The 57,671-nt window shown below is 48.3% G+C and carries 47 protein-coding genes (2 of these 47 only partly in view); 36 read left to right on the plus strand and 11 right to left on the minus strand.

Annotated features, from left to right (window positions below; all coding sequences use genetic code 11):
- The 18 genes from C6P39_RS15930 to C6P39_RS16015 all read left to right on the plus strand — a co-directional run.
- Positions 1-393: the 3' portion of an ABC transporter permease gene (locus tag C6P39_RS15930; protein WP_104804437.1), read on the plus strand. It extends 1,989 nt beyond the left edge of the window; the window shows 393 of its 2,382 coding nt (coding positions 1,990-2,382); its start codon lies off the left edge, out of view; it ends in the stop codon at positions 391-393.
- A gap of 24 nt (positions 394-417) precedes the next feature.
- Complete coding sequence (locus C6P39_RS15935) at positions 418-1,188, plus strand: ABC transporter ATP-binding protein (protein WP_095171713.1); 771 nt, start codon at positions 418-420, stop codon at positions 1,186-1,188.
- 13 nt (positions 1,189-1,201) lie between these two features.
- Positions 1,202-1,882 (plus strand): response regulator transcription factor, encoded by a 681-nt coding sequence (locus tag C6P39_RS15940; protein WP_104804438.1) that lies wholly within the window; start codon positions 1,202-1,204, stop codon positions 1,880-1,882.
- Complete coding sequence (locus C6P39_RS15945) at positions 1,869-3,143, plus strand: sensor histidine kinase (RefSeq protein WP_104804439.1); 1,275 nt, start codon at positions 1,869-1,871, stop codon at positions 3,141-3,143. Before C6P39_RS15940 ends, C6P39_RS15945 begins: the two co-directional genes overlap by 14 nt.
- A gap of 583 nt (positions 3,144-3,726) precedes the next feature.
- Positions 3,727-5,418, plus strand: coding sequence for an AAA family ATPase (locus C6P39_RS15950; protein ID WP_104805951.1), 1,692 nt, complete (start codon positions 3,727-3,729; stop codon positions 5,416-5,418).
- Positions 5,419-5,544: 126 nt separating this feature from the next.
- Positions 5,545-6,219: a hydrogenase nickel incorporation protein HypB gene (gene hypB / locus C6P39_RS15955; RefSeq protein ID WP_104804440.1), complete on the plus strand. Its 675-nt coding sequence runs from the start codon at positions 5,545-5,547 to the stop codon at positions 6,217-6,219.
- A 226-nt stretch (positions 6,220-6,445) separates the two neighbouring features.
- Complete coding sequence (locus C6P39_RS15960; protein ID WP_104804441.1) at positions 6,446-9,133, plus strand: FAD-dependent oxidoreductase; 2,688 nt, start codon at positions 6,446-6,448, stop codon at positions 9,131-9,133.
- Between the two features lie 4 nt (positions 9,134-9,137).
- Entirely contained in the window at positions 9,138-9,479 is a 342-nt protein-coding gene (locus C6P39_RS15965; protein ID WP_104804442.1) for a hydrogenase maturation nickel metallochaperone HypA, read from the plus strand.
- An 11-nt stretch (positions 9,480-9,490) separates the two neighbouring features.
- The gene (locus tag C6P39_RS15970; RefSeq protein WP_330407082.1) at positions 9,491-10,546 is read left to right on the plus strand and encodes a DUF5692 family protein; all 1,056 of its coding nucleotides are present in this window, start codon (positions 9,491-9,493) and stop codon (positions 10,544-10,546) included.
- A gap of 280 nt (positions 10,547-10,826) precedes the next feature.
- Positions 10,827-11,537 (plus strand): SGNH/GDSL hydrolase family protein, encoded by a 711-nt coding sequence (locus C6P39_RS15975; RefSeq protein ID WP_104804444.1) that lies wholly within the window; start codon positions 10,827-10,829, stop codon positions 11,535-11,537.
- A 35-nt stretch (positions 11,538-11,572) separates the two neighbouring features.
- Entirely contained in the window at positions 11,573-12,025 is a 453-nt protein-coding gene (locus C6P39_RS15980) for a YhcH/YjgK/YiaL family protein (protein WP_104804445.1), read from the plus strand.
- Between the two features lie 170 nt (positions 12,026-12,195).
- On the plus strand, positions 12,196-13,053 hold the full coding sequence (locus tag C6P39_RS15985) for an AraC family transcriptional regulator (RefSeq protein WP_207657133.1): 858 nt from the start codon (positions 12,196-12,198) through the stop codon (positions 13,051-13,053).
- Positions 13,054-13,190: 137 nt separating this feature from the next.
- On the plus strand, positions 13,191-14,531 hold the full coding sequence (locus tag C6P39_RS15990) for an ABC transporter substrate-binding protein (protein WP_104804446.1): 1,341 nt from the start codon (positions 13,191-13,193) through the stop codon (positions 14,529-14,531).
- An 84-nt stretch (positions 14,532-14,615) separates the two neighbouring features.
- Positions 14,616-15,503 carry a carbohydrate ABC transporter permease gene (locus C6P39_RS15995; RefSeq protein ID WP_095171694.1) on the plus strand — a complete coding sequence of 296 codons (888 nt, stop codon included), beginning with the start codon at positions 14,616-14,618 and terminating at the stop codon, positions 15,501-15,503.
- Positions 15,503-16,336: a carbohydrate ABC transporter permease gene (locus tag C6P39_RS16000; protein ID WP_104804447.1), complete on the plus strand. Its 834-nt coding sequence runs from the start codon at positions 15,503-15,505 to the stop codon at positions 16,334-16,336. Before C6P39_RS15995 ends, C6P39_RS16000 begins: the two co-directional genes overlap by 1 nt.
- 27 nt (positions 16,337-16,363) lie before the next feature.
- Positions 16,364-17,476 carry a Gfo/Idh/MocA family protein gene (locus C6P39_RS16005; protein WP_104804448.1) on the plus strand — a complete coding sequence of 371 codons (1,113 nt, stop codon included), beginning with the start codon at positions 16,364-16,366 and terminating at the stop codon, positions 17,474-17,476.
- Between the two features lie 4 nt (positions 17,477-17,480).
- Positions 17,481-19,967, plus strand: coding sequence for a sialidase family protein (locus tag C6P39_RS16010; RefSeq protein ID WP_242987058.1), 2,487 nt, complete (start codon positions 17,481-17,483; stop codon positions 19,965-19,967).
- Positions 19,968-20,447: 480 nt separating this feature from the next.
- Positions 20,448-21,788 carry an MATE family efflux transporter gene (locus C6P39_RS16015; protein WP_095172367.1) on the plus strand — a complete coding sequence of 447 codons (1,341 nt, stop codon included), beginning with the start codon at positions 20,448-20,450 and terminating at the stop codon, positions 21,786-21,788.
- Positions 21,789-22,224: 436 nt separating this feature from the next.
- Here the strand turns inward: C6P39_RS16015 and C6P39_RS16025 are convergent, their stop codons facing one another.
- Complete coding sequence (locus C6P39_RS16025) at positions 22,225-23,268, minus strand: LacI family DNA-binding transcriptional regulator (protein ID WP_242987059.1); 1,044 nt, start codon at positions 23,266-23,268, stop codon at positions 22,225-22,227.
- Positions 23,269-23,919: 651 nt separating this feature from the next.
- Here C6P39_RS16025 and iolG point away from each other — a divergent pair.
- The 3 genes from iolG to C6P39_RS16040 are packed head-to-tail and all read left to right on the plus strand — an operon-like array spanning position 23,920 to position 27,126.
- Complete coding sequence (gene iolG / locus C6P39_RS16030) at positions 23,920-24,930, plus strand: inositol 2-dehydrogenase (RefSeq protein ID WP_104804449.1); 1,011 nt, start codon at positions 23,920-23,922, stop codon at positions 24,928-24,930.
- Between the two features lie 2 nt (positions 24,931-24,932).
- Positions 24,933-25,721 carry a TIM barrel protein gene (locus tag C6P39_RS16035; protein WP_104804450.1) on the plus strand — a complete coding sequence of 263 codons (789 nt, stop codon included), beginning with the start codon at positions 24,933-24,935 and terminating at the stop codon, positions 25,719-25,721.
- A gap of 46 nt (positions 25,722-25,767) precedes the next feature.
- On the plus strand, positions 25,768-27,126 hold the full coding sequence (locus C6P39_RS16040) for an MFS transporter (protein WP_104804451.1): 1,359 nt from the start codon (positions 25,768-25,770) through the stop codon (positions 27,124-27,126).
- Positions 27,127-27,161: 35 nt separating this feature from the next.
- Here the strand turns inward: C6P39_RS16040 and C6P39_RS16045 are convergent, their stop codons facing one another.
- Positions 27,162-27,584 carry a MerR family transcriptional regulator gene (locus C6P39_RS16045; RefSeq protein WP_095171678.1) on the minus strand — a complete coding sequence of 141 codons (423 nt, stop codon included), beginning with the start codon at positions 27,582-27,584 and terminating at the stop codon, positions 27,162-27,164.
- Positions 27,585-27,872: 288 nt separating this feature from the next.
- Between C6P39_RS16045 and C6P39_RS16050 the strand changes: the two genes are divergently transcribed.
- Complete coding sequence (locus C6P39_RS16050) at positions 27,873-28,592, plus strand: class I SAM-dependent methyltransferase (protein WP_104804452.1); 720 nt, start codon at positions 27,873-27,875, stop codon at positions 28,590-28,592.
- A 61-nt stretch (positions 28,593-28,653) separates the two neighbouring features.
- Here the strand turns inward: C6P39_RS16050 and C6P39_RS16055 are convergent, their stop codons facing one another.
- Positions 28,654-29,265 carry a TetR/AcrR family transcriptional regulator gene (locus C6P39_RS16055; protein WP_095171673.1) on the minus strand — a complete coding sequence of 204 codons (612 nt, stop codon included), beginning with the start codon at positions 29,263-29,265 and terminating at the stop codon, positions 28,654-28,656.
- A gap of 147 nt (positions 29,266-29,412) precedes the next feature.
- Between C6P39_RS16055 and C6P39_RS16060 the strand changes: the two genes are divergently transcribed.
- The 5 genes from C6P39_RS16060 to C6P39_RS16080 all read left to right on the plus strand — a co-directional run bounded on the left by C6P39_RS16060 (position 29,413) and on the right by C6P39_RS16080 (position 34,301).
- Positions 29,413-29,937 carry an SCP2 sterol-binding domain-containing protein gene (locus C6P39_RS16060; protein ID WP_104804453.1) on the plus strand — a complete coding sequence of 175 codons (525 nt, stop codon included), beginning with the start codon at positions 29,413-29,415 and terminating at the stop codon, positions 29,935-29,937.
- 127 nt (positions 29,938-30,064) lie between these two features.
- Positions 30,065-31,102, plus strand: coding sequence for an alpha/beta hydrolase (locus tag C6P39_RS16065; protein ID WP_095172365.1), 1,038 nt, complete (start codon positions 30,065-30,067; stop codon positions 31,100-31,102).
- 20 nt (positions 31,103-31,122) lie between these two features.
- Complete coding sequence (locus tag C6P39_RS16070; RefSeq protein WP_104804454.1) at positions 31,123-32,523, plus strand: condensation domain-containing protein; 1,401 nt, start codon at positions 31,123-31,125, stop codon at positions 32,521-32,523.
- Positions 32,524-32,543: 20 nt separating this feature from the next.
- Positions 32,544-32,771 (plus strand): acyl carrier protein, encoded by a 228-nt coding sequence (locus C6P39_RS16075; protein ID WP_095171665.1) that lies wholly within the window; start codon positions 32,544-32,546, stop codon positions 32,769-32,771.
- Between the two features lie 15 nt (positions 32,772-32,786).
- Entirely contained in the window at positions 32,787-34,301 is a 1,515-nt protein-coding gene (locus tag C6P39_RS16080; RefSeq protein WP_104804455.1) for an AMP-dependent synthetase/ligase, read from the plus strand.
- On the opposite strand, the gene C6P39_RS16085 is transcribed toward C6P39_RS16080, so the two are convergent.
- Positions 34,298-35,158 (minus strand): AraC family transcriptional regulator, encoded by an 861-nt coding sequence (locus tag C6P39_RS16085; RefSeq protein ID WP_104804456.1) that lies wholly within the window; start codon positions 35,156-35,158, stop codon positions 34,298-34,300. The genes C6P39_RS16080 and C6P39_RS16085 overlap by 4 nt on opposite strands.
- A 386-nt stretch (positions 35,159-35,544) precedes the next feature.
- On the opposite strand from C6P39_RS16085, the gene C6P39_RS16090 reads away from it, so the two are divergent.
- The 4 genes from C6P39_RS16090 (at position 35,545) to C6P39_RS16105 (ending at position 40,384) form a co-directional block, all read left to right on the plus strand.
- Positions 35,545-37,338: an L-fucose isomerase gene (locus C6P39_RS16090; protein ID WP_104804457.1), complete on the plus strand. Its 1,794-nt coding sequence runs from the start codon at positions 35,545-35,547 to the stop codon at positions 37,336-37,338.
- A gap of 188 nt (positions 37,339-37,526) precedes the next feature.
- Positions 37,527-39,023: a rhamnulokinase gene (locus tag C6P39_RS16095; protein ID WP_104804458.1), complete on the plus strand. Its 1,497-nt coding sequence runs from the start codon at positions 37,527-37,529 to the stop codon at positions 39,021-39,023.
- A 37-nt stretch (positions 39,024-39,060) separates the two neighbouring features.
- Positions 39,061-39,744: a class II aldolase/adducin family protein gene (locus C6P39_RS16100; protein WP_104805955.1), complete on the plus strand. Its 684-nt coding sequence runs from the start codon at positions 39,061-39,063 to the stop codon at positions 39,742-39,744.
- A gap of 205 nt (positions 39,745-39,949) precedes the next feature.
- Complete coding sequence (locus C6P39_RS16105; protein ID WP_104804459.1) at positions 39,950-40,384, plus strand: RbsD/FucU family protein; 435 nt, start codon at positions 39,950-39,952, stop codon at positions 40,382-40,384.
- Positions 40,385-40,950: 566 nt separating this feature from the next.
- Here the strand turns inward: C6P39_RS16105 and C6P39_RS16115 are convergent.
- The 6 genes from C6P39_RS16115 to C6P39_RS16145 all read right to left on the minus strand — a co-directional run bounded on the left by C6P39_RS16115 (position 40,951) and on the right by C6P39_RS16145 (position 45,774).
- Positions 40,951-41,427, minus strand: coding sequence for an SAM-dependent methyltransferase (locus tag C6P39_RS16115; protein ID WP_104804460.1), 477 nt, complete (start codon positions 41,425-41,427; stop codon positions 40,951-40,953).
- A gap of 233 nt (positions 41,428-41,660) precedes the next feature.
- A complete protein-coding gene (locus C6P39_RS16125; protein WP_104804462.1) occupies positions 41,661-42,482 on the minus strand; it encodes a MerR family transcriptional regulator in 822 nt (273 codons plus the stop codon).
- A gap of 15 nt (positions 42,483-42,497) precedes the next feature.
- On the minus strand, positions 42,498-43,304 hold the full coding sequence (locus tag C6P39_RS16130) for an MBL fold metallo-hydrolase (protein ID WP_104804463.1): 807 nt from the start codon (positions 43,302-43,304) through the stop codon (positions 42,498-42,500).
- 50 nt (positions 43,305-43,354) lie between these two features.
- Positions 43,355-44,503 carry an ABC transporter permease gene (locus C6P39_RS16135; protein WP_104804464.1) on the minus strand — a complete coding sequence of 383 codons (1,149 nt, stop codon included), beginning with the start codon at positions 44,501-44,503 and terminating at the stop codon, positions 43,355-43,357.
- 4 nt (positions 44,504-44,507) lie between these two features.
- Positions 44,508-45,200 carry an ABC transporter ATP-binding protein gene (locus C6P39_RS16140; RefSeq protein WP_104804465.1) on the minus strand — a complete coding sequence of 231 codons (693 nt, stop codon included), beginning with the start codon at positions 45,198-45,200 and terminating at the stop codon, positions 44,508-44,510.
- Entirely contained in the window at positions 45,184-45,774 is a 591-nt protein-coding gene (locus C6P39_RS16145) for a TetR-like C-terminal domain-containing protein (RefSeq protein WP_104804466.1), read from the minus strand. The genes C6P39_RS16140 and C6P39_RS16145 overlap by 17 nt, the downstream gene beginning before the upstream one ends.
- Before the next feature lie 849 nt (positions 45,775-46,623).
- Between C6P39_RS16145 and C6P39_RS16160 the strand changes: the two genes are divergently transcribed.
- The 4 genes from C6P39_RS16160 to C6P39_RS16175 all read left to right on the plus strand — a co-directional run bounded on the left by C6P39_RS16160 (position 46,624) and on the right by C6P39_RS16175 (position 55,213).
- On the plus strand, positions 46,624-49,299 hold the full coding sequence (locus tag C6P39_RS16160; protein ID WP_104804469.1) for a DEAD/DEAH box helicase: 2,676 nt from the start codon (positions 46,624-46,626) through the stop codon (positions 49,297-49,299).
- An 18-nt stretch (positions 49,300-49,317) separates the two neighbouring features.
- Complete coding sequence (locus C6P39_RS16165; protein WP_104804470.1) at positions 49,318-51,561, plus strand: UvrD-helicase domain-containing protein; 2,244 nt, start codon at positions 49,318-49,320, stop codon at positions 51,559-51,561.
- Between the two features lie 37 nt (positions 51,562-51,598).
- Positions 51,599-52,393: an EcsC family protein gene (locus C6P39_RS16170; protein WP_104805956.1), complete on the plus strand. Its 795-nt coding sequence runs from the start codon at positions 51,599-51,601 to the stop codon at positions 52,391-52,393.
- A 117-nt stretch (positions 52,394-52,510) separates the two neighbouring features.
- Complete coding sequence (locus C6P39_RS16175; RefSeq protein WP_104804471.1) at positions 52,511-55,213, plus strand: EAL domain-containing protein; 2,703 nt, start codon at positions 52,511-52,513, stop codon at positions 55,211-55,213.
- 48 nt (positions 55,214-55,261) lie between these two features.
- Here the strand turns inward: C6P39_RS16175 and C6P39_RS16180 are convergent, their stop codons facing one another.
- On the minus strand, positions 55,262-57,205 hold the full coding sequence (locus C6P39_RS16180) for a right-handed parallel beta-helix repeat-containing protein (RefSeq protein ID WP_104804472.1): 1,944 nt from the start codon (positions 57,203-57,205) through the stop codon (positions 55,262-55,264).
- Positions 57,206-57,416: 211 nt separating this feature from the next.
- On the opposite strand from C6P39_RS16180, the gene C6P39_RS16190 reads away from it, so the two are divergent.
- A protein-coding gene (locus C6P39_RS16190; protein WP_104804473.1) for a DUF1848 domain-containing protein crosses the window boundary here: on the plus strand, positions 57,417-57,671 show its beginning. 693 nt of this gene lie beyond the right edge of the window; the window shows 255 of its 948 coding nt (coding positions 1-255); it begins with the start codon at positions 57,417-57,419; its stop codon lies beyond the right edge, outside the window.

Below are 57,671 nucleotides of genomic sequence, written 5' to 3' on the forward strand. Positions count from 1 at the left end.
CTGCTCCCCATGACGGGTTTACTCTGCGCGATCATCATGCTGATCACCGCGCTTATGGAAAAACTCTTTATTGTGAGGGAGAAAGGGGAGATCGCCATGATGAAAAGTGTGGGATTCAGGAATTGGAGTATCCGGAGATGGCAGATCCTCCGTATGGTATGGGTGGTACTGGTATCCATGATAGCGGCAGTCCCGCTGTCTCTTCTGAGCAACCGGTTCGTACTGAAACCGATCTTTGCCATCATGGGAGCCAGTGTTGAGATCCAGGTTGTACCCTGGCAGGTATACGGCGTTTATCCGGGTATACTGCTTGTGGGGATCATTACAGCCACCATATTTGCAACCAGAAAAGTGAAACAGATCCATATACGTGAAATGAACAATATAGAGTAGAGGTTTGGACGGAGGTAGAGGAAAATGGAGTCATTGAGAGTTTCTAATTTGTGCAAAACATATATTATTGATAAGCGCCAGAATAATGTGCTCAGGAATGTAAATCTGGAGATCAAAGAAGGGGAGATGGTGGCGGTTATGGGGCCTTCCGGTTCCGGCAAAACGACCCTTCTTTATACGGTCAGCGGCATGGACAATGCCACTGCGGGAAAAGTGGATTTCTTTGGGCGTGAGCTGACAAAGCTGAGTGCCAATGAGATCAGTGATATGCGGCTGGAACAGATGGGATTTGTATTTCAGCAGATGTATATGCTGAAAAATCTGTCAATCTATGATAACATTATTATGCCTGCTTACCAGACCGCCGTGGGAAAGACAAAGGCTGGCCGGGCAGCAGTCAATGAGAGGGCAAAGGTACTGATGAAGAAACTAGGAATCAGTGAAGTGGCTGACAATGATATCAATGAGGTGTCCGGCGGACAGCTTCAGAGAGCATGTATCTGCCGCAGCCTGATCAACGAGCCGAAGATCATTTTCGCGGATGAACCCACAGGAGCGCTGAACAAACAGAATTCCATTGAGGTCATGGAGGAATTGAACCGTATTAACCAGGAGGGCACCAGTATTCTTCTGGTTACCCATGATATGAAGGTGGCGGCCCGCTGTGAGAGGGTTTTGTATATTGAGGACGGTGATATCCGGGAGGATATCACCCTTGGGAAATGGCAGAAAGACCAGGACTTAAGAGCCAGGGAGCGTACTTTGAATGACTGGCTGATCAAGCTTGGATGGTAAAGAAAGGATTTGTATGAAAGATATTTTGCTGGTGGAAGACAACAGAGAGCTGGCAGAGCTTCTGCAGGCATTTTTGGAAAAGGACGGATTTTCTGTCCATTCTGTTCCTACAGGGGAGGAGGCATCTGCATACCTGGAGGAAAACCGTGTAAAGATACTGCTTCTGGATATTATGCTTCCCGGCATGGACGGCTTTGCCGTCTGCCGGGCAGTACGTGAGAAGGGGAATATGCCCATACTGATCATGAGTGCCAGGGCGGAAAAAGATGATAAGTTAAACGGGTTTGGTCTGGGGGCAGATGACTATATGGAAAAACCTGTGGACCCGGATCTTTTGACCGCTAAAGTGAGGGCAGTGATGCAGAGAACTTACGGTGCCAGGACAAAGACCGATTACCTGGTATCCGGGGGGCTTACCATAGACAGGAATTCACGGAAGGTTTACCGGGAAGGCCAGGCAGTAGAGCTAAATGCGAAGGAGTATGAGCTGCTGCTCCTGCTTGCTGAGAATCCGGGGAGAACGCTTCACAAGGAGTATCTGTTTGACCGGATATGGGGGATGGAGAGCTTTAGTGAAAACCAGACTTTGACGGTCCATATTAAGATGTTGAGAAGCAAAATAGAGGATGATCCCAGGGCGCCTAAGCGTATTCAGACTGTCTGGGGAGTGGGGTACCGGTATGAGGAAATATAACAGGATATTGGCAGTGTTTGTGTGTCTCTATCTTTTTCTGGCACTGGGAACAGGTATGGTTCTATACCGGATGCAGGGGGAAAAAGACAGAGCATTCCGAGTGGAGATCAACCGGATCTATCAAGAGATATTGGGTGGAACACATCCGGATAAAGTGGATTTGAGCAGATTCAGGGATGTATACAGGATCGATACTCTGCCCCTGGAGGGAGCAGAGAGCAGGGAGAAAGCGGATGTGTTTTTCGGAGATGAAAATGAGGGGAATGTTGTTGTAAAACCCTGGTTTGCAGACAGCAGTCTGAAAGGGTATCTCCGTTTTTCATATAGAGAAGAAAATATAAGCCTGGGCGGTGTGATGGTGACCGTGCAGGCTGCGCTTGCGTTTATGGCAGTGACGGTCATAGGGATACTTCTATATCTGAAATACCGGGTGATCAAGCCTTTCAACCGGGTGAGGGAGCTGCCCTATGAGCTGGCAAAAGGGCACCTGAAAGGGGAAGTGAAGCAGGAGAAAAATAGATATTTCGGAGATTTTCTATGGGGGATCGGGCAGTTAAAAGATACCCTGGAAGTGACAAAAAAGCGGGGGCTTGAGCTGGAAAGGGAAAAGAAAAAAATGCTGTTGTCCCTGTCTCATGATATGAAGACGCCTCTTGGGACCATTAAGCTTTATGGGAAAGCGCTGGAGCAGGGGATTTATGATACAGAGGAAAAAAAACGGCACGCGGCCCATCAGATTGGAGTGAAGGCGGAGGAGATTGAGGGGTATGTGGCGGAGATCGTGAGGAATTCAAAAGAGGATATACTGGATATCCGGGTGAAAATGGGGGAATTTTATCTGGAAGAACTGGTGAAGCGGGTGGCGGATACTTATGTGGAAAAGTGTGCGGTGCGGATGGTGGAACTGGTGATAGGAAAGTATGAAAACCGGATCGTGCGGGGGGATTTGGACAGGGCACTGGAAGTGGTTGACAATGTGATGGAGAATGCATTTAAGTATGGGGATGGAAGACGGATCGAAATCAGTTTTTTTGAGGAGGATTATTGTCAGCTGATACGTGTTTTTAATACGGGGGAGGCGGTGTCGGAGAATGACTTTAATCATATTTTTGAGAGCTTTTTTAGAGGGACCAACAGTATGGGACAGCAGGGGAGTGGGCTGGGGCTTTATATATGCAGGGAGATCATGAGGAAGATGGATGGGGAGGTGTTTGCGGAGAGGGAGGTGGACGGGATGGGGGTTGTGATGGTATTTCGGTAGGGATGGGGATGGGGACGGGGACGGGAAGTGCAAAGGGGATGGGTGGGCTGCAGGTGTATATCTGTGGCCGCTCGACGTTCCAGAACCTGTGAACTAACCTCTAACTGCAACTAAGACGCTCACCAGCGGGTTCGCGCCTAAGTTTCCGTAAGAGGTGGATTTCACAGAACCTTCCACTTAACCTCGCTGCCACAGATATACACCTGCAGCCCACCCATCCCCTTTGCACTTCCCTGGTTTTTTAAGGCGGAAGTGGGAAAAGCAGTTTACTGTAACTAATTCTGAGGCGGTCAGTGTGATATGGAATAGAATGTGTTATAACTGTACATTGTGAGGTGTGCTGCCGGGCACGGAGGTAGAGTGAGGATAATACACTGTACCGGGAGGCATTTTTATGCCGGAGGCATGAAAATCCAGAGGCAGCCAGCGTGATATGGGGTAGTATGCTCCATATCTGTGCATCGCGAAGCGTGTTACTGAACAGTAATGATAATACAGATTGCTGACTGTGGGGAGTTTAGGGGGCCTTGTGTATCAGGAGGGAATCATTTATAATAAAGGAAATGGCAAAGGGGGTGGTTCTGTGAGAAAGAGAATACCGGTTGGATATGAGGATATGAAACGTTTGATTGACGGGGATATGTATTATGTTGATAAAACATTGATGATCAAAGAGCTGATAGATATGGCTGGCAGCGTGAATTTGTATACCAGGCCACGGAGATTTGGTAAGACGTTGAATCTTAGTATGTTACGGCGTTTTTTTGAAATGGAGATGGGGGATGACGGGAGCAGGATTGACAATAGTTATATATTTGACAACCTGAAGATCTCATCATACGGGGATGTATATATGTCGCATCAGGGACAGTATCCGGTGATCAATCTTTCTCTTAAATCTGCAAAACAGCCTACCTATGAGAATGCCTTTAAATGTCTGAGAGATGAGATCGCAGCGGAATTTGGCAGACATGATTATGTTCTGGGCACGGACAGTATGACGGAGCATGAGAAGAAACGATTCAGAATGATCATGGAATGGAAGGCAGAGGATATCGAGTATGCAAGGGCATTGGAATTCCTTTCAGGATGTCTTGCAAAATATCACGGCAGAAACGTGATCATACTAATTGATGAGTATGACGTTCCTTTGGAAAATGCATATTTTGAGGGATTTTACGATGATATGATCACATTTATGCGCTCCCTTTTTGAGTCAGCGCTGAAGACGAATCCTAATCTGGAGTTTGCAGTGATCACCGGTTGTCTGAGGATCAGCAGGGAGAGTATTTTTACGGGATTGAACAACCTGGAAGTCTTTTCCGTGCTGAGTCCGGGATATGCTGACTGCTTTGGATTTACAGAGGGTGAAGTAAAAGAAATGCTGGCTTATTATGGGCTGGAATGTAAGTTTGAGGAACTTAAGCATTGGTATGACGGTTATCAGTTCGGCTCTGCGGAAATTTATAATCCATGGAGTATTGTGAACTACATTAAAACAGCGACAATAGATATCCACGCGTATCCAAAAGCTTACTGGTCTAACACTTCCTCCAATCATATTATCCGTGAGCTGGTGGAGGAAGCGGATTTTGAAACCCGGGAAGAAATTGAAAAGCTTATAGCCGGGGAGGCCATAGAAAAACCGGTACATGAGGATATTACTTACGGTGATATCCGTGAGTCGGCAGATAATCTGTGGAATTTTCTGTATTTTACCGGATACCTGAAAAAGGCAGGGGAAAAACAGGTACAGGAGATCATATATCTGGATCTATCCATTCCAAATGCTGAGATTCGTTCTATTTACCGAAATACGATTCTCACATGGTTTGACAAAAAGATAAGAAAAACAGACATGTCATCCCTCTTTGCGGCAATGGAGAACGGAGACTGTGAGACTATTGGACGTTTTATTTCAGATCAGTTATTGGATACGATCAGTTTCTTTGATTATGCGGAGAATTATTATCACGGTTTTCTTACCGGGCTTTTAAAAACGTCACAGAAATATAGTGTCTATTCCAATAGGGAGAGCGGAACCGGAAGGTCAGATATTATTCTGAGAACACCCTCCGTCAGAGGCGGGGCTGTGATTCTGGAGCTAAAAGTGGCACGTGATTTCGGAAAAATGGAGGCAGCCTGCAAAGAAGCGCTTTTACAGATTGAGGAGAAGGACTATGCAGCGTCTCTTCGGTCAGACGGATACTCAAATATAAAGAAATATGGTATTTGTTTTTATAGGAAAGAATGTCTTGTTATGAAGAAGGGATGATTCCTGCTTACGGAACCGGCAGTTTATCAAAAATTTTTGACAAACTGCCGGTTTTGTCTATAGTAAAAGCAGTCCCGGCATAGTATGATGGTAGTATAAAACAGTGCAAAAAGGAGGGATGCGGGTATGGGAGAATTCCGTACCATTGAAGTAAAGCGGAGCATTTTTGATAATAATGACAGGCAGGCTTTGGAACTCCGCAGGGAATTGAAGAAGGAGAAAGTGTTTCTTTTAAATCTCATGTCTTCCCCGGGGTCAGGCAAGACTACAACTTTGCAGCGGACCATTGAGGCATTGAAGGCGGAAATGAGAATTGGTGTTATGGAAGCGGATATCGACTCGGATGTGGATGCCCGCACCATAGAAAATCTGGGAGTGAAGGTGATACAGCTCCACACAGGCGGCATGTGCCATCTGGACGCGGACATGACCAGGCAGGGGCTTGCGGCTATGGGGACTGAGAATGTGGACCTGGCTGTGCTGGAGAATGTGGGGAATCTGGTCTGCCCGGCGGAGTTTGACACAGGGGCTGTGAAGAATGCCATGATCCTGTCTGTTCCGGAGGGAGATGACAAACCGCTGAAATATCCGCTGATGTTCTCTGTATGTGATGTGGTGCTGATCAACAAGGTGGATGTGATGCCTTACTTTGATTTTGATCTGGATAAGTGCAGGGAGAACATCAGACTCCGCAATCCTAATGCAAAAGTGATCCCCATCAGTGCCAAGACAGGGGAAGGTGTGGATGTCTGGGCAGATTGGCTGAGAGCAGAAGTAAAAACCTGGAGAGAAGAAGCGTGATCATTTTTCACAGAGCTGTTGAATGGAAGGACTGTGAACAGAAACAGGGTGTAACAGTTCAGACAAGCTGAACCATTACGCGTCCAGCCATTAAAAATCGCTTCGCGATGAGCCGGATGCCTGCTGGTACTACTTTTTCATACGGTCAGCGCAGTAAATGCGCAGACCTGTCTGAACTGTTACAACAGGGTAACTGCAGAATGGTATAGAAAGGGTGGGTTAGTATATGGCAAATTTAAGACCGAAAATTGTAAAACTGGCAAAAATGGTGGGCGGTGTTGCGGGGGCAATGAACCGGATTGATGAGAAGGCCCCGGAATATTATGCACTGAATGCCGTGGTGACGGATGATATGGCGGATGTGGCCCTGGTGATGGGGCTTCGCCAGCCGCGTACCTTTGAGTATATTGTGGAAAAATGCGGAAAGAGCAGGGAGGAGACCAAAAAGCTTCTGGACCGGCTTACCTACACAGGTGTGGTTAAGGTCTGGACCGATAAGAAGGATAAACGGGACAGGTATTTTATCAACATTTTTGCGCCGGGTATGCTGGAAATGATGGTAAACAACCGGGAACAGTTAGCCGCGCACCCTGAGATTGGCAAGGCTTTTGAGGAGTATACCAGAAAAAGGATCGCGCCTATGGCCCCTCTTTTTCCGGAAGGCATGGCAATGATGCGTGTGACTCCTGTGGAGAGCGCCATAAAGGATCTGCCCGGGGTTCAGCCCTGGGAAAAGCTGTCTTATTATCTGCGGAAATATGATACGTTCAGTGTGTCAGACTGCTCCTGCCGCCAGTCCAGAAAAGTGCTGGGCGAGGGCTGCGGTCATTTGGAAAAGGACATCTGCATCCAGATGGGAACCGGAGCGGAGTATTATATCAGGACGGGAAGAGGCCGCCAGGTAAGCCGGGAGGAAGTGCTGGAGATCCTCAAATTCGCGGAGGACAATGGCCTGATGCATGAGATGCCTGCCACAGACGGACTGGGGGAATCAGCGGCAATCTGTAACTGCTGCAGTTGTTCCTGCTTTTCCATGCGTATTGCAACCTTATTCCGCACCCCGGATGCCATCCGCTCCAATTTTACCGCGGAAGTGGATCCGGAGGAGTGTGTGGCCTGCGGTCAGTGCGTGGAAAACTGTCCCACAAATGCCCTGAAGCTGGGACAGAGACTCTGTGCAAAAAATCCGGTTCCAAAGAAAGAGGAACCCACAGCCAGAGACCATGTGTGGAGCAAAAAGAACTGGAATATGGATTACCGCGAGAACCGGCAGGATGTGGCCGAAGAGGGGACTTCTCCCTGTAAGACGGCCTGTCCGGCCCACATTGCGGTGCAGGGATATATCAAGCTGGCTGCCAGAGGAAAATATAAAGAAGCCCTGGAGCTGATCAAAAAGGAAAATCCCTTCCCGGCTGTCTGCGGACGTATCTGCCCCCACAGCTGTGAGGATGAATGTACCCGCGGGGATATTGATGAGCCGATCGCCATTGATGAGATCAAGAAGTTTATTGCAGATAAAGAGCTGGACAGTGATGTGCGCTATGTTCCGCCAAAGAGGTATCATCTGGGCAATAAAATAGCAGTTATCGGCGGCGGTCCTGCCGGACTTTCCTGCGCGTATTACCTTGCCATCGACGATTATCAGGTGACTGTCTTTGAAAAGCAGGAGAAGCCGGGCGGTATGCTGGCCCTTGGAATTCCCTCCTTCCGTCTGGAAAAAGAGGTGCTGAATGCAGAGATTGACGTGCTGAGAGAGATGGGCGTGGAGTTTAAGACCGGCGTGGAAGTGGGAAAAGATGTGACACTGGATGAGCTGAGAAAACAGGGCTACGAGGCATTTTACATAGCAGTGGGCGCTCAGGGCGGGCGCAGGCTGAATGTGGAAGGTGAGGACGCTTTGGGTGTGGTATCCGGTGTGGAATTTCTGCGTGAAGTGAATCTGGGCCGAGGCCGGACGCTTTCCGGGAATGTAGTGGTAGTAGGCGGCGGAAACGTGGCCATAGATGTGGCCCGCACGGCAACAAGGCAGGGGGCTGACACCGTTAACATGTACTGTCTGGAAAGCCGGGAGGAGATGCCGGCCCTGGATGAGGAGATCGAGGAGGCAGAAGCTGACCAGGTGGAATTCCAAAACGGATGGGGACCAAAACGTATTTTGACGGAGGACGGAAAAGTAACAGGCGTGGAATTTATGCGCTGCGTATCCGTGTTTGACGAGATGCACCGTTTTGCTCCCAAATATGATGAGGAGGATACCATTACGGTTCCTGCAGACACGGTTCTCCTCTCCATCGGACAGTCTATTGAGTGGGGCGGCCTTCTGGAGGGCAGCAAGGTGAAACTCGGACGGGGAAACACGGCACAGGCAAACAGCCTGACCTATCAGACAAAGGAACCGGATGTATTTGTGGGCGGTGACTGTTGTACCGGGCCTAAATTCGCCATTCATGCTATCGCAGCCGGAAAAGAAGGGGCAATATCCATTCACCGGTACGTACAGCCGGGACAGACCTTGACTTTGGGACGTGACAGAAGAGAATACCACGCGTTTGATAAAAATAATGTGGCTGTGGACCTGAAGAGCTTTGACAATACACCAAGGCAGCGGCCGGCTCACGCACAGGAGAAGAAGGGGACCTTCCAGGATGACAGGATGACATTCACGGAGGAACAGCTGAAAAAAGAGACAGAGAGATGTCTGGGCTGCGGTGCCGTACAGGTGGATTCCTATATGTGCGTGGGATGCGGCATGTGCACCACTAAGTGTAAATTTGACGCCATCCATCTGAAACGTACCGGCCATTCCAAGCCGGATTTATATGAGAAGCTTCCTGTGAAGATCGCGGCAAATGCGGTGAAGAGGACCGGAAAGATTGCCGCCTCCTCCGCAAAAACTACACGGAGAAAGGACTGATCCTATGCACGAACTGGGAATCCTGGATGCCATGATCCACACTATTGAGGATGTGGTGCGGGAGGAAGGGGCAGAAGAGGTGGAACGGATCGTTCTGGATGTGGGGGAACTCTCCGGAGTTGTGCCCAGATATCTGGAAGAGTGCTGGCCTGCCGCCAGATATAAGACTTCCATGGAGGAAACCAAACTGGAGGTCTGCGTCGTGCCCGGCATGGTAAAGTGCCGGGACTGCGGCAGGGTCTTCAATGCCATGGAGTATGATATGCGCTGCCCCGGCTGTGAGGGGCAGCAAATGGAGATCCTATCGGGAAATGACCTGATGATCAAAGAAATATTATGTAAGTAGGGGGAATGGGTATGTTTGCATTTTATGAGGGTGTTCCCACAGCGCTGGTACTGCTTGTGTGGCTGTGTGTGTTCGTAAGCCTCTTTGCGCTCAATGAGGTGACCAGAAGATTTAAGTGGGTGGGCTTTTCCGCCTTTGTGATCCTGCCGGTGGTGCTGACGATCCTGTGGCTCACAGCCTTCAAGGATACGGCGTATATGGACTGGTTCCATTTGGCAAAGGTGTACTCCTCCACTGCGGGCTGTATTGGTTTCTGGTGCATCCGGCATGTGAAGAAACTGTCATCCAACCGGATCGCCCTGTGTTTTCCGCCTCTGATCCTGGCAGTCAATATCTGTGAAGCTGTGCTTCGGGACTTTGAGATTGGAAGATATGTGACTCCAGTCATGGAGTATACCAACAACCAGACACAGTATTATATCGGCGGTGCCTGGAATTACATGAACGGCATTGCGGGGATCCTGAATATCATCACCATTACAGGATGGTTTGGCATCTGCATCCGGGCCGTCACGAAAAAGGATGGAAGCAAAGATATGCTCTGGCCGGATATGATGTGGTTCTGGATCGTAGCCTATGATCTGTGGAACTTTGCGTACACGTACAACTGCCTGCCGACACATGCCTGGTACTGCGGGTTTGCCCTGCTGCTGGCGCCTACCGTATGTGCGTTTACAGTGGGAAAAGGAGCCTGGCTGCAGCACAGGGCCCACACGCTGGCACTGTGGTGTATGTTCGCCCAGACCGTGCCTGCTTTCCAGGACGCCAGCCGGTGGATGGTACATTCCACATCCAGCAAAGCCATTGCAGATGCCGCGGTTTCCCAGGGGTATGTGGCGGCGGACGGTTATACCGCTCTGGTGGAGCCGGGCATTTACCAGCTTGCGTCGGCAAATCCCAACACAACGGCACTGTTTCTTGTGAGTCTTCTTGCACTGCTTGCAAATATAGGGGTATTCGTCTATATGATCCTGCATATCCGCAAGACAAAACGGAATCCATATAAGACAGACCTGTACTTGGATCTGCCGTCATATAAGAAGATCAAGGCACTGGCAAAATCCTGACTTTTACAGGAGAAAAAATAGACAGCAGAATTAAAATCTGCTATAATAAAGCATCTGAATAACAGGTGTGCCCAGCAATTGGAAGACTGCCAAAAAAGGTTCTTTGTAAGGACCCTTTTGGCAGTCTTTTTTTGCAGGGGATTTACAGGTCCTCCGTATTGGAAATGAGCATATTGTGCTATTTTTGAGTGTATACTCCATATTAAAATCAGAAGCATTTTGCTATAATTTTTAAGAAAAGCAGGTGACTTCGTGCAAAGGAGAGAAGGAGGGATGGCACATGATTGCAACGAACGAGGGATATGCCAGGCCGGAGTATTTTACCAGGACTGCAGCAGCGGACAGCAGAAGGAAAGAATTTGACATTAAAAATCACTCTCTTATTTATACGGACCAGAAGCCGGACTTCCTGTTCATTGGGGACTCCATCACCCATTACTGGGAGTTAAATGCATATTTTAATCTGCCGGGGCAGCTGATCGTGAACAGGGGAATCGGCGGAGACACTACAGAATATCTGAAAAGGCGGTTTTATGCAGATGCATTGCAGTTAAAACCCAGGTACTGCATAATGGGCATTGGAATTAATGATTCCATTGAGCTGGAAGGGGACTATTGGAGAAGGCTGGAACCGACACCCTATGAGGAGGTCCTTACAGCCGCCCAGAGAAATATAAGTGATATTATACGCCAGACAGAAAATACGGATACCACTTTGATCCTCACCTCCCTGCTGCCGATACACATTCCAATATTGTTAAATGAAGCGGTCCGAAAAAGATATATCAAAGAGATGAATGCATGGCTGGCGATGACAGCCAGAAGGAAAAAGCTGATATATGTAAATTATTATCTCACCACCACCTTTCCGGGAACGGACAAGCTGCTGGGGGGCATTACTTATGACGGTCTGCATCCCAACGCAAGAGGGTATGAAATTATGGCGGCAGTTTTGAAGAATACGCTGCATCAATACAAGATCAATCTGTAATATCACACAGGGAAGAATATCAGGAGGAAAGTACCATGATTTTTGATTCTATCAGGAATAAGGAAAACTACAGGGAGTATGAAACACTCTATACGGTACTGTGCTATTTGGAGGGCCTGCACCGGGGAGAGCTCCCTCAGCCCAACACCGTGATCGCTGAACATAAAATTTTCTGCAATCCTGTTTCCTTCACATCAAAACCGGAGGAGGCATGTATCTATGAAGCACATAAAAAGTATATAGATTTACATTACATCGTGTCAGGAAAAGAGAGGATTGCCACAGCGGATGTCAGATCACTGGATGAGACGGTGCCCTATGACGCGGATAAGGATATCGGGTTTTATAAAGGCCGTGCGTCCGGACATAGTCTGCTGAAACCGGGTGATTTTATGGTGTGTTATCCCAGTGATGCCCATATGGTGGCAATGATGGAGGATAAGCCGGAGAAAATAGAAAAAGTGGTGGTTAAGATAAGCGTGCAGTGAACGCGGCCATTGGCCCGTGACTGGGAAGGTACGGGATAAGCGGGCGATCAACAGAGTAAGAGAAGGGACGGGCAGCTATAAAGTGCAGATAGATAACAGTATCTTCACTGATAGCTGTCTTATTTATTGCAGAAAGCGGATGCATAAAAGGATACAAGGGGGATTACGGCATGTCAGTGATTGACAATATACGTTTTACGTTTCTTTACATTGATCTGTACTCCATGGGAAGAACATGGGTATACCCGGAATCAGTGATTCCGTATAATATTTTCCGTTATATAGTGAAAGGGAAGGCAGAGTTCTGCATTGATAATGAAGAGATCCTGGTGGAAGAGAACCAGATCGTTTACATACCCAGCGGGTGCAGTATGTCCTGCCATGCACTCAGCGATACATTTGAATTTTTCAGTATCCGTTTTACCACCTCTGTTTTTTATGAGGGAGAGGATGTTTTAAAAGAGTATTACGGAATACCGAGAGTTACGGAAAATATGGGCGAGGACAGTTTTTTCAGAGAGATTTACAGATGGGTGAAAACAGAACACACAGCCAAAAAGTGTTTTGTGCGTGGATATCTGGATCTGCTCATAGGCTCCCTTTCTGTCAGAGGAGAGAAAATAGACAGGGGCAAAGGGGAGATTAAAAGCGCGGAGTATGATTTGGAAAAAATTAAAAAAAGGGCCATGAAAACCAAGAAACAGATTGATTCAAGAGTACAGATAGTGGCAGATTATATCGTCCTGCACCCGAAAGAAAGATATACTCCCGAACGAATGGCAAACATGGCGGAACTGAGCAAACAGAGGTTCAGCAGTCTTTTTAAAGAAAATATGGGGAAAACACCCATGGAATATGTGAGGGAGATCCGTCTTACCACGGCGGCAAGAGCACTTTTGGTGAGCAATGACAATATCAATGACATTGCCTATGAGGTGGGGTATGAGGATGCCAATTATTTTATCAGGGAATTTAAGTCAGCGTTTGGGTTTACGCCCAATCAATACAGGAGGGTGGCAAGAGAATAAGATAAGTGTCCAGTGCTATTATTGAGCGTTTGGTTAGTAGATGTACACAAAAAAAATAGGTAAAATATACCTATCATTTACATATTGATACGGCCGATATCAAAAAAAGAATCAAAGTGAGCAGAAAGGAGAGCTTTATGAAAAGAAATTTGGCAATATTGTTAGTGGGGACAATGATAGTTTCCACCATGCTCGCAGGATGCGGACAGAACGGCAGTACAGATAGTGAGCAGACAACAGCAAAAACAGGGGAACTGAAAGGTGACATTACCTTTTGGCACTCTTTTACACAGGGACCCCGTTTGGAGGTTATACAGGAGACGGCGGACCAGTTTATGAAGGATAATCCGGATGTGAATATCACCATCGAGACTTTTTCCTGGGGTGATTTTTATACGAAGTGGACCACAGGCCTGGCTTCAGGGAATGTACCGGATATGAGTACAGCGCTTCCCGGACATGTTGTGGAGATGATGGATGCAGAGGCTCTGGTTCCCCTGGATGATCTGATCGACGACATAGGGAGAGATAAGTTTTCAAAGACCGCTCTGTCAGAGGGAGAAAAGGATGGTACCTGTTATTCCCTGCCCCTGTATTCCCACGCGCAGGTTATGTGGTACAGAAAAGATTTGCTGGAGGCAGCAGGTCTCCAGGTTCCTGTAACCTGGGATGAATTTGCGGAGGCGGCCAAAACACTTACAAAAGACGGCGTCTATGGCTGTTCTTTCCCCTGCGGTTCCAATGATCTTATGGGAACCCGGTTCCTGAACTTCTATGTGAGAAGCGGCGGAGGGAGCCTTCTTACGGAAGACCTGAAAGCAGACCTGACCAGCGACCTGGCTATTGATGGTATTAACTACTGGCTGGATATTTATAATAATTGTTCCCCCAAGGATTCTGTAAACTATGCGGTGTTAGACCAGGCAACCCTGTTTTACCAGGGAAAGACGGCCTTTGATTTTAACTCCGGTTTCCAGATCGGCGGTGTTGAGACCAACTCTCCTGATCTGGTGGACCAGATCGACTGTGCGCCTCTTCCAAAGATAAATGCAGATGATCCGGACTATGGCGCGGAAACTTCCAATATTCCTATGGTGGTGTGGCAAAACTCAGAGCATCCGGAAATATGTAAGGAATTTATTAAAAAGTTATACGAAAAAGATACTTATATCAAATTCCTGGAAGCAACCCCGGTGGGAATGCTGCCATCCATTACGGGAATCGCAGATACAGCAGAATACAAAGAGAATGCGACGGTACAGAAATTCTCCAATGCGGTAGATGTTATCACTAAGGCCATGGATATGGGAACCGCCATAGGATTTGAACAGGGACCAAGTGTCCAGGCAGGCCTTCTCACGTCCCAGGGAATCATAGAGAGCATGTTCCAGGATATTATCACAAACGGAACAGATGTAAAAGAGGCTGCACAGGCAGCAGAAGACAAACTGAATGAGGTATTCAGCACTGTAGAGTGATTTTGAATACATAGCATGTTACCGGGGACTGCCCAACCCACCACATAAGCGGGCAGTCCCATCCCTAAGAAAGGCGGCATTTTAGTGAATAGAAAAGTAAAATTTGATTATGCCCGCTGGATTTTCGTACTTCCTGCATTGCTGGTTGTGGGGATACTGCTCATATATCCGATCTTTTCCAGTTTATATTACAGTATGACCACCAAGCATCTGATTAAAGCGACATATGATTTTATAGGATTAGAAAATTATAAAGCGGTTTTATCGGACTCTAATTTTTATAAGGCATTTTTCACATCCATACTCTGGACAGTAGGTTCCCTGCTGGGACAGTTGTTTATTGGATTTACGGCGGCATTGGCGATCAACCGGGTAAAGATCGGAAAAGGTGTTTACAGAACCCTCATGATCATTCCCTGGGCATTTCCGTCTATTGTGATCGCACTTTCCTGGAAGTGGATACTGAACGGTGTTTCAGGTTTCCTTCCCAATATTCTTGTCCAGTTGGGCATCTGCAGTGAACTCCCGCAGTTTTTAAGTGACAGCAGCCTGGTGTTTTTGACGTTGATCCTGATCAATGTCTGGTTTGGTGCACCTATGATCATGGTAAATGTGCTGTCCGCGCTGCAGACGATCCCCCAGGACCAGTATGAGGCGGCTCAGATTGACGGCGCTTCCAAATTCCAGCAGTTCTGGCATATTACAGTACCCCATATTAAGATCGTGGTTGGTCTTCTGGTGGTCCTTCGTACAATCTGGGTATTCAACAACTTTGATATTATCTACCTTCTCACAGGCGGCGGTCCGGCAAATGCCACAACCACGGTACCTATTTATGCCTACAATATGGGCTGGGGAACCAAACTTCTGGGCAGGTCATCGGCAGTTACCATGCTCTTGCTGGCCTTCCTGCTGCTGGTTTGTGTGATCTACTTTACAATTATCGGAAAATGGGAAAAGGAGGACAAGTGATGACGAATCGAAAAGAAAAGATTGGAAATGGGCTTTGTCATGTATACCTGATCCTTTTGTCCTTTATTGCCTTTTTCCCCTTAGTGTGGGTTTTGCTGTGTTCCGTAAAATCCTCAGGAGAACTGACGGCAAATCCAACCCGCTTTCTGCCGAAAGAATTTACCCTTGAAAACTTTGTCCATGTGATCAAGGATTTGGGCTTCGCGGGAAATATCAGCAACAGTTTGATCATTGCGGTGTCCACCACCTGTATTGCCATTGTGATCTCATCCATGGCGGCCTATGGGATCGTGAGATTCTTTCCGAAGCTGGGCTCTATTATGTCAAAGGTTCTGGTGGCAACGTACATGTTTCCGCCGATCCTGCTGGCAATCCCATACTCCATGGTTATGGCAAAGCTGGGGTTTGTCAACACCAGAGTGGGCCTTGTCATTGTGTATCTCTCCTTCAGTGTGCCGTATGCGGTGTGGATGCTGGTAGGCTTTTTCAAAACCGTGCCCCTGGGTATTGAGGAGGCGGCAAGAGTGGACGGGGCCAATAAGGTCCAGACTTTTGTGAGGATCGTACTTCCCCTGGTCATGCCGGGGATCGTGGCAACCGCCATCTATACGTTTATTAACGCATGGAATGAATTTTTGTATTCTTTGATTCTTATTAACAGCACAGATAAAATGACTGTGTCCGTAGCGCTGAAATCCCTTCAGGGTTCTGAGATCCTTAACTGGGGAGATATGATGGCAGCATCCGCCCTGGTGGTAGTTCCGTCTGTTATTTTCTTTATGTTCATCCAGAATAAGATCGCAGGCGGCATGACGGATGGAGCGGTAAAATAATACTGAATATATTTGGAGGTAATGGATATGAAAACAATAGGATACGCAATTGTGGGAACCGGTTATTTCGGTGCAGAGCTTGGACGTATTATGAAAGAACAGGAAGGCGCCAAAATTGTGGCAGTCCTTGACCCGGAAAATGCGCAGACTGTGGCAGAAGAACTGGGATGTGATGTGGAAACAGATTTGGATACCCTGTATAGCCGTCAGGATGTAGATGCAGTGATCGTGGCAACGCCCAATTATCTGCACAAAGAGCCGGTCATAAAAGCAGCAGAACACGGAGTAAATGTTTTCTGTGAGAAACCTATTGCACTGAGCTATAAAGACTGCGATGAGATGGTAAAAGCGTGCCAGCAGCACGGCGTTACTTTTATGGCAGGACATGTTATGAATTTCTTCCGGGGCGTGCGCTACGCGAAAAAGCTGATCAATGAGGGTGTGATCGGAAAAGTTCTGTACTGCCATTCTGCCAGAAACGGCTGGGAAGAACCGCAGCCAACCATTTCATGGAAAAAAATCAGAGAAAAATCAGGAGGGCATCTGTATCACCATATTCATGAACTGGATTGTGTACAGTTCCTGATGGGCGGGATGCCAGAAACGGTCACCATGACAGGGGGAAATGTTGCCCATCAAGGGGATGAATTTGGCGATGAGGACGACATGCTGTTTGTAAATATGGAGTTTCCCGACAACCGTTACGCAGTATTGGAATGGGGTTCAGCCTTCCATTGGCCGGAACATTATGTACTGATCCAGGGTACAAAGGGGGCTATCCGTATTGATATGTGCGACTGCGGAGGAACCTTGAAAGTGGACGGAAAAGAGGAGCATTTCCTGGTACATGAATCCAGGGAGGAGGATGATGACCGCACCAGGATATACCACGGAACCGAGATGGACGGGGCCATTATGTACGGAAAACCGGGTAAAAAGCCGCCTATGTGGCTGCACAGTATTATGAAAAATGAGATGAAATATTTAAATGGGATCATGCACGGAGCAACAGCCGATGATGAGTTCAGACCCCTGCTCACAGGTGAGGCAGCAAGAGCCGCCATCGCAACGGCAGATGCATGTACCAAGTCCAGATATGAGAACCGCAAAGTGCAGTTGAGTGAAATAATAGGAGATTAAAGGTATGTATAAATTCAGGAAAAGAATCGTTGTATTTGCAGTTGTATCGGCAGTTTGTGCTGCTTCCTTCAATGTATATGCAGCAGTGGACAGCCGGAATTTATCAGAAACAGAAATAGAGACAGCAAAGGGACGGGAAAATACTGGCCCGCAGGAAGCAGGGACAGGGCAGGGACGGGAAAATACAGCCCTGCAGGAAGCAAAGACAGCAGAGAAACAGGAAAATACTGGCCTGCAAGAAGCAGAGACAGGGCAGGGACGGGAAAATACTGGCCTGCAGGAAGCGGAGACAGAGCAGGGACGGGGAAATACTGGCCTGCAGGAAGCAGAGACAGAGCAGGGACGGGAAAATGCAGCCCTGCAAGAAGCAGAGACAGCGGAGGAACAGGAAAATACTGGACTGCAAGAAGCAGAGACAGAGCAGGAAACCGGGAACACAGAGCTTGTGGAAACAACAATGGGAACGCCTGTTTTAGAAGCGGATAATATAGAGATCCGGGAAGGACAGGGATATCGTCTGGATGAAGAGCAGGGAGCGGAATCTGTAAAAGCGTTAACTCAGGGTACCATTGTTATTTCTTATCAATCCACAAGCCAAAATGCCATTCAGTCTTTATTCAGTGTGGGAAACAGCACGGCAGGGAACCAGAACAGACATTTCCATATCTATGTGACAAGTTCCGGTGGTGTGGGTATGGAGCTGAGAAATACGGATGGAGTGTTTAAATATACCCTTGACAGACCGGCAGCGGTCCGTGGCCTCTATAAGGGGGAAAGAGTGTTTAATACGGTTGCGTTCAAGGCGGATGCGGAAAATAAACAGTATAAGCTGTTCGCCAACGGAGAATTGCTGGCGGTATTGGACGAGGATGATTTTAAATTTATCAGTGACATTACCGGAGTGGACAACGTCACTTTGGGAGGAACCATGCGTCAGGGCAGTGTGGCTTATCCTTTTGGAGGGACCATAGGAAACATCAAAATATACAGTGATGTCCTCTCTGATGAGGAATTGATCGGGACAACAGGAGAGACGGCTTACGCAGAAAATATTTTCTACGCGGGGGACGCTACACGATCCAATTATTTTAGGATACCCTCCCTGCTGACGTTGGATTCCGGGACTGTTTTGGCTGCGGCAGATGCCAGATATGGCGGAACCCATGACTCCAAAAGTAAGATTAATATTGCGTTTGCCAAGAGCACAGACGGGGGAAATACATGGGGAGAGCCCACACTGCCGTTAAAGTTTGAGGATTACGTGGCAAAAAATATAGACTGGCCCAGGGATTCTGTAGGGAAGAATGTACAGATCCAGGGGAGCGCTTCTTATATTGACCCTGTATTGCTGGAGGATAAGGAAACGAAAAGAGTATTTCTTTTTGCGGATCTGATGCCCGCTGGAATTGGCAGCTCCAATGCCTCTGTAGGGTCCGGTTTTAAGGAGATAGACGGCAAAAAATATCTGAAGCTCAGATGGCATGAAGATGGAGCGGGTGTTTACAATTATTCTGTCCGTGAAGACGGTGTTATCTATAACGATGCCACAGGTGAGCCAACCGAATACACGGTAGACGGGGAATATGATCTTTACCAGAACGGAAATAATCTGACCTGCAGACAGTATGATTATAATTTTGAAGGTTCGACTCTTTTGGAGACCCAGACGGATGTAAATGTAAATATGAACATATTTTATAAGGATTCCGTTTTTAAGGCGTTTCCAACAAATTATCTTGCCATGAGATATTCGGATGATGAGGGAGAGACATGGTCTGACCTGAATATTGTCAGTACCTTTAAGCCTGAGGAGTCTAAATTTTTAGTAGTGGGTCCCGGTGTCGGCAAGCAGATAACAACAGGTGAATACGCGGGAAGGCTGCTGGTTCCCCTGTACTCCAAATCTTCGGCAGAGCTTGGATTTATGTACAGTGATGACCATGGGGATAACTGGACTTATGTGGAGGCGGATGACCGGACAGGCGGCGCCACAGCAGAAGCACAGATCGTTGAGATGCCGGACGGCTCCTTAAAAACATATCTGCGCACAGGCTCCGGTTATATTGCGGAAGTCACAAGCGTTGACGGAGGAGAGACTTGGAGCGACAGAGTCCCATTGACAGGGATCAGTACAACTTCTTACGGCACACAGTTGTCCGTTATCAATTACTCTGAACCTGTTGACGGAAAACCGGCCATAATCCTGTCTTCACCAAACGCCACAGAGGGCCGGAAGAACGGTAAGATCTGGGTTGGTCTGATCAATGACACAGGGGAAACAGGGGTCAATAAATATTCTGTGGAATGGAAGTATAGCTATGCCATTGACGATCCGCAGATGGGGTATTCCTATTCCTGTCTGACAGAACTGCCAAGCGGCGAGATTGGCCTGCTGTATGAAAAATATGATTCCTGGTCACGAAATGAACTGCATTTAAAGAACATACTGAAATATGAGAGATTCACAATAGATGAATTGATTGGGCAGTAAAATTGAGCAAAATCCTGTATCGGGGATCCTTCGCCGGTCATTAAAATCGGTTGGCTTATGAATCATTAAAATCGGCTGAGTTATGAATCATTAAAATCGGTTGGCTTATGTATCATTAAAATCGGTTGACTTATGACATTAAGATCGGTTGACTTATGAATCTTGACAAATAAAAAGTCATGTTATATAATGACAGCGTTCATCGGAGGTGAACCATTCGTAAAGAAATGGTAACCGGATAAGATGCTGGCTGAGATGCCTGCTTCTTATCCGGTTTTTTTCCGGTAAAAATGAAAATTCAGTACAGCGTTGTGTTTATCTTGCGGTAAAGAGTGCTTGATATCCGCGTCAGAGGTGTGTGCGAAGCGACTTCATAGAGTGTCTATGACCAGCTTTACGGGCGCGGTCCCGGCGCGGACAGCGGGTGATGATGACTGTGGGATTCATGCAAGGCTGTACATACAGGAGAGGAAAGATATCATGAGTGAAGGACAGAATTTTACAAAGGGAAAGATCCTGATGCCCCTGGTTAAATTTGCTTTGCCGGTGCTTGCAGCTATATTTTTGCAGACTATGTACGGGGCGGTGGATATGCTGGTTGTAGGGCAGTTTGCCCAGGCAGCAGATGTATCGGCAGTCTCCACAGGAAGCTGGCTGATGCAGCTTATCACGGCTTTTGTGGTGGGGATCGCCATGGGTACCACCATTCTTCTGGGAAGAAAGATCGGTGAGGGGAGAGCAGAGGAAGGCGGAAAGATCATTGGCGCCAGTATCATGCTTTTTATTGTCATCGGTGTGGTGATAACGGTTCTTATGGAAGTGTTTGCTGTGCCTATTGCCAAGATCATGCAGACGCCCCCGGAGGCATTTGAAGCTACGGTTTCTTATGTGAGGATCTGCTCGGCAGGGGCGCTTTTTATAGTGGCGTATAATGTGATCGGCAGTATTTTCAGAGGGCTTGGGGATTCTAAGATGCCGCTTGTTACAGTGGCGATCGCCTGTGTGTTTAATATTGCGGGGGATCTGCTGCTGGTGGGTGTCTTTGAGCTTGCCACCGCGGGGGCGGCGATTGCCACTGTGCTTGCGCAGGTGCTGAGTGTGGTGATCTCCCTGCTGATCATCAGGAAGAGGAAGTTTCCCTTTGTCTTTCATAAAAAGGATATTGGTTTTGACAGGAAGCGTATGGGGGAAGTGTTCCGGCTGGGATTTCCTATTGCGTTTCAGGATGTTCTGGTGGGGATCTCATTTTTGGCGATCACGGCGATTGTCAATTCCCTTGGGGTGATCCCGTCTGCCGGAGTGGGTGTGGCGGAGAAGCTGTGCGGGTTTATTATGCTGGTGCCGTCAGCGTTTAATCAGTCTATGGCGGCGTTTGTATCCCAGAATATGGGTGCCGGAGAAACAAGAAGGGCAAAGAAGGCGCTGTTATGTGGGATTGGGATGTCTGTGGCCGTGGGTGTTTTGATGGCTTATGGGGCATTTTTCCATGGGGATATTCTGTCCGGGGTTTTTGCCAGGGACGGGGAGGTTATCGCGGCTTCGGCGGAGTATCTGAAGGCGTATGCCATTGACTGTCTGCTGGTTTCTGTGATGTTTTGTATGATTGGGTATTTTAATGGATGCGGGAAGACTTTGTTTGTGATGGTGCAGGGGATCGTGGGCGCTTTTGGGGTGAGGATTCCGGTGTCGTTTCTTATGAGCCGGATGGTGCCGGTTTCACTGTTTGGGGTGGGGCTGGCGACGCCTTGTTCTTCGGCGGTGCAGATCGTTTTGTGTGTGGGGTATTTCTTTTGGGTGAATCGGAAGGTGGCTCACGGATGAAGGTGGCTCACGGACGTCACTATAGATAGGAGGCCGGAGGGCTGGTCGGTCCGTGGGGCTTCCTCCCAGACAGCACCTCCGTCGGCAAGTCCTGCTAAGCAAAAATGGAAGTCCCAGGCAAGGCACCGGACAGAACCGCTGTCCAGCCTTTATGGCTGAACAGCTCAACTGTCCTGAAATTCCGGCTGGTAACCGGAATTTCTCCTTGCCTGGGACTTCCATTTTTACTAAGCAGGTCTAAGCCTCCTGCGGAATGCTGCCCGGGAGGAAGCCCCACGGACCGACCAGCCCTCCGGCCTCCTATCTATAGTGACTGGTGGTGGGAACGGGAGGATGGGAGCGTTCATTTGGTATGTTACGTCGGTATGGTTATGAAGCGTTTGGTTACTAAGTGGTGAGGGTGTTATAGGGCGGAGTTACTGGGGGACAGGCCGGTTTAGAGGTTTTGGGAGCAGAGGATGGAGATGTTGGCGGCGGTGTCCTGGGTGGGGGGGAGTTTTTGTTTGTGTAGGTAGTCTCTTAGGTAGATCAGGGGGAGGTAGCCCTGGCGGTGGAGGTCCTGGGAGATGGAGAAGTCTATGGTTCCATCAGTGAGGAGAGATTTCGTGTGTTCTGACATGTCATGGCAGATAATACGGAGTTCTCCTTTTTTTTGGGCGGTTTCCACGGCTTTGGTGCAGCCGGCTACGCTGCGGTTGGCCATGTAGATGGCTTTTATCGTGTCGTCCTGCTGGAGGGCGGTGAGGACTTTTTTGTAGGTGAGCTGGTAGTTGTTGTAGGTTTCTATGACCTGGATTTGGTCGTGGGGGAAACCAATCTCGGCCATGCGGGTTCGGAAACCGTCCAGACGGGCACGGTGGCCGTCAAACTCCAGGTTGCCTGCTGCGGCTAGGATCTTGCCCGAGGCGGGGATGCATTTGCTGATGAGTTCGGCCGCGATACGGCCGCTTTTGTTGTAGTCCTGACCGATGAAGCAGAGCCGGTCTGTGCCGGGTAGGTCGCTGTTGAAGGTGATGACAGGAATGCCATTTTCGGTGAGGGATTGGATCTTTTGTTCAATGGCGGGGTCGTTCATGGTGCAGACCGCAGCACCCTGAATGCCTTCTTTTAGTAGAGTGTCCAGTTTTTCAATGCTTTCCTCCGGTATGTCGGTTTCACATTCTTCAACTAGGATTTTTACATGGAAGTCTGTAAGCTCTGCCTGGGCAGCTTCTATGCCGCGCATGATTTCCCAGCGGAAATGACCGGTCCAGTTGGGTAAAAGCACACCCAGCTTGATCGGCGGAAAACCCTGGCCGAACAGGGTTTTTTGATATGTGCTTCGGGGTGTGAGGTAGCCTGTTTCCTGAATGGCGGCCATGACTCTGTCGTATACATCAGGACTTACGTGGGAACGGTTGTTGAGAACACGGTCAACCGTTCCACGGGATACACCTGCTTTGTCAGCAACCATCTGTATGGTTGGTTTTTTATTTATCATGTTTCCTCCTGTTTCTTTATGTCTATGTGTACGTGCTATTGCACGGGGTGAAGTTTTCAGTGTGTGATGTTTTATAAATGAATTTTATCATATGGGGAAGTGGGTTGTAAATAGGGGAATTGGTTAAGTTTAACAATGAGGGGAGGCAGGAGGGCTGATAAAATGGTATGTTCAAAAGCACAAAATTGTGAAATGTTGCTAAAGATGAAAAAAAGAGAGGCAGAATGTTGACAAATCGCTGTGGATTTCCTATAATTGTAAGTGCAAAAGCACATAGGATGCAAAAGCACAAGGTATATACCAAAATAGAAAAGTGTAGTGATCAAAGAAGAAGCAATGCATGCAATCCGGGAAGTAAAGCAAATTTAAGCAGCAATGAAATCAAGCAGCAATGAAATCAAGCAGCAATGAAATCAAGCAGCAATGAAAAATTAAGCAGCAATGAAAAATTAAACAGCAATGAAAATTAAGCAGCAATGAAAAATTAAGCCAATGAAAATTTAAACAGCAATCTAAATTTAAGCAGCAATGTAAATGGATGCCGGCGCAATAACAAGAGATGTGTGCGGAAGGACGGCTCTGTGAAAGAGTTACAGCGGGTGGGAAAAACAAAATAAATAGCAAAATAATGGAGAGTAAAGGAGTATTGAGATGAAAGCAGGAATTATTGGAGCAGGCAGAATCGGAAAGGTACATGCGAAGAATATTTCTATGTTTGTACCGGAGGTGGAGATCAAGACCGTGGCAGACCCTTTTATGAATGGAGAGACAGAGAAATATCTGAGAAAATGCGGGGTGCGGAATGTGACGAAGAATGCGGAGGATATTCTGCAGGATGAGGAGATTGAAGCGGTATTGATCTGTTCCTCCACAGATACTCATTCCAGGTATATTATGGAGGCGGCAAAGGCAGGAAAGCATATTTTTTGTGAAAAACCGATAGATTATGACCTGGGAAAAGTCAGGGAAGCGATCCGGACGGCTGAGGACGCCGGGGTGAAGCTGCAGATTGGATTCTGCCGCAGATTTGACCATAATCACAGAGGTGTTTATAACATGGTGCAGGATGGAAGGATCGGGAAAGTGCAGATGATCAAGATCAGCTCCAGGGATCCGGAGCCGCCGGCAATTGAATATGTGAAAGTGTCCGGCGGGATTTTTTATGATATGATGATCCACGATTTCGATATGGCCCGCTTTCTGGCTGGAGGTGCTGAGGTGACGGAGGTTGTGGCGGCAGGTTCTGTGCTGATTGACCCGGCTATCGGGGAAGCGGGTGATGTGGATACGGCTGTCGTAATGCTGAAGTTTGACAATGGGATTATTGCCACAATTGACAACAGCAGAAAAGCGGTGTATGGCTATGACCAGAGGGTGGAAGTGTTTGGCTCCCAGGGATGTGTGCGGAATGAAAATGACGTGCCCAATACTGTGGTGCTTTCAGATGCCGTAAGTACCACCTGTGAGAATACATATAAAGTCATGTGGGACCGTTACACAGGTGCGTTTGTATCAGAAATCCAGGCATTTGTGGAGGCTGTGGAGAAGGATAAGGAGACGCCTGTTACCGGGATGGACGGGCTGTATCCTGTTCTGATGGCAGCCGCAGCCACAAAATCCCTGAAAGAGGGAAGACCTGTTAAAATTGAGGAGGTAGAGTGAAAATGAGTCTGAGAAAATGTGCCTGTATTGACACCTTGTATACAGAACTGCCCTGGGAGGAAAGATTTCTGGCAGCAAAGAAGGACGGCTTTGACGCTGTGGAATTTTGGGACTGGAGGATCCGGAATCTGGAGGATACCGGAAAAGCAGCGAAAGAAGCGGGGATTGCCATCAGCGGATTTAACGGGGATGCGGATTATTCCCTGGTTGATCCGAAACACAGGGAAAAGTATGTGGAATACCTGAAGGAATCTGTTAAGGCGGCAAAGACTGTAGGGGCAGCCAGTGTGACGATCCATTCCAATGCCCTGGGCGATGGGGGAATTGTGGTAGATCATTATGAGGATCTCTCCCATACAACAAAGCTCTGCTCCATGTACCGCACACTTCTGGACTGTGTGGAAGTGGCAGAAAAAGAAGGGATCTGTCTGAACCTGGAGGCTCTGAATATTACCACTGACCATGTGGGGAATTTTCTGGAAACCACGCAGATGGGGGCAGAAATCTGCCGTCTGATTGGGTCGCCCAGGCTGAAACTGCTCTACGATGTGTATCATATGCAGATTAATGAAGGCTGTATCTGTGATACGGTTTCCAGGTATATAGACCAGTTTGGGCACATCCATGTGGCGGATGCCCCGGGGCGCCATGAACCGGGCACAGGTGAGATTAATTATAAAAAAGTTCTGCGCCATCTGGAGGCATGCGGTTACACGGGGTATGTGGGGTACGAACTGTTTCCGCTTTATGATACAGCGGCGGCTGTGAAGGCTATTATGGAAGAATGCTGAAAAGATAATATAAAAATATGGAAGATCATGTGGCGGGGAGGTCATTATGAAGAAGAAAATAACCTTTGGGACAAGGGTAGCTTATGGATGCGGGGATACGGCCTGTAATATTGTGTACGGTATGATATCCACGCTGCTGACATTGTTTTACACAGATTATGTGGGGATTTCACCGGTGACTATCGGTATTGTCATGCTGGTGTCAAGAGTATTTGACGGCAGTTCTGATCTGATCATGGGATTTCTGGTGGACAGGACCAAATCCAGATGGGGGAAATCAAGACCCTGGATCCTGTGGATGACGGTTCCCTATGCCATAGCCGCGATCCTTATGTTTACAGTGCCCCACACCACGGATTTTTTGAAGGGGATATACATATTCGTCACCTATAATCTGACCACTACGGTTATCTATACAGCCATCAATGTGCCCTATGGTTCCCTGTCCACCATGATGACCAGGGATTCTTATCAGCAGGATCTGCTTTCTATCTTCCGCATGATCTTGTCACCGGTGGGGCGTATTATTTCCGTGACGTTTACCATGCCTCTTGTGAAAGTATTTGGAAATGACCAGTCCGCATGGATCAAGACCATGTGCATCTGGGTTGTTATCGCGGTAGTGTTGCTGCTGTTCTGTTTCTTCCGGTGTGAGGAGACGGTGGCCACAGAGGCGAAAAAAGAGGAGAAGCGTTCCGTCGGGGTGAATATAAAGGCTCTTGTGACAAACAAGTATTTCTGGTGTGTGCTGGGGCTGTGGTCGATCCAGGTTATCCATATGACCATTGTGGGAACAGACCTGCCTTATTACTGTAAATATATTTTCGGAAATGACACGTGGATGTACAGCACCCTGTATTTCCTGGAAACCGTGTGCATGATCGGCGGCGCTGCAGCCTGCCCGTTTTTGATCAAAAGATGGGGAAAGAGGAATGTCACACTGGCGGGCTGTCTGATTGCGGTGGGCTCTCAGATACTGGTACTGGTCAATCCTTATAATTTTCAATGGCTGTTTTTCGTGACGCTTATCCGTTCCGTAGGGGCATCCCAGCTCTCAGCCACAATCTTTGGTATGCTGGGGGATGTGGTGGAATACGGCTATTGGAAAAATGGGTTCCGCCAGGAAAGCCTGGTGTTTGGCGGCGCAAGCCTGGGCTTCAAAGTGGGAACCGGTATCACAAGTGCCATCATGACAGGCCTTATGACCGTGAGCGGCTATATCAGCTCCACAGGTACACAGGTGATGCAGCCGGACTCCGCTGTAAGGACGATCGGAAATATCTATAAGTTTGGTCCTATCATTGTATGGGGAGCAGCGGTTGTGATTCTGCTGATGTACAAGCTGGATAAAATGTATCCGCAGATTGAACGTGACCTGCTGGAGCGGGAAATGAAAAAAGAATAGGAAAATGCGGCAGGGCAATAAGCTCTGCCGCATTTTTATGCTGTTTTGCCGTCCCCGTCCTGTGCGGTCTTTTCTTCGTGCAGTCGCTGCAGGTTTCGTTCCGCGGCCATCATGCTCTGCTCGTAACGCTCGATTTTGTAGTTCAGCCGGTCCAGGGAGGCCTGCATGTCTTTCATACGCTCTGCCAGTTGGTTTCTCTGGTCAATGAGAAGGTTTTTTCTTGCGTCAAGTGTGGCGTCCCCTTCCTGGAACAGGGAGACATATTGAATGAGTGCGTCAATTTGTACACCCGACTTCCGCATACATTTCATTAGCTCGATCCATTGGCAGGATTCCTCGTCGTAATCCCGGATCCCGCTTTTATTTCTGGGAACAGAGGGGATCAGGCCAATGCGCTCGTAGTAACGGAGCGTATCGGCGGTTAAACCGTATTTTTTGCTTACTTCCGTGATGGTCATGAATGATTCCTCCATTGTGATTCAGTAGGTCTGCGCATTTACTGTTGCTTTCAGTATAACGCCGGAGGGAACATCAGGTCAACGAAAAACAGGGGGTGACAAAAAATATGGCTTGCCATATTTCCTTTTCGGATCGTGGATGTGGACCAACAGGCATTGGCCTGGCGGATTTGAAGGAGAGAAGAGAGTGGATCAACTTTAAATAGAAGGATGTATGAGGTGGATTTTCAAAGAACCGCCCTGTAGAATAAAAGGGAAGAGAAATTCATATACAAGGAGGAAGGCGGAATGTCTGTTGTTATAAGAGAAGACCGGGAGCAGTATATGCAGGATCTGCGGGACTGGCTGGAGCAGGAAAAAGATGTGCCCCTTGAGGAGATGTCCCAATTTTTTAAGCGGCGTATCGGGACGTATGAGGAACATATGCAGACCTGGAAGGAGGCTTATATAAGGATCGCTGACTGGATAGGCAATGATACAAAAAGCATATTGGATCTGGGCTGCGGAACGGGGCTGGAACTGGAATCTATTTTCCGGAAGTATCCCCATATCTGTGTGACGGGAATTGATATGTGCAGTACCATGCTGGAACAGTTGGAGCGCAAATATGAGAAAAAGGATATAAAGCTTATCTGCGGAGACTATCTTCAGGAGCCTTTTGAAGAGGCAGGTTATGATATGGTGATATCTTTTGAATCCCTGCATCATTTCCTGCCTGAAAAAAAGAGAGGGCTGTTTGAAAAAATCCGGGCGGCGCTGAGGCCGGGAGGAAAATTACTGGAGGGGGACTATATTGCCTGCTGTGAGGAGGAAGAAGTGCTTCTTCGCAGGGAATGCAGCAGAAAACGGGAGACAGGAGGAATTTCGGAGGAGCAGTTTGTACATTTTGACATTCCCCTTACCTTGGAGCATGAGACAGAGCTTCTTCGGCAGGCAGGATTTTCCCAGGTAAATGTGCTGGACTGTATAGAAGGGGCAACATTTATAGAAGCAGTCAAAAGTAAGTAAAAAAAAGAGTATGCGGACAGAATCGTGATCTGGCCTGCATACTCTTTTTTGGGATCCGGTCCTAGTCTTCCCACAGATAGGCCAGTTTACCCTTTTCGATATGAAAGCTGGTTTCCAGCATATAAGTAAAGACATCCAGTGTCTTTTTCGTGTGTTCCCGGCTGTCCCGTGTGAGATGGTTGTCCAGCTTGATCGTGAGGATGATCAGGACGATCTCAGAGACTTCTTCCGGGGATTTGCAGTGCATGGATCCCTCCCGGTTGCCCTGGCGGATAATGTCTGCCAGGATAGGACGCAGGTTTCTCACCATAATGCGTATGTACTGCTGATGCAGCAGGGCGCTTTGCTGCAGCTCAAAGAAGTTGTTTGACTCCTGGCGGAGAAGTTCCATGGAAGACTCCCGGCAGGTGCGGAAAATGACTTCCATTTTGGTCAGGGCGTCCATATCCGTGGCATCCAGCAGATTTTTGGCCTTCTCTATGGCTGCGGAGTAGGAGCGCTCAATGACGGCCTCCAGGATTTCCTCCTTGGATTTGAAATAATAGTAGATACTTCCCTTTCCGATGCCGGCTTCTTTGGCAACATCGCTGACGGATATGGACTGGGCGCTGGTTTGGTTCATCAATCTCTGCATTGCGTCCAGGATCATATCCTTTTTTCTATTGTTTTGCATAAATATCGTTCTCCATTTTTTTTAATAGTAACATGATAGCATAAAAATGTAAACTTGACTACCAGTCGAAAAAGTGGTATCTTGTTTACAATCCAAATTCGACCAGTGGTCGAAAAATGGCGAAAAATGTATGGAGGTAAAAAATACATGACTTATCAGGAATTAGTGAGTGAGATCAGAGACATTTTTATGCAGGCGGATGTGAGCGGGATCAAGGAACACATAGCCTATCAGTTCGATATCCGGGGGGAGGCGGAAGGTGCCTTTTACGCGGAAGTTTCAGAGGGGAAACTGTACATAGAGCCATACGAATATTATGACAGGGATGTGCTGTTCACAACCACAGCGGATACACTTTTGAGCATTGCGGGAGGCACTATGGATGCTATTGCCGCATTCACACAGGGAAAACTGCAAGTGGAGGGCAGCTTTGACAAGGCACTGCTGCTTCAGAACTTCTCTAAACAGGCCAACAGAGAAAAGAAAAAGCAGAAAAAGGCAGAGGAGAAAAACCTGAAGACTGAGATAAAGCAGGCAAAAGCAGAAAAAACTGCAGAAAAGAAAGCCGCGGCCGGACCGGACACCACGGTGTCTGTGAAGACGGATGATATCATACAGCCGAAGGCAAATACAGTCAAAAATCCGGTCAAAAGACTGCTGAAAAACAAATAACCAAATGGCAGATAACCAAATGGGCAGATAACTAAATGGCAGATAACCAAATGGTAGATAGCCAAATGACAGATAACCAGGGGCGGGGGGCACTGCGGATGTGTGGACAGACGTGATGACAGGAGGAATATCTATGAATGGATGGAGTTTGTTACTGGGAGCAGGAGCGGCGGCCGCTGCAGGGGAATATGGGATTGCGTCTTACTTTTTCAGACGGACCATGCTTCGGCAGAAAGCCACAACCAAGAGAACTATGGATATGGCAGGCACCAACTGGGATCTTTACATGCCGAAGCTTAAAAAGATGAAAGAGTGGATGCTGAAACAGGAACGGGAGGATGTGTACATTACGTCCGGTGACGGGCTGAAACTCCACGGAACGTATTTTCCGGGGCAGGGGGGCAAAAAGCTTGTACTCTGTTTTCACGGCTATACCAGCAAAGGTATGAGTGACTACATAGGGCTGTCCAACTATTATCTGCCCAGAGGATATCAGATGCTTCTGGTGGATGAGAGGGCCCATGGAGACAGCGAAGGGACTTACATCGGATTCGGGTGCCTGGACAGGGAGGATGCGTTTCTCTGGATCAAATATGTGGAGGAGCGCTTTGGCAGTGACTGTGAGATTTGGCTTCACGGCACTTCCATGGGGGCATCCACAGTGCTTATGACAAGCGGTTTGAAGCTTCCTTTGCAGGTAAAAGGGATTGTTTCCGACTGTGCGTTTACCTCCGCCTGGGATGTATTTGAGCATGTGCTGAAAGACCAGTACCATTTACCGGCTTATCCTATCCTGAAAATCTCGGACAGCATGTGCAGGAAAAAGGCGGGGTACGGGCTGCGGCAGTTAAGCGCGTCCGAGGAGGTGAAGAAAGCAAAGGTTCCCATACTTTTTATCCACGGGGATGCGGATACCTTTGTTCCGTGCAGGATGTGTTATGAGATTTATGAAAACTGCGCATCAAAAAAGAACATGCTGATCATACACGGGGCAGGCCACGTGGAAGCTTTCTATAAAGAACAGGCACTATACGAACAGAAGCTGACAGAGTTTCTGGAGACAGCAGGGGAGGCTGAGGAGTCTGTGATCAGAGAGGGAAGCACCGGGGACGCTGAGGCGTCTGTAACCGGAGAGGGAAGCACCGGGGACGCGGTTCCCGTGTAAATAAGAGAGGAGTTTGACATATGAAAGAGAAATTTGGCAAACCACTGTATCCGTTGACTGCAGCACAGAAGCTGCACTTTTTCTACCAGAAATACTGCCCGAAAAAGCAGGTACTGAATATCGGCACCAGCCTGACCATTCAGCAGAGTCTGGACTTTGGCGCGCTGAAGGAAGCCATTTACCAGGCGTATGCCAGATGCGAGTCCATGCGGCTGCGTTTTACGCAGGATGAGGACGGCAAGGTGTATCAGTACATTGCCGACAGGGAAGTAAGAGACATTGCATTCTTTGATTTTACCGGATGGCAGGAGTGCCATGCAGCGGATAAGATGAAAGAGTGGACTTCCGTTCCCTTTGAACGGTTTGATTCCCCGCTGAACCGGGTGGTCATGATCATCACACCGGATGGTTTCCAGGGGATCTATCTTCTGGTGGATCACATGACCATGGATGCCCAGTCCCTGATCTTGTTTTTAAAAGATGTGATAGAGATTTATGCCAACATGAAATATGAGGGCATGGAATATCCCAAGGAGATGAAATCTTACATAGAGCAGTTGAAAAAAGACCTGGAATATGAGATGGATTCAAAAGCAAAGAAACGTGATACCGAGTTCTTTGAGAAGATGATCGCCTCCTCGGAACCTATTTTCAACAGCATTTTCGGTCCGGGCAAACTGGAGGCAGAACGGGAAAGGGAAAAGAACCCGGATTTAAGGGCAGTTACCAATGTTTCCGACAATGTGGATGCCAACATTATCACATTCCAGCTGGAATCAGACCCCTCTGAGCGGCTGATGCAGTTCTGTGAGGAGCATCATATTTCCATGGTGTGCCTTTTGATGATGGGGCTGCGCACATATCTGCAGAAGGTGAACGGCAATGATGATGTTTCCATCAACACCACAGTGGCAAGGAGGGCTACCTTGTCTGAAAAGAAATGCGGGGGCACCAGGATCCACTGCTTCCCGTTCCGCACTGTGGTGGAAAAGGATGATACGTTTATGGAGGGCCTGAAAAAAATCAGGGACGGACAGAACCAGATATTCCGCCATGCCAACTTCGACCCCACCGCTTTTTACGCGTACAGAAACAAGTATTATAAATTAAGATCAGGACAGACCTATGAACCGCTGAGCCTGACCTACCAGCCTTTGACCCTGAAGGGAAAGGGACTGGAACGCCTGGAGAATATCCAGTATAAATCCGCCTGGTACAGCAACGGTGCCGCGGCACATGCCCTCTACCTGACAGTTATGCACAGGGCTGAGGACAATGGCATGAACTTTAATTTTGAACACCAGACGGGTGTGGTACATTTTGAGGACCTGCAGTATCTCTATTACTACCTGTGCCGGATCATTTTCAAAGGTGTGGAAAATCCGGAGATGACAGTGGGAGAGATCATAGAGTCTGTTTGATAGGAGAGGGAGGATAAGAGATGTTTGAAAAACTAAGAGATATGATTTGTGAATATGTGGAAATAGATAAAAACACGGTTACGGAAAATTCCAGATTCGTGGAGGATCTGGGGTTCACGTCTTATGATTTCATGAGCATGATAGGCGAACTGGAAGATACCTTTGATATCGAGGTGGAGGAGCGTGAGGTTGCGGAGATCAGAACCGTGGGCGAGGCTATGCGCTACATCGAGAGTCTCAAGGAATAGAACGGGAGGGGAATTATGAGTGGTCAGATCAACACCATGAAGGATATTATCGGCTATGCGGCGGAAACTTACGGGGAAAATCCTGCCATCCGTTATAAAGTCAGAAAAGAAATCATCACAAAGACATATGAGGATATAAAAAAGGACAGCGAGGCTTTTTCCAGGGCTTTGGACCACATAGGGATGCTGGGAAAGCATGTGGCTGTCATCGGGCCAACCACTTATGAGTGGATCATCACTTATTTTGGAGCCGCAAACAGCGGATGTGTCATTGTCCCTCTGGATGCGCAGCTTCCGGCGGCGGATGTCTGTGAGCTTCTGAACCGGGCGGATATCAGTGTTCTGGTCTACGATGAACTCCGCAGGGATGTGGCTGAGATGGCGGTAGAAAAATGCCCGGATATCAAGTGTATGGTTTCCATGCAGGCAAAAGAGAACACAGAGAATGTCATGTCCCTGCAGGAGCTTCTGAAAATACATACAGGCAGTTTTTCCTGTAGTCCGGATCCGGATAAACTGTGTGCTATTTTATTCACGTCAGGGACAACGGGCAAGAGCAAAGGGGTTATGCTCACCCACCGTAATCTGACCGACAATGCTGCCTGTCTGGATATGAAGATCCCGGCGGGAACCGTATCCATGACGCTTCTTCCCATCCATCATGCCTACTGTTTTACCATGGATATCCTGAAAGGGATCTATATCGGCATGGTTATCTGTATCAATGATTCTATCATGCATGTGTCAAAAAACATGAAGCTGTTCAAGCCTGAGATCGTGCTTCTGGTTCCCATGGTGATTGAATCCATTTATAAAAAGCTGAAGGAATCCACAGGCATCCTGCCAAAGAAAATGGTGGCAAAGGCTGCTTTTGGCGGCAATTTAAAGACCATTTGCAGCGGCGGGGCCTATCTTCCACCGGAGATGGTGGGGGCATTTGCCGAGTACGGTATTACCGTTTTACAGGGGTACGGTATGACGGAATGTTCCCCTGTCATCAGCACCAACCTGGAATGGGATGCAAAAGAAGGGTCTGTGGGAAAACTTCTTCCAAATTGTGAGGCAAAGGTTGTGGATGAGGAAATCTGGGTGCGGGGCTCCAGTGTTATGATGGGTTATTACAAGATGCCCAAAGAGACGGAGGAAACCCTGGAGGACGGATGGCTCAAAACCGGCGATTTGGGGTATGTGGACAAGGATGATTTTGTGTTCATCACAGGAAGGAAGAAAAACCTGATCATCCTGAAAAACGGGGAAAATGTCTCACCTGAAGAGTTGGAGAACGAGATCAGCAGATCACCTTTTGTAAAAGAGATCATTGTCAGAGAGACAGAATCAGTCATAGAGGCCGAGATCTTCCCGGATTATGAATATGCCGCTAAAAAAAGGATCAAAGATGTCAGAGAAAAACTACAGGAAGTGATTGACAACTTCAACAAAGGCCTTCCTCCCTATAAAAAGATCCACGGCTTGAAGATCAGGGAGGAAGAGTTTGAGAAGACACCTTCCAAGAAAATAAAACGCTATTAGCCGGATTTCCCCAAACGCTGCACATACTGTCTGGGTGTCATGTCCCTATATTTTTTAAAGGCCCGGACAAAGTAACTGCTGTCATTAAATCCGCATTGGTAGGCGGCCTCTGTGACGGAAATGCCTTCCGCAGCCATGAGATAGCAGGCCCGTTCAACGCGGTAATAGTTCAGGTAATCTATGGGTGTCCTGTGGATCACCGCGCGGAAAAAACGGCAGAAATATTTAGATGACATGCCGGCCAGCCTGGAGAGGTCATCCAAGGTGATCGGGTTTTGATAATTCAGTTCCATATATTCCAGCACAGGCTTTAGCTGCTGGAGCCTGCCTTCGGCGTTGTTTTCGGAGGCACAGGGGGTGTAATATTCCCCGGCAAATACAATTCCATAGAGTTCAAAAAGCGCTCCGAGGGAAGTCATTTCCCATCCGGAGCTTTTTTTGCGCAGGGAAGTATACAGAGTTTCTGCACGGGAAAGGATATCAGGCTGTTTTTGGGTGAAACGCATGAGGATCTGAATCTGGCGGCGCTGGATCTGATAAAGATAACGGCGCACAGCGTGCGTGTGCATGAGCAGAGGCTGAGGATCAAAAACCGCGCACTCATAGATACAGTTCTCCGGTTCCCCGCCGTGGATGACGCCCTCCCCAATATAAATTAATTCCCCTGCGCTTACCACATACTCCCTGTCATCCAGACTGAGGCGGAGCTGTCCCTCCAGAACGCGGAGCAGCTCCGTCTCTTTGTGCCAGTGGAAGGGCATGTGATAGCGGGGATGGTGTTCGTCCACGTAGTAATAGGCCAGAGGGAAATCTGCTGTTCCGTGAGCCTGTTTTTCATTATAGTCCAGATAATGCATAGGTACCTCCTGCCTGTGGATCATCCCATTGCTTGGCATGATCCTGCATAAGTTTTTTTCATAACGGTGAAGGTGGTGAATAGTTATGGAAAAGGTGAATATTGTCCTGTTTTTTGCCATTATATCACAGGAAATATATTGAAAACAAGATTAGGATGAGAATATAAGAAAAATAGAACAGTTCACGGTAACAGTTCAGACAGGTCTGCGCATTTACTGCGCTGACCGTATGAAAAAGTAGTGCCAGCTTTATCCGGCCCATCGCGAAGCGATTTTTAATGGCTGGATGCGTAACAGTTCACGTTATAACCGATTCAGACTCCCCTGCCCGACAAGCGGAGGCTCATAGGGGAGCCAACTATTATCAGTATGGAGGTACAGAAAAAATGGCAGAGAGCAGATTGATCGGAGCATATCCCGTAATTGGAATCAGACCAACAATTGACGGAAGAAGAGGATACCTGAAAGTACGGGAATCCCTGGAAGAACAGACTATGAATATGGCAAGATCCGCAGCCCGGCTTTTTGAGGAAAACTTGAAATACTCAAACGGCGAACCGGTAAAAGTAGTGATCGCGGACACTACCATAGGGCGTGTAGCTGAGGCTGCCGCCTGTGCGGACAAATTCAGAAGAGAAGGGGTGGATATTACCCTGACAGTGACCCCGTGCTGGTGTTATGGAGCGGAGACCATGGACATGGATCCACAGACCATAAAAGCAGTCTGGGGATTTAACGGGACAGAGCGTCCGGGTGCCGTATATCTGGCAAGCGTGCTGGCGACCCATGCACAGAAGGGGCTCCCCGCTTTTGGAATCTACGGCCATGATGTACAGGCTGCAGATGCCACGGATATACCGGATGATGTGAGGGAAAAACTGCTGCGGTTCGGCTGTGCGGCTGTTGCGGCAGCATCTATGAGGGGAAAATCCTACCTGCAGATCGGTTCTGTGACTATGGGGATCGGCGGTTCCATCATTGATCCGGATTTTATTGAATCGTATCTGGGAATGCGTGTGGAATCCGTGGATGAAGTGGAACTGATCCGCCGCATGACAGAAGGAATCTATGATGAGGAAGAATTCGGAAAAGCCCTGGCCTGGACAAAAGAACACTGCATGGAGGGCTTTGACAAGAACCCGGAGGCAGTGCAGAAGACCAGGGAGCAGAAAGATGCAGACTGGGAATTTGTTGTGAAGATGATGTGCATCATCAAGGATCTGATGAATGGAAATGAAAACCTTCCGGAGGGATGCGAGGAGGAAAAAGTGGGACACAATGCCCTGGCAGCCGGTTTCCAGGGGCAGAGGCAGTGGACCGATTTTTATCCAAATGCGGACTTTGCGGAAGCGATGTTAAATACATCTTTTGACTGGAATGGAGCCAGAGAGCCTTATATCCTGGCCACAGAGAACGATGTGCTCAACGGTCTGGGCATGATGTTTATGAAACTGCTCACCAACAGAGCCCAGATCTTTGCAGATGTGCGTACATACTGGAGCCCGGAGGCTGTGAAGGAGGCAACAGGTTATACATTGGAAGGCAAAGCGGCAGAGGCAGGCGGTTTCATCCATCTGATCAACTCCGGCGCAGCCTGCCTGGATGCCTGCGGGGAAGCAAAGGATGAAAGCGGAAACAGTGTGATCAAGCCATGGTTTGATGTGACAAAAGAGGACCAGGATGCCATTATGAAAGCAACTACCTGGAACGCGGCTGATTTCGGATATTTTCGTGGCGGCGGCTATTCCTCCAGATTTTTGACAGACGCGGAGATGCCTGTGACCATGATCCGCCTGAACCTGGTAAAAGGTCTGGGACCTGTGCTGCAGATCGCAGAAGGCTGGACCATTAAGCTTCCGGCTGAAGTGTCTGACACGATCTGGAAACGTACGGATTATACATGGCCTTGTACCTGGTTTGCGCCCAGAGTAAGCGGTGAGGGTGCGTTTAAGACAGCATATGACGTGATGAACAATTGGGGAGCCAACCATGGTGCCATCAGCTACGGACATATCGGAGCAGATTTGATCACCATGTGCTCCATGCTGAGAATTCCCGTGGCTATGCACAATGTACCCGAGGAAAAAATCTTCCGTCCTGCTGCATGGAACGCATTTGGTATGGACAAAGAGGGACAGGACTACAGAGCCTGCGCAGCTTATGGTCCTCTTTATAAGTAGCGTGCAGTGACGATTGAGCAGGTCTGCGCATTTGCTGCGCTGACCGAACCATAATATTTCCAAGCCGGGCAGAAATCCCATGGACAAAGGCGGTTCCGTAGGGATTTTTGCTTGTACAGGGGAAGGTACGGAACCGTTACAGTATGCTGTAATGATTCAGATAATAGATTGATTGGGGGAAGATGAAAATGCCGGGAAAACAAATGCTGGCAGCAGATTACGGAGCCTCCAGCGGCAGGGTGATGCTGGGCAGTTTCGATGGGGAAAGGATCTCTCTGCATGAGATCCACCGTTTTGCCAATGAACCTGTGATTTTAAACGGAAAAAGCAGCAGTACCATGTACTGGGATTTTCTGCGGCTTTTCCACGAGCTGAAGACAGGCATTACAAAGGCGGGGATCATGCAGGGCAGGTCAGGTGCGGCTATCAGCAGCATTGGTGTGGATACTTGGGGCGTGGACTATGGGCTGCTGGGAAAAGACGGTATGCTCTTATCCAATCCGGTCCATTATCGGGATGCCAGAACAGAGGGGATGCTGAAAAAAGCCTTTTCCCGCATGGACAGGGAAAGACTCTATGAGATTACCGGCAGCCAGTTCATGGAGATCAATACAGCATTTCAGCTTATGGCGGAGCAGGAGTACAGAAAAGAGCTGCTGGCCCGGGCAGAGCATATGCTTTTAATGCCGGATCTGTTTTGCTATTTCCTGTCAGGGGAAATGGCAAGTGAATACACTATTGCATCAACCACGCAGATGCTGGATGCGGGAAAGAAGGACTGGTCCGGGGAGGTGCTGGAAAGCCTGGGCCTTCCCTCCCGGATATTGGAGCCGGTGCTTATGCCAGGAACAAGGCTTGGCAGCCTTAGAAATGAGATCAGGGAAGAGCTGGGGGCAGGCCCCATGGATGTCATAGCTGTGGCAGGACATGACACGCAGAGCGCCATGGCTGCCGTTCCGTCTGAGACAGATGATTTTCTGTTTTTGAGCTGCGGTACCTGGTCATTGTTTGGAACAGAACTGGATGTACCCCAGATAGACAGCAGATCTTTTGCCTGCAACATGACCAATGAGGGGGGATGCGGCGGCAAAACCTCTTTTTTGAAAAACATCATAGGGCTCTGGCTGATTCAGGAGAGCCGGAGACAGTGGATGCGGGAAGGATGCGAATACAGTTTCGGACATTTGGAATCCATGGCAGGGGATGCGGAACCCTTTGCCGCTTTTGTGGACCCGGACGCGCCGGAGTTTGTGCCCGCCGGAAATGTACCGCAGCGGATTCGGGAATTCTGCAGACAAACCGGGCAGAAAGTCCCGGAACGTGTGGGCGGGGTGGTGCGCTGTATTGACGAAAGCCTTGCTCTTAAATATAGGATGGTACTGGACGAGATCTGTGCATGTACAGGCAGAACGTATCAGGCAGTCCATCTGGTGGGAGGCGGTGCCCAGAGTGCCCTTCTGTGTCAGATGACGGCCAACGCATGCGGCATCCCCGTGATCGCCGGACCTGTGGAAGCCACTGTGTACGGCAATCTTGCCATGCAGCTTGTGGCAGCAGGGGAAGTAAAGAATTTGAAAGAGGTTCGGAGGATCATCCGGAATTCTGAGAATATGAAAGTGTATGAGCCGCAGGATACAGAGCAGTGGCAGGAGGCTTACGGACAGTATAGGAAGTTTGTTTCGTGAGAGGAAAAGGTGCAGGACAGAAAATGGAGGAAATGAAATGGAATTAAGTTATATGGAGCTTAGGGAGCAGATTTGCGATGTGTGCCATAAAATGTGGCAGAAGGGCTGGGTAGCTGCAAACGACGGGAATGTTTCCGTAAAATTAGAGGACGGGACATTTCTGGCGACACCTACGGGGATGAGCAAAAGTTTTATTACCCCGGAAAAGCTGGTACACATTGATATGGAAGGAAATATCCTGGAAGCGGAGGAAGGGTGCCGTCCTTCTTCAGAGATCAAGATGCATCTGCGCTGTTACCGGGAGCGGGAGGACGTGGGGGCTGTCTTACATGCGCATCCCCCGGTAGCGACAGGGTTTGCTGTGGCGAATAAGCCTCTGGATGAATATTCCATGATTGAGACTGTGATCGCTCTTGGCTCTGTGCCGGTGACACCGTATGGAACGCCCTCCACGTATGAGGTGCCTGAGGCCATTGCTCCTTATCTGGGTGAACATGACGCAGTGCTTTTGCAGAATCACGGGGCGCTGACAGTTGGAGCGGATGTCATTACCGCTTATTACCGGATGGAGACTCTGGAACTTTTTGCACAGATCAGCCTGAACGCTCATATGCTTGGCGGAGCAAAGGAGATCTCACGGGAAAATATTGACCGGCTCATATCCATGCGGGAAGGATATGGTGTGACCGGAAGGCATCCCGGATATAAGAAGTATTCATGAGACGCTGCCTGTTTTGGCAGGAGTAAATTTGTTTCTGTACACAGGCCACTGTACCGGGAGGCGTTTTCATGCTGAAAGCATGAAAATCCCGAGGCAGCCAGCGCCATATGGGGCAGAATGCCCCATATCTGTGCATCGCGAAGCGTGTTACTGGACACGGAGTGAACAGTAACGTAAATTTTGTTAAGGATAAAAGGTGAATGTGATGTTAAAAGGGATTCCGAAAATTATTCCGCCTCAGCTTTTAAAAGTGCTGGCAGAGATGGGACATAGTGACAGGATTGTGATCGCGGATGGGAATTTCCCTGCGGAGAGTATGGGGAAGGATTGTATTGTTGTGCGGATGGATGGGCATGGAGTGCCCGAGGTGCTGGATGCAGTGCTTCGTCTGATGCCGCTGGACGGATATGTGGAACATCCTATGAGTCTTATGGAGGTTATGCCCGGGGATGATGTTAAGACACCAATCTGGGATACTTATAGGGAAATCGTGAAAAAGTATGAGGACCGCGGGGACAGTGTGATCCGGAATGTGGAGCGGTTTGCTTTTTATGAGGAGGCAAAGAAGGCTTATGCTATTGTGGCTACGGGGGAAGAGGCGGTTTATGCGAATGTGATGCTGCAGAAGGGAGTTATTTAGAGAAAAAAGGGACGGGAAACTCCGGCGGGGAGGGGCAGGCAGGGATACGGGGCCTGATTCCTCCGACGTTTTGCTGGTGGGCAGCTAACCTGCTGGCATTCACTAAATTCGTCGGCAATGGCCTCCTCATTAAGTGTCTGCCGCAGGTGGATCTGCCCGCCGCTCCACTAAACCTGCGGAATCAGGCCCCGTATCCCTGCCTGCCCCTCCCCGCCGGAGTTTCCCTGATTTTGGCTGCGGAAGTGTGGGAAGCATGAATGAGGGTGCGATCACTTTGGAGGATCTGGATGATTTCAGTGAGGATCTGAAAGATACCATGATACATTTCTTCGAGAGGAAATGAAGTATATGCAGCATGGATGCAGAGTATCATTGCAGAAGAAAAACTAAAGCCGGAAGACATCCGTATATTTGGGGAGAATGCTTTCCGTGATGGTGAAATCAAGACAGCCGGAACAGATAGGGAGAAAACTGTGCCCATATCTGTTCCGGCTGTTTCCCGGCAGCTTTGTTTTGCAAAGACATTAATTTCTAAGAAATACCAACAAAGCACCCCCTTATTTTAGCTAAAAGTTAAATTCATTCTCCCACGGGAATTCTGCAGATTCCTCCAGGCTCTTAGGCCAGTGGCTGCACCAGTCCGGAACCGTTGGGGATTCTATGCGGTCCATGCTGGGAGTGTAGGGCTTGATGTCCAGGACCGGGGTGTTGTCGTTTGCGTCAATGTAGGCTATGTGGATGACGCCGTTTTCGTGATCAATGTATGTGACCGGGGCTGTGGTAAGGGCTATGGGGTTGGGGCGGACAGGAGAACGGGTGGCAAAGATGCCCATTACGGGAGGGCATTTTTTGTAGGGCTGTTCTGCTTCCAGCACGGCGCGGGCTTCCTCTGTGTCAAAGTCGCTGAACCACCAGAGCACCTCGATGTGGCTGAAGCCGTCTAATGCCTGCAGCGCCGGGATGTATGCCGGATCCAGGGTGATAAACATTTCTTCTCCGTTATTGTGGATGGTCCCAATGGGATGTAATTTGAATGATGTCATGGTGTATTCCTCCATATATGATTTATTTGTGAGTAACTGTTCAGTATCCTTACAGTTACAGGCAAAAATCCATGCAGAATCGCTTTTGGCGATGGGATTTTTGCTTGGCCGTGGAACACTTTCTTACGGTCAGCGCAGTGAATGCGCAGACCTACTGAATAGTTACATTTACGAGTTCAATGTAGACCCTGACATGGTGTGAGAGTCAAGAGGAATATTTTTGACGGAAATTTTTAGTCTTTTTTGATCAGCAGAGGTATCTGTATCTCTGTCAGAAAGTTTTTGGGGTTATCTTCATTCCAGGGGCCCCGGTGGACAATCTGCCTGCTTGGGGCAGTCATCTGGTAGCGCTCGTTTTTTTGCAGCCATTCTGCAAAGGAAAGGTAGGCTCCGGCTATATTGGAGAAGTGGCCGTACACCATGGTGCAGGCCATGACAGGGACGGGTTCAATAAATCGGAAGATGAAATCCTCGGTATCCTTTCCGGATTTTTTTACGGGTGCACATATCTCTACATCCACCTGTGTCTCCTTATACTCCTGGTCGTGGTAAAGAGAGAAGGTTTCAGGGGAAATCGGTATCCTGTTTGCTTCTGCAAAATCTGACATTTCTTTCCAGAGAAGACCTTCACCGTAGTAATCCGGAAGGATCCTTCTGAGGGAGAGCACCTGGATACCGGGAATGGATTTTATGGTCACATTGTACGGCATCTCATTTTGTCCATGCAGAATATCTTTCTTGACGAGCAGGATTTTCTGAAGCCGTTCCTGCTCTGTTTTGATGTTTTCCTGGATTTCCCGGTATTTTTTGTCCAGATGTTCTATCAGGGACATTTCATTTTCAGCGGCCAGGGCAGCAGCAATTTCCGACACCTGAAAACCGCTGTCACGCAGATAAATGATTTTATTCAGGGTGGGGATCTGCTCGGCAGAGTACATACGGTAACCCGTCCAGGCATCAGTTTTAGCCGGCTTCAGAAGGCCGGCTTCATCGTAATACCGCAGCATCCGGATGGATACCTGTGTCAGTTTTGAAAATTCACCTATTTTAAACATACTTTCACCTGCAGTCTATATTTGTATGGTTAATCCAACACCGACTTCCTCAATATCCATGTATTTCAGCATTTCAGCTTTGGCTTTCAGGGAAACACAGTGGCAGGGATAAAGGGCATCTGCGGACAGGGTGTCCAGGAAGTGAATGGTTTCCGTAAGCTGTGTATTCTTGTCAAACAAATGGAATCCGCCAATGATACCTGTAATACGCTGTTCCCGGCAGACTCTGCGTGCATACTCTGTGATGCTGCAGATGCCGCTGTGGGAGCAGCCGGTGATAAGGAAAAGTCCTTTGTCTGTCCTGCATACCAGTGCCGAGTCGTCCAGGCAAAAGTCTTCCTTTTCCGCACCGTTTATTCGGTATGTGCCGATTGCTTTTCGTTTTTCAAAACCATAAAGCTCTGGGATCTGCCCCAAAAAAAGACAATTTTCAGAGAGAGAAACAGGCGCTTGGGCAGGCTGGTAACAGAACAGTCTGGTAATCTCTTCCGGGGAATAGGGGGCGCCTATGTATTCATTCTCATAGTATTTCGGCTGGAAACACAGAGGATGTGCCACAAGCCGGGCGTTTGGAAGGGCATACTCTTCACGGAGGAATTTTAAGCCTCCGCTGTGGTCATTATGGCCGTGGGAGAGCACAATATGGGTGATCGTATTTAAGTCTATGCCCATGGAGACAGCATTTTGAATGAAGATAGAGGAGTAGCCGGTATCAAAGAGTATTTTTAGATCATCAATTTCAATGTAATAGCTGACTGCCGGTTCCCCTGCATAATAGTGGTCGATATACGTGTTATTATCCACCAGAACGGTTAATTTCATCTGAGAGCCTCCTGATCTTGATCTTATTCATTTCCCAAGGAAAGGCAAAGTCACTCCAGCATGATTTCCTTTAAAGAAATGTTCTTTATTCTAACAGAATAACACAGCATAATACATTCATAAACCAAAATAAAAGAAAACAGAACAATAAAAAACGCCTGCCAGTTAAATGTGTAGTCAGGAACATGGGGGATATCCTTATAGATAATCTTAACCATACTTTTTATCAGTGCAAATTGATAAAGAGTCCCAACAACAAATCCCCCATAAGCCACAGGCCGGTATCCGTCAAGAATCGCCTTCCGGCAGTCCCTCTGGGAATATCCGAAGACCCGCATCATAGCGATCGTCTTTGTGTTGGCATCCACCACGGTTGTCACGGACAGGAGAAGCGTCGTAAAGGAAAGCACGATCCCAATAACAAAAATGATCACAGCAAACATGGCACTTGCCAAGTCCTTCATACCAAAAGTCATCTGCATCATGGAGGAATAACAGAAAGAAGCAAATCCTATAAAAAATAAAAGAGAGATACGGCTCTTGGCAGTGCTCTGTCTCAAATCCTGCAAAAATGAAAGTGTCTTTCCGCTATTTCTTTTCTGCCGCCTTATCTTGAAAATCCCACCTTGTTTTCCGCGGAGCAGAGTCAGCACAGGGCTTCCAAGTTTACGGCACCCGTAGAGAATCGCAAGAATAGAAAAAAATCCAGCAGGGATCAGCACAAGAAAGAGGAGCAGTGACCAATGAAAATGGACAGTAATATCAGGCAGGATCTTATCCTCATTCATCACCCGGTAAAACGTAGGCATAAGCAAAAAAGAGGACGCAAATCCAATGCCGGTACCCAGCAGCACACTGACCCCGAACACCCAGAAGCCACGGGCAATCTTAAAATCAGAATATCCCAGTGCCTTCAGTATACCCAGTTCTTTTCGATGGCTGTCAATATAATGCTTAATATAAAAAAATAACATAATAACAGAAGTCAGCAAAAGACAGCCTCCGCTTACGCAGCTGATCATCCTGCCGGACGAGACCTGGGCTTCATAAAAAACGGTAACCGCCCCTGGTGCGATTTCCTCCCGAATCCCCACCATATCCATATTAAAATTCAGGAACAAAGTGCAGACAAAGACTGCACAGCAGGATATTATAAAAATCCCGGTAAATTTTGCGGCGTCTCTGAATCCTACGACCATATGATCACCATCCTATCTCATAAGCTGTTTTCCGGGCTGCATTCTGATACAGATCAGTGACTTTACCGCTGTTCATCAGTATCACCTTATGAGCCATCCGAGCAATATTCTGATTATGCGTAACCATGACAACAGTAAAACCGTACATGTCCTGCAGCTTACAGATATAATCCAGCACCAGCCTTCCGGTTGCCTCATCCAAAGCCCCTGTAGGTTCATCCAAAAACAATCCCTTAGGCTTTTTCGCCAGTGCCCTTGCAACGGAGACACGCTGCTGTTCCCCGCCGCTCAGTTCTCCCGGCAGCTTTTCCAGCTTATCACCAAGTCCAACCGCATTGATCATTTCCCGGTAATCTTTATTTCCGGACAAATCTGCCCCCATTTTTACATTCTTATCCACATTCATATGAGGCAGCAGATAATACTGCTGGAAAATAAATCCCACATATTCCTTCCGAAACTGTGTCAGCTCACGCTCACCAAGTCCTGTGATCTTTTTCTCCCCGTAAAACACTTTCCCCTGATCCGGCGTCTCCAGCCCGGACAGAACATTCAGCAATGTAGATTTTCCTGAGCCGGAAGCCCCCAGGATAACCGCAAACTCCCCCTCCTCTATTTCCAATGAAATCCCCCTGAGCACCGGCAGCGGATTGTCGCTGTTTCCGTAAGACTTAAAAATATCACAAGCTCTGATCATACTTTTCACCTGCCTTTATATTTTTCAATATACTTGTAAAAACCTCTGTCATCATTCCGTCAATCTCTCCCGTCTCAAAACTGCAGACATTCGTAGCACAAAGCGTTGCGATCCCATGCGTATAAATCCACAAATGCCGATACAAAGCCCAGGCGTTTTCCTCACTCAGTCCATACTGTGTCTCAATCGAATGCAGGATCTCTTCATGGTTATCATCAATTGCAAAAAGCACATCCTTCACTCCGGGGGTCTCTGCCCTCTCCCTCATAAACAAAAGCCGAAAAAGCTGAGGCTCCCTTCCGGCGAACCCAATATACTCCATCCCCACACTCTTAAATGCCATCTCCTGCGAAAGCCCCTGCTTCACACACCGGTTATAAACCTCTTTAGCAGCCCGGACAATCTCTTCCTGCACCTCCTCCATACTATGAAACACCGTAAACACAGGTCTGGCAGAACTTCCAAGCTCCATCCCCAGCTCCCTTGCCGTAACCGCGCCCATCCCCCGTTTTCTCACTATATTCAATCCCGCATTCACAATCTCTTCCCTGGTAAACTTAGCCTTAGGCGGCATCTCTCATCCCTCCATCCTTAATCAAATTTAAAAATTCACCATATCCGTCCTAAATCATTCAATTTAAAACACTTGATTTAAAACATATACTTACATAATACCACATCAATCTCCACTGTCAACTAAAATCCCAATATCTATCATTTATAACCTCTACCCTGTTCCGTCCGCAATCGAAATAGCCTCCTTCCGTCCATCCCATCCATAATCCAAACAACTCCTAATCCCAATCCCAACCGCAATTCAAATAACCTCGTCCTACTCATCGTATCCGCAAGTCAAATAGCCTCCTTCCATCCATCCCATCCGCATTCAAAACAACGCTCATCCCAATCCCAACAGCAATTCAAATAACCTCCGCCTACCCATTCCATCTGCAGCCCAAACAGCCTCCACCCGTCACCCAACCGCATTCTAAATAACCTCTGCCAGCCCATCGCATCCGCAATCCAAACAGCTTCCGCCCGCCACTCCAACCACATCTCAAATAACTTTCTCTTATCCCTCCCATCCGCATTCCACCAACAGGAAAGAGCAGCGGCCCAGGGGCAGGGAAGGCAGGGGATAATTCAGTAGGTTAAGTGGAGCGGCTGGCAGATCCACCTGCGGCAGACACTTAATGAGGAGGCCATTGCCGACGAATTTAGTGAATGCCAGCAGGTTAGCTGCCTGCCAGCGGAACGTCGGATGAATTATCCCCTGCCTTCCCTGCCCCTGGGCCGCTGCTCTTTCCGTCCGTGAGCCATGCAATCCACATGAGCCCCACTACCCCATTGCATCTCCCCACCAAAAATGCTAAACTAAGAACAAACGTTCCTTAACCACAAAAAAAACAACAGGAGTCCCCACATGGAAATAAAAGACCTAACCATATACCAAAAAAACATCCCACCAACACCCCCGCAATACGCCCCCTACCCCTCCGGCCTCTCAGAGGAAATCTGCACGCATCTGTCCTCCACCGGCATCCAAAGCCTCTATACCCATCAGGCCGAGATGTTCACCCAGGCCATCCGGGGCGAAAATATAGTCATCACAACCTCCACCGCCAGCGGCAAAACCCTGGGTTTCCTTCTCCCTGTCATACAGGAGATATTGTCCCATCCCCAGTCCAGGGCTATTTTCTTATACCCGACAAAAGCCCTGGCAAGTGACCAGTACCGGGCAATACAACCCTGGACGGAGGCTTTCGGACAGCACAGACTGTTCGCAGGGGTATATGACGGTGATACACCGCCGGCCGAACGGAGCCGCATCAGGAAGAATGCCAACATCATCCTTACCAATCCGGAAATGCTCAACAGCGCGTTCCTTCCAAACCACAGCAAAGCCGGATTTGATTTTATATTTTCAAACCTGAAATACATCGTCATAGATGAGCTCCACACCTACCGCGGTGCGTTCGGCTCACACCTTGCCAATGTATTCCGCCGCCTGTCCAGGATCTGCAGATACTATCACGCGTCGTCTCAGTTCCTCTGCAGTTCCGCCACCATAGCAAACCCTGTGGAACTTGCCCGGGCAGTCTGCCAGAGGGAATTTATCTGCATTGACAGGGATGGGTCCCCTGCTCCGGAGAAAACATATGTTTTCCTCCAGCCGCCCAAGATTTACGGGAAAGACAATCAGTATTACGGGCAGGTGCAGGGTACGTCTGTAGCAGCGTCCATGGCGGCAGAGCTGACAGAGAAGGGACAGAGCTTTCTTACATTTGCCAAATCCCGCAGAAATGTGGAGGTTATCCTAAAAGAAGCCCGCGATATGCTGGAGGGGGAGGGCATTCCCGGTGCCGGACTTACGGAGCGGATTTCGGGCTACCGGGGTGGCTATAACCCAAGAGAAAGGAAAGAGATTGAAAGGAAAATGACGTCCGGGGAGCTTTGCGGCCTTATTTCCACCAATGCTTTGGAGCTGGGCATAGACATCGGCAAAATAGACACAACCGTGCTTGCCGGATTTCCGGGAACCAGGGCTTCCTTCTGGCAGCAGACGGGAAGAGCCGGAAGAAGCGGCAGAGCCTGCACCAACTATCTGATCTTGGACAACCTGCCTTTTGACCAGTATATCTCCATCAATCCGGACTGGCTTTTTGACGGGGAGAGCGAGAGCGCAGTGGTGGACAGAGACAATCTTCTCATTGAACTTGCCCATATCCGGGCAGCAGCGGCGGAACTGCCGCTCACCCTTGACGATATTGCTGTTTTTCCTGATTTGGGTGAGACGATCCCGGTCCTTCTGCGGGTAAAAGAGCTGCATGCCCAGGATGGCAGATTTGCCTGGTCCGGAGATACATTTCCGGCAGGTGACTATAGCCTAAGAAATATAGATAAGGTCAGATATAATCTGGTGGACCGGGAGAATTCCAGGATCATCACAGAGATGGATGAGATGCAGGCTTTCCGGGAAATCCATGAAGGCGCAGTGTACATGCACGGAGGTGCCCAGTATGAAGTCATACAAATGGACAGGGAGACAAAAACATCCTATGCGGTACCCTTTTGCGGAAACTATTACACCATGCCGGGAAGCGCCGCCGCCATCCGTATCATACATGGGAGCGCAGAGAAGGAATACAAAAGGACAAAGGTTTCGTTCGGTGATGTTAATGTAAAGGAATCGGTCTACATGTACAAAAAAATGCAGTTCCACAATCATCAGAATCTGGGATACGGACAGCTGGAGCCGCCGTTATCCAAGGATTTTGACACGGAAAGCACCTGGATCACCATTCCCCAAAATGTTGTGAAGGTTTACAGGGGCCTTATAAGGGAAACAGGAAACGGACAGGTTTTGAGAAACAACCATTTTGAAGGCATCTGCTATGCTATCCGGAATGCTGCGCGGATGGCAACCATGACAGAACAGGAGGATATTGGCGTCACCATGTCAGGCAATGCGCTGGATATGGGCGCGGGATTGGAGGAAGAAGTCTGCCTCTATATTTTTGATGAGTATGTAGGCGGCCTGGGGTATGCGGAAAAAGCCTATGAACTCATGCCGAAAATCATAGAACATGCCATAGAGATGGTAAGAGGCTGTAAATGTAAAGACGGCTGCGCGGCCTGCATAGGGGATTACCGGCTGGACAAGGACATTGTATGCTGGGGTCTGGAAAATCTGCTGACGCAGCGGGATTCCCCTATGGGGATGAAACTGCCTGACCATGTGCCCTCCACTTATATGCAGAAGCCCTTTGTGTTTGCAGAACTTCCCTCAAAATGGAAAGAATTCTGCGCCTTCCTGAGCCGGAAAGGGGAAGCTATGGCAGCGTTTTTGAATACGGTGGAGGAGGTAAGCGTGGAAGGGAACATATTGTTTCTTCCCACGTCCGGCACCTTTTACCGGACATGGATCTTAGAGGACGCAAACAGGCTGAGCCTGAAAAATATGATCGCCTTTTACACAGATGCCCCGGCTGCCCTGCGCCTGGAAGTGTATCTGTCAGACAAGGGGAGCGATAAGAAGGAAACAGAGGAAAAGATCAGGCGGAGATATTCGCATTTACATGACGGGAAAAACGGATGACAGTGCGGGGGATATCGTATGGAATTGAATTTTGAAAAAGAATTGGACAGACTGAATCCATATCAAAGAGAAGCCGTTCTGGATGAGAGCCCTGCCTGTGTGGTGAACGCAAATGTGGGGAGCGGCAAGACGACAGTGCTGATCACTAAAATCCAATATCTGCACCATATAAAAAAGGTGGGTTTTGAGGATATGACGGTGCTCACCTTTACCAATAAAGCCGCAGACGAGATTAAGTCCAGGCTTTTGGCAGCGGAACCGGAACTGTCGGCAGATAAACTCAGAGGATTCGGTACATTTCACAGTACGGCCCTGTATTATCTGCGGGAGTTCCTTCCCGTGGAGGAACTGGGGTATAGTAAGGAGTTTCTGGTCATAGACCCCGAGGAGGAGCTGGAGCTGGCTTATGACTTGATCAGGCAGCACAAGCTGAAGATCAAATATAAGAACCGCCTCAAAAAAAGGCTGGATTCAGCCATGGCTGTCCGGGAGGAGGAAAAGAAGGTCTCAAAATATCAGGACGATATTTTTGAGCTTGTCGGGCTGCTAAAGGAGGAGAAGGCAAAGCAGGATAAAATGACCTTTTTTGACTTGCTGGAAAACGCTAATTTTCTTCTGAAGGAGGCAGAACAGAAATCCGTATCTCCCAAGTGGGTCATTATTGATGAAGTCCAGGACAGTGACACCCAGCAGCTTGTTTTTACGGACCGTCTCATAAGCCGCGGAGCCAGCCTGTTTGCGGTGGGGGACCCCAACCAGGTGATTTATAGCTGGCGGGGCAGCGCGTTTCAGATATTTTATACTTTAAAGCACAAATATCAGGCAAAAGAACTGACACTTCCCATCAATTACCGCTCCAGCACTTCCATTTTGGAGGCTGCCCGTTGTTTTCTGCAGAACGGAAGCCCTCTTACAGGGGTGCGGGAGCCGGGGAGCAAGATCATAGTCAGACGCCAGTATGATGCTTTTCAGGATGCCTGTTATCTTGCAGCCAGAATGAAAAAGCTGCATGAGGAGGGCATATCTTATGGGGAGATGGCTGTATTCTACCGTCTGCAGAGCCAGTCTAAAATATTTGAGGACGTGTTTTTAAGAGAGGGTATCCCCTTTGAGGTATCCTTGAAGAAGACGGTGGGTGATGTGCCTGTGCTCAAATGGTGTATCCGTCTTCTTCGGTTTTCACTGAACACAAAGGATACGGCATCCGGGATCTATGTACTTTCCAGCCGGGAGTACGGGGAAGGTATCAGCGGGAAAAAGGCTGAGGAGATTGTCAGGGCCGGACAGCCGGGAAGATCCCTTTTGTTTGACAGAATGTGCGGATTGGTAGAAAACTGCGGGGAACTGGGCAATGAGGAAGAACTGTTTACATATTTTGAACTGGACAGGTACCTGAACCCTGTGTCGGCATCCTTCCATGAGGACAGTGACGCGGTGCGCAGACTGTTTGGGATCATGTATGCCTATGTGAGAGAACAGCAGGCAGAGCGGGCGTCGGGAATGCGGGAGTTTGTCAATTCCTCCTCACTCTACGGATTGGATGTGCTGCGGGAGGATATCAGCCGGCAGGAAGACTGTGTAAAACTCATGACCATCCATGCGTCAAAGGGGCTGGAATTTTCCTGTGTGTTTATCACGGGGGTGAATCATGGGCTGATTCCGCTCAGGACCGGGGATATGGAGGGGGAGGAGGAAGAGAGAAGGCTGTTTTTTGTGGGTATCACCAGAGCAAAGGACCATTTGGAACTGTCCTATTACATGAATCCCCAGGAGAGAGCTGATCCGGGGGAGAGCCGTTATATCCGTATGATCCCACCCCGGCTGCTGGAACACGGTGAGGACATAGGCCCTGCTGTGAGCCTGCAGGAATTAAAACGCCAGGTGCAGGAACAGAGGCGCAGTATGGCGGCCGGGTGTTTGGAACAGAGTCCGGGACAGAGTTTGGAACAGAGTCCGGAACAGAGTTTGGAACAGAGTTTGGAACAGAATCAGGAACAGAGTTTGGAACAAAGTCCGGAACAGAGTCCGGGACAGAGTTTGGAACAGAGTCCGGAACAGAGTTTGGAACAGCGTCCGGAACAGAGTTTGGAACAAAGTCCGGAACAGAGTCCCGAACAGGCAAAACAGCAGAAGCTTGTCCGGCATTCCAGATACGGAACAGGCGTTGTGGTGAATGAGAATGAAACTATGCTGGAAGCAGAATTTGAGGGGTATGGAAAAAAAGAATTCATAAAAGCGTTCAGTGAACTGGAATATATATAGAAGCAGCGGACATAATCTTTTTTGGAAAGGCGGAAAAATGATCAAGAGAAGAAAAAAATCTACCCGGACAGTGGAGATGGAAGCGGTTCTAAAAAAAGAGCAGGCATTTCTAAAACGAAATGAGGAGAAGAATGCGTCTTTTCTTGACCGGACTTTGGAAGCAAAGGTTCCGGCCAGGCTGCAGGAGACTCTGGATAAGGCATTTGAGAAAGCATTCGGCCTCATATTTGAGAAGGGGACGGATGTGATAGAGAAGACATATTCCAGGGAGAAGATAGAGCACACGTATAAAGTAGATGCCTACGCTGCCGGATTGCTGGAAAATAAAAAAACACTCCGCACATTTACGAAAAAAGCCCAGGCTGCAGGCAGCAGGAATCTTCTTCTGGCAGGGGTGGAAGGAGTAGGCCTTGGGATCCTTGGCATTGGCCTTCCCGACATTCCCCTTTTTACCGGCATGATACTGAAAAGCATTTATGAAACCGCGCTTCACTATGGATATTCGTATGATACGGAGGAGGAGAAGTATTTCATACTGCTGCTCATACAGGGAGCCTTGTCCTATGGAGACGCTCTGAGACAGATCAATGAGCAGACAGACCGATATATCATAGAGCAGACAGTACCCCAGGGATACGACAGCGGGGAGCAGATCAGAAAAACCTCCTCTGTCCTCTCAAAAGAACTGCTGTACATGAAGTTTTTGCAGGGGATTCCGGTGGCAGGGGTAATTGGCGGAGCTTATGATTCGATTTACCTCAAAAGAATACTGGACTATGGGAAAATAAAGTACAGAAAAAGGTTTTTAATGGACAAAGACAAAGCGCATTGACTTGCAGTAAAATACATTCTATACTTAGAAGAAAGAAGAAATACCGTTTACTGATGCGCTGCCGTTTCCCTAAAAGCGGCATGGCCGTCTGTGAGAAAGGTTTGAGGGCAAGTGCATATGCAAAAGAAGATGAGAACCATTTTTCTGCTGGTCGCTCTGGTATTATCCGGGCTTCTGTCCTTATATTCTATGAGGAGCCTCCAGGGAAATGCAAGGGTCATCAACTATACCGGGGTGGTGCGAGGAGCGACCCAAAGGCTGGTGAAAGAGGAATTGGAAGGACGCCGGGATGATGCCCTGATAGATAAGCTGGACGGCATCATAGAAGAGCTGCGCACGGGAAAAGGGGAAAATCATCTGGTCAGGCTCAATGACGCAAAATATCAGGAAATGATGGCCCTCATGCAGGAACGCTGGGAAGAGATAAAACTGGAGATCCTGAAGGTGAGACAGGGGGCGGACAGTAGTACGCTGTACCGTTTGAGCGAAGAATATTTTGAGCTGGCTGATCAGAGTGTAGGGGTTGCAGAGCAGTATGCGGAAGGTTATGTGCGAATGGCACAGATTTGTTTTGCTGCGCTGACCCTTATATGTACGGCTGCGGCGATCTTTCTGGCATTTTATATGAAGCAGCAGGAGAAAAGGCGTAAGGCAGTTGCACTGATGGAGAATGCCAATCTGGAAAAGAGCCGTAAACTTTCCAGAATGACAGAGGATATCCAGGCGCCCATGAATGAGATCTCTGAACTCCTGTATGTTTCTGATGTTGATACATATGAATTGTTATTCATAAATGAAGCGGGAAAACGCAGTTTTCGGATAGATGATGTGGAGGGGAAACTCTGCTATCAGGTACTACAGGGAAGAGATACCCCCTGTCCGTTCTGCACCACCAAATATCTGAAAAGCGGAGAGAATTATACCTGGGAAACCACCAATCCCATCACAGGCCGGCATTACCTGCTCAAAGACCGTCTGATCGAGTGGGATGGAAAACAGGCGCGCCTGGAACTGGCTTTTGATACTACGGAAGCAGAGTATGAAAAAGAAAAGCTGCGGTATGCCCTCAGCTCAGAGCAGATGGTGATGGAATGCATCAGAACCCTGTACTGTGAAAAAGATATAGGGGACGCGGTAAACGATGTCCTGCGGGAGAGCGGTGTGTTTTTAAATGCAGAGAGGACGTATATGTTCAATCTGACCGGAGGATTTTTCAATAACGACTATGAATGGTGTGCCGAAAATGTGGGATCCAGGCAGGAGGTCCTGCAGAACCTGGGCAGGGAGCAATTGGAACAGTGGCGCGGGATACTGCGTAAGGAAGGCTGCATAGTCATAAAAAGTGCGGAGGAATTCAGGGAAATGTTTCCGGGAAGTGAGGACATCATCCGGGAACGGAATATCCGCAATATAGCCATATCCCCTCTGGAGAAGGAAGGGGTGGTGGTGGGATGTCTTGGTGTGGATAATCTTCCGGAGGAACGTCTATTGAATATCAGTTCGATCCTTCAGACACTTTGCTACTTTATCCTGCTTGCCTATCGCAGAGCAGAGGATGAGCAGCAGTTGTCCCATCTCAGTTATTTTGATACCCTCACATCCTTTTACAACAGAAACCGCTACATGGAAGATATGCAGAAGCTGGCCGGAAGAGAGGGGAGCGTGGGTATAGTATACCTGGATGTCAACGGGCTGAAGGATATTAATGACCAGTTCGGCCATGCTTTCGGGGATAAAGTGCTTATTGAATGCGCGGAGCGCATGAAAAAGGTTTTTCAGGAAGGCAGTTTTTACCGGGTGGGAGGCGACGAGTTTGTGATCGTCTGCCCCGGTGTATCAAAAGAGCATTTCCGTGGAAAGGTAAATGCTCTGCGGGCATCATTCAAAAGAGATGAATTGTGCAGGGCAGCCATTGGTTCCCAGTGGACAGAGAAGCTGGTGGACGTAAGTCAGGCTGTGGCAAATGCGGATGCCAGGATGTATGAGGACAAGAAGGAATTTTACAGGAATAACCCGGTTTCCAAAAGGTACCGCCACCACAGCGACGAGCTGCTTTATCTGACGGACCCTGAAATCCTCAGGGAAGAGATCAGCAGGAACCAGTTTGTGGTTTATCTGCAGCCAAAGATTTCATCTTCGGACAGAATGGCAGTGGGCGCAGAGGCCCTGATCCGATACCAGTCCAGAGATGGTTCCCTGGTTCTTCCGGGCAATTTTCTCCCTCTTTTGGAGGAATCCCAGACAGTCAGCCAAATTGACTTCTTTGTGTTTGAATTCATCTGCTCCAAGATAAAAGAATGGAGCATGGAGGGGAAAAAGGGATTTCCTGTATCCGTGAACTTTTCAAGATATTCCCTGGCCCAGCCGCATTTCATAGAACGTCTTTTGGGCATATGCGAACAATACAAAATCTCACCCAAGTATCTTGAGATAGAAATAACAGAGACCGTCAGAAGCGTCAATGATATTGATATTGGTACTTTGATCGAAAAGATCAGGGAGGCGGGATTTATTGTGACCATTGATGACTTTGGCACAGAGTACGCGAATCTGGCTCTTTTGTCGGCAGTGGAGTTCGATGTTTTAAAACTGGATAAGAGTATGGTGGATGATGTGGTGAAAAATTCCAAAGCCCGGGCTATCATAGGCTCCATTGTGGAGATGGGGAAACAGATGGGAATCCAGATCGTGGCAGAGGGGATCGAGACAGAGGAACAGCTTGAAGTCCTACGTGCCTGCGGTGTGGAACTGGCACAGGGATTTCTGTTCAGTAAGCCAATCTCCGTGGATGAATATGAAAAAAGGTATTTGGATAAATAATGGAACGGGACGCCTGGATCTTCGGCGTCCCGTTTTCGTTGTAATGGGTTATCCCCAGATCTTTATTTTGTTGTATCCTTCTTTCAGGCCTTCCAAAGGTCCGGCTGCGGGTGTCTCACAGCGTTTGGTACCGTTGTAGTCAGTGTCCAGAACAATGGATTCACCGTCAGGGCCGTCAAAGGGAGCTTCCGGAATGCGGACCATACCCAGTTTTTCTGTGCAGATGATCTCAGAAGGTATATCCAGCATGTCTTTTTCAAGCTGGATCTCCAGGTAGGTTTCTTCTCCCTCAACGGAGATCTTTACCTGCGGGTCAGCCTGGCTTATAAAGTTATCTTTTTCCTTATCAAATGCCGGCGCATTTTTCAGATAGGCATTGTGATTGATGTAGGCCGGCTGTTTTACCTGTTCAAACATTTCCAAGTCCTCATTACCCATGGAGGCAACGGTTTCCATATATTCCTCCAGGGTGGTGGTGGAGCCGTTGTAGCCTTCGGTTCCGCATAAGGACTGCTCCGTATAGGCATCCGCACTGCCTACAAAGATATTGTTGTACAGACGGTCATCCCCTCCATATACAGGGGTAGTGCCTGCCACCTCAGTGCTGTGCGGGAAATGATATGGGGTAGAGCGGTTCAGAACATCCTCTCTTCTCATGGTTCCGCAGCACAGGTTATGAACGTAAGCGCCGCCCTGGGCAATGTTGTCAAAGTTATAGGCGGAGGCAAAGATGTTGTTGTCCACCATATAAGGTCCGTGAGTCACTTCAACCATCAGGTCACGGTCATTGTTGTAGAACAGGTTTTTGCTGACACGAGTGCCCTGTGCCTGCCAGTCAAGCCAGGTACCAAGGGTGCAGTCATGAATGTTATTGTTGTGGATCTGCACGTCAATAGCTGCATGGAGCTTGATGCCTGCGATCTCGTAGCCGAAATACTCATGTTTGACAGCGATATTGTAAATATGGTTGTTATAAATCTGGCTGAATACGCAGCCCATATGACCTACAATACCATTTTGTCCGCAGTCATAAATCACATTGTTCCGGATAATGTGAGAACCGATCTTCTCTTTGCTCCAGCCGATCTTCAGAGCGCGGAACACAGCTTCCATCTGGTACTGGTAACCTGGTTTTCTATGCCTTCTGGTACAGTGGTTATTTCCTGTGGATGCCTCTTTTCCAATGCTGATGCCGCTGCATTTGGCATCATGGATGATGTTATTTTCCATGATCCAACCCTTGCTCCAGTTGGCACCCAGAAGGCCCGGCTGGTCAGCTGTGGGCGGTGTCCACGGGCAGGCGGCCTGAGCCATCTCAAAACCCCGCACCGTAATATAATTCATGCCTGTTTTCTCAGGGTAGAAACAGCACTTGCGCACATTGATCTCAGCCAGTTCTTTGTTCGGGTCAGCGCCCTGGAAGTTGGCGTAGATATATGTGTTTTCATGGTCAGTCTCAGCGTACCACTGATGAATTGTCCATGCTTTATCCTTGATCGGTTCCGGATGTTTTGTCCACGGCGGATTGTATCCCTCTGTGCGGATCTGGGGATTTTTTACCTCATCCAGGGATTTTGCTTCATAGAAAGATTTGCCGTTTAAGTATACGTCACCTGCATGGACAGAATTGTCATCCGGATAGATGAACCAGTCACCCCACAGCGGTTCTTTGTATGGATTATAGTCCCCGAAAAGTGTATTTGGAACAACGGCTTTCCAGACAGTTCCCTCTATATTTTCCCAGTTCTGAATTCGCTCGGAGCCTTTGATCACCACCTTTTCCCCTTGGGCGGCTTCATATACAATGCGGCTGATATTGCTGTAGCCGCTGTGTTCCGGCTTTACCCATTCCCGGTATTCACCCTCATGCACAATGATCTTATCCCCTGTTTCGGCGGTCTTTGCTGCCTTTGATATGGTTCTGAAGGGAGCCTCTTTTGTTCCCTCCGCGTGATCACAGCCTGTGACTGCTACATGGTATTCTCTGTTCATGGATTTTCCTCCTGTTATAAAACTTTTCCTATCACTGTTTGGTACCTTTCTGTTCAGTACTTTTCCTGTCTTTAAGTATAGACAATCAAGAGGGGCGGGACAAGACGAATTTTGGGGGATTTTCCTTGAAATTTGTGTCACGGTTGTGCCGGAGGACAGAATGGTGTATAATCAAAAAAACGAACATATTTTCGGAAAAGAGGTGACGTGATTGATCCTGAGTGTGAGCCGGAGAACAGATGTGCCGGCATATTATTCGGACTGGTTTTTTGAGCGCATAGAAGCGGGATATGCCTGTGTGCGCAATCCTGTTTCCCGCCACCAGGTCAGCCGTATTTCCCTGGCCCCGGAGGTGGTGGACTGCATTGTATTCTGGACAAAGAATCCTGCGCCCATGCTGGAACGGCTTTCTTTACTGAAAGGATACATGTATTACTTTCAGTTTACACTGACCGGATACGGAAGA

The organism is Blautia marasmi, from assembly GCF_900258535.1.
GTDB classification, from domain to species: domain Bacteria; phylum Bacillota; class Clostridia; order Lachnospirales; family Lachnospiraceae; genus Blautia; species Blautia hominis.

Bases quoted from the DNA above. Each gene is read 5' to 3' on its own strand.
- C6P39_RS16125 (WP_104804462.1), bottom strand. From the start codon at position 42,482: ATGTTTAAAATAGGTGAATTTTCAAAACTGACACAGGTATCCATCCGG.
- hypB (WP_104804440.1), top strand. From the start codon at position 5,545: ATGGGAGAATTCCGTACCATTGAAGTAAAGCGGAGCATTTTTGATAAT.
- C6P39_RS16000 (WP_104804447.1), top strand. From the start codon at position 15,503: ATGACGAATCGAAAAGAAAAGATTGGAAATGGGCTTTGTCATGTATAC.
- C6P39_RS16080 (WP_104804455.1), top strand. From the start codon at position 32,787: ATGAGTGGTCAGATCAACACCATGAAGGATATTATCGGCTATGCGGCG.
- C6P39_RS16010 (WP_242987058.1), top strand. From the start codon at position 17,481: ATGTATAAATTCAGGAAAAGAATCGTTGTATTTGCAGTTGTATCGGCA.
- C6P39_RS16160 (WP_104804469.1), top strand. From the start codon at position 46,624: ATGGAAATAAAAGACCTAACCATATACCAAAAAAACATCCCACCAACA.
- C6P39_RS15945 (WP_104804439.1), top strand. From the start codon at position 1,869: ATGAGGAAATATAACAGGATATTGGCAGTGTTTGTGTGTCTCTATCTT.
- C6P39_RS16035 (WP_104804450.1), top strand. From the start codon at position 24,933: ATGAGTCTGAGAAAATGTGCCTGTATTGACACCTTGTATACAGAACTG.
- C6P39_RS15980 (WP_104804445.1), top strand. From the start codon at position 11,573: ATGATTTTTGATTCTATCAGGAATAAGGAAAACTACAGGGAGTATGAA.
- C6P39_RS16140 (WP_104804465.1), bottom strand. From the start codon at position 45,200: ATGATCAGAGCTTGTGATATTTTTAAGTCTTACGGAAACAGCGACAAT.
- C6P39_RS16105 (WP_104804459.1), top strand. From the start codon at position 39,950: ATGTTAAAAGGGATTCCGAAAATTATTCCGCCTCAGCTTTTAAAAGTG.
- C6P39_RS16055 (WP_095171673.1), bottom strand. From the start codon at position 29,265: ATGCAAAACAATAGAAAAAAGGATATGATCCTGGACGCAATGCAGAGA.
- C6P39_RS16175 (WP_104804471.1), top strand. From the start codon at position 52,511: ATGCAAAAGAAGATGAGAACCATTTTTCTGCTGGTCGCTCTGGTATTA.
- C6P39_RS16130 (WP_104804463.1), bottom strand. From the start codon at position 43,304: ATGAAATTAACCGTTCTGGTGGATAATAACACGTATATCGACCACTAT.
- C6P39_RS16075 (WP_095171665.1), top strand. From the start codon at position 32,544: ATGTTTGAAAAACTAAGAGATATGATTTGTGAATATGTGGAAATAGAT.
- C6P39_RS15960 (WP_104804441.1), top strand. From the start codon at position 6,446: ATGGCAAATTTAAGACCGAAAATTGTAAAACTGGCAAAAATGGTGGGC.
- C6P39_RS15970 (WP_330407082.1), top strand. From the start codon at position 9,491: ATGTTTGCATTTTATGAGGGTGTTCCCACAGCGCTGGTACTGCTTGTG.
- C6P39_RS15985 (WP_207657133.1), top strand. From the start codon at position 12,196: ATGTCAGTGATTGACAATATACGTTTTACGTTTCTTTACATTGATCTG.
- C6P39_RS16145 (WP_104804466.1), bottom strand. From the start codon at position 45,774: ATGCCGCCTAAGGCTAAGTTTACCAGGGAAGAGATTGTGAATGCGGGA.
- C6P39_RS16180 (WP_104804472.1), bottom strand. From the start codon at position 57,205: ATGAACAGAGAATACCATGTAGCAGTCACAGGCTGTGATCACGCGGAG.
- C6P39_RS15965 (WP_104804442.1), top strand. From the start codon at position 9,138: ATGCACGAACTGGGAATCCTGGATGCCATGATCCACACTATTGAGGAT.
- C6P39_RS16100 (WP_104805955.1), top strand. From the start codon at position 39,061: ATGGAATTAAGTTATATGGAGCTTAGGGAGCAGATTTGCGATGTGTGC.
- C6P39_RS16070 (WP_104804454.1), top strand. From the start codon at position 31,123: ATGAAAGAGAAATTTGGCAAACCACTGTATCCGTTGACTGCAGCACAG.
- C6P39_RS15940 (WP_104804438.1), top strand. From the start codon at position 1,202: ATGAAAGATATTTTGCTGGTGGAAGACAACAGAGAGCTGGCAGAGCTT.
- C6P39_RS16015 (WP_095172367.1), top strand. From the start codon at position 20,448: ATGAGTGAAGGACAGAATTTTACAAAGGGAAAGATCCTGATGCCCCTG.
- C6P39_RS16040 (WP_104804451.1), top strand. From the start codon at position 25,768: ATGAAGAAGAAAATAACCTTTGGGACAAGGGTAGCTTATGGATGCGGG.
- C6P39_RS16045 (WP_095171678.1), bottom strand. From the start codon at position 27,584: ATGACCATCACGGAAGTAAGCAAAAAATACGGTTTAACCGCCGATACG.
- iolG (WP_104804449.1), top strand. From the start codon at position 23,920: ATGAAAGCAGGAATTATTGGAGCAGGCAGAATCGGAAAGGTACATGCG.
- C6P39_RS15975 (WP_104804444.1), top strand. From the start codon at position 10,827: ATGATTGCAACGAACGAGGGATATGCCAGGCCGGAGTATTTTACCAGG.
- C6P39_RS16165 (WP_104804470.1), top strand. From the start codon at position 49,318: ATGGAATTGAATTTTGAAAAAGAATTGGACAGACTGAATCCATATCAA.
- C6P39_RS15990 (WP_104804446.1), top strand. From the start codon at position 13,191: ATGAAAAGAAATTTGGCAATATTGTTAGTGGGGACAATGATAGTTTCC.
- C6P39_RS15935 (WP_095171713.1), top strand. From the start codon at position 418: ATGGAGTCATTGAGAGTTTCTAATTTGTGCAAAACATATATTATTGAT.
- C6P39_RS16060 (WP_104804453.1), top strand. From the start codon at position 29,413: ATGACTTATCAGGAATTAGTGAGTGAGATCAGAGACATTTTTATGCAG.
- C6P39_RS16090 (WP_104804457.1), top strand. From the start codon at position 35,545: ATGGCAGAGAGCAGATTGATCGGAGCATATCCCGTAATTGGAATCAGA.
- C6P39_RS16095 (WP_104804458.1), top strand. From the start codon at position 37,527: ATGCCGGGAAAACAAATGCTGGCAGCAGATTACGGAGCCTCCAGCGGC.
- C6P39_RS16085 (WP_104804456.1), bottom strand. From the start codon at position 35,158: ATGCATTATCTGGACTATAATGAAAAACAGGCTCACGGAACAGCAGAT.
- C6P39_RS16005 (WP_104804448.1), top strand. From the start codon at position 16,364: ATGAAAACAATAGGATACGCAATTGTGGGAACCGGTTATTTCGGTGCA.
- C6P39_RS16170 (WP_104805956.1), top strand. From the start codon at position 51,599: ATGATCAAGAGAAGAAAAAAATCTACCCGGACAGTGGAGATGGAAGCG.
- C6P39_RS16050 (WP_104804452.1), top strand. From the start codon at position 27,873: ATGTCTGTTGTTATAAGAGAAGACCGGGAGCAGTATATGCAGGATCTG.
- C6P39_RS16115 (WP_104804460.1), bottom strand. From the start codon at position 41,427: ATGACATCATTCAAATTACATCCCATTGGGACCATCCACAATAACGGA.
- C6P39_RS16025 (WP_242987059.1), bottom strand. From the start codon at position 23,268: ATGATAAATAAAAAACCAACCATACAGATGGTTGCTGACAAAGCAGGT.
- C6P39_RS16135 (WP_104804464.1), bottom strand. From the start codon at position 44,503: ATGGTCGTAGGATTCAGAGACGCCGCAAAATTTACCGGGATTTTTATA.